The sequence below is a fragment of the Fictibacillus sp. UD genome (genome assembly GCF_043558025.1).
In the GTDB taxonomy this organism is placed as follows: domain Bacteria; phylum Bacillota; class Bacilli; order Bacillales; family Fictibacillaceae; genus Fictibacillus.
This window is the reverse complement of the sequence record NZ_JARUHH010000019.1, coordinates 1-57671: the sequence shown is the minus strand read 5'-3', so window position 1 is coordinate 57671 and position 57671 is coordinate 1. Positions and strand designations below refer to the sequence as shown.

Here is a 57671-nt window from a genome sequence, read left to right as displayed (position 1 = left end):
AGCAGGATAATGATGTGAAAGTTCTCGTCATCACAGGAGCGGGTACAAAAGCGTTCTGTTCTGGAGGAGATTTAAGTGCTTTCCATTCTCTTAAGACTGAAGAACAAGCATATGGAATGCTTTCTAAAATGGGAACTGTATTAGATGAACTGTTTTTCTTTCCAAAGCCTACCGTTGCTTTAATAAACGGATCGGCGGTTGGCGGCGGCTGTGAAATTGCCGCTGCATGTGATGTAAGACTTGCGCGAGCTGAAGCAAAAGTAGGATTTATCCAAGGTCGTTTAGGCATCACAACAGGTTGGGGAGGCGGTAGTTATTTGCTAGAGAGAATGGGGCAGACTGAAGCGATGGATCTTTTATATAGCTCTACCCCTGTTACAGCCAAGCAAGGAATGGACCGCGGATTTATTCAATACGTGATAAAAGGAAACAGCTTAAAAGAAACAGAGCGGTTTTTACAGCGATATATACAGCAGCCTCTCGGAGTGATCACCTCTTATAAAACATTGCAGCTTCAAAGATATGATGGAGCTAAAATCAAAAAAAGTGTACAGCTGGAAATTGAGCGATGTGCAAAACTGTGGGCTTCTGATGATCATCATAAAAGAGTAGAGGCGTTTTTAAATAAATAAGTTTTCCCTCATTTTAGTAGAATAAAAAGTCTATCTTTTCTAGCACTAGCATATTCTTATTACAAACCACTAAAATGGGGGGATCTAAATGACAAATTTGCGCCAGGATGCCTGGACAAAAGACGAAGATGCAATTCTTGCAGAAGTTACACTCCGGCATATACGGGAAGGCAGTACACAGCTAGTTGCTTTTGAAGAAGTAGGAGAGAAGTTAACAAGAACGCCAGCTGCTTGCGGATTCAGGTGGAACTCACTTATACGAAAACAATATGACAAAGCGATTGCAGAGGCAAAAAAAGTTCGAAAAGAGCGCAATAAAAGAAAAGTGAAACAGCATCTTTCAACATTAGAAGAGAGTGTTGCAGCTCAACACAGCCATTCCAATAACAGCAATCCAAATGAGAAGCCACTAACATTAAATGAAATTATACTATTTTTACAGCAGCTTCAAATCGAAGAACCTTCGGCAAAAAACTTAGAAGCCGAAAACAGTGCGTTATTATCAAAGCTTCAGCAATTAAAGAAGGAAAACGGCAACTTAAAAAGCAAACTTAGTAAAGTAAATAAAGAATATGAGACGGTTAACAGGGATTATAAAGAAGTTTTGCAGATTATGGATAGAGCGAGGAAACTCGTAGAAGTACCAGTAAGAAATTAAAAAAGATGGCGATTTCGCCATCTTTTTTTAATGCTTTTATGCAAGGCGTTGTTCACTTACACCTGTAGGATACCAAACATAAGGATTCTGACCGCGATCGCGATCTTGATTATACGTTACAGCTTCAAAGCCCATCTTTTCCCAGAAACCGCCTGATTGCTGTCGGCCATTCGTTTTGATTGGAAGCTGGAATGTTTTTGCAAACTCTACTAATGCCTTACCAAGCCCTTTTGTTTGATGGTGGGGCAATACCTCTAGTTTCCAAAGCTCCAAATAATCCTGAGGAGGATCAAAATACTGATCGTAAGCAGCTTCAATTTGATATAAGCTCATGCGTGCCACTAGTTTATCACCATAGTAAATTCCGTAGAACGGAGATTCACTGTCGTTTTCAATCATATTTTCTTGAAGATCCTCGAGCATTGACAGCTCTTGAACACCATATTCTTTAAAATGTTTAAACTCTTCAAGCGTTTTATAGTTAACTAATAATTTTTTTACTTCATACTTTGACATCTTCTCTCCCCCAGTCATCCTGTACTTTTCTCTATAGTTATAGTATATACTAATTATGCAAAAAATTCTTTAAAAATAAAATATTCGTTTAGTTTACGCTTACAAAAAAGGATATTTGGCTTTTTTGTCGAAAAACGTAATGTTGACAACAAGGAAGGAGGATTAACATGAAAAAAATCTTAATTGCCAATCGTGGGGAAATTGCTCTTCGAATTATCCAAACGTGTAAAGAAATGAACATTGAAACGGTAGCTGTATATTCTGAAGCAGACAAAGACCTCCCTTTTGTAAAAGCTGCTGATGAGGCTGTACATATTGGTGAACCACCGGTTGCCAAATCCTATCTGCAGAGTGATGTTATCCTTGAGGTCGCACTCAAACATAAGGTAGACGCCATTCATCCAGGATATGGACTTTTATCTGAAAATGATGAGTTTGCCAGAAAGATAGAGGATGCGGGTATCACATTCATTGGTCCCTCACCTCAGACGATTGAGTGGATGGGCGATAAAATTATGGCAAGAAAAACGATGCAGCAAGCAGATGTTCCCATTGTTCCTGGAACGATTGAGCCTATAGAAGATGTAGAAGATGGGGTCAAACTCGCTGAACAGATCGGTTATCCTGTTATGCTTAAAGCCAGCAGCGGCGGTGGCGGAATTGGAATGGTAAAGTGCCTGAATAACGAAGATCTTCGCAAGCACTTTGTATCTTCACAGCAGCGTGCCAAAAATTACTTTGGTTCTGGCAGAATGTTTATAGAAAAATGTATCGAGAATGCAAGACATATAGAAGTTCAAATTATGGGTGATTCCCATGGGAATATCGTTCATCTCTACGAGCGGGATTGCAGTGTTCAGCGCCGTAACCAAAAAGTAGTTGAAGAATCACCATCACCATTTTTGACACAAAGTCTTCGCTCCAAAATTACGGAATCAGCGGTGAAAGCGGCTAAAGCAGTAAATTATGTAAATGCAGGAACAGTTGAATTTGTTGTAAGTGAAAACGGTGAGTTTTATTTTTTAGAAATGAACACTAGACTTCAAGTAGAGCATCCTGTTACAGAAAGTATTACGGGTCTTGATTTAGTAAGATGGCAGATTCAAGTTGCACAAGGTGAAAAGCTGCCTCTGACACAAAATGAGATTGTGAGCAAAGGTCATGCAGTGGAGTTTAGACTTTACGCTGAGGATCCAATAACTTTCTTCCCGTCACCTGGCAAAATCGAGGAACTTCTTTGGCCGCAAATGGACAATGTAAGAATAGATACAGGTTATGAAAGCGGAAATACGGTTACACCTTTTTATGATCCTATGATTGCGAAGATTATTGTAAGCGATTCCAATCGTGAGGGATGTATTAAACATGGTGTTGAATTCTTTGAAAAGCTTGAAATAAACGGGCTTAAAACAAATGCCCCACTTTTTCAAATGCTGTTAAAAGAAGAGGATTTTGTAAAAGGCGACTATACGACAAGCTATTTAAGCAAACGAACAGTAAGTAAATCGTAATTAGAAAAAGGAGAGAGAGAAATGAAAGAAATCACAGCATCTATGGCAGGTACAGTATGGCAAGTATTGGTAAGTGAAGGTGAAGAAGTAACTGCTGGTCAAACCGTTATTATCTTGGAGTCGATGAAAATGGAAATCCCAGTTGATGCTGCAGACGGCGGAACTGTAGAAAGTGTTAAATTTGCATCTGGAGATTTTGTTAATGAGGGCGATGTACTCGTTACATTAAAATAATAGCTCTGCACAAATTCTGAGCGAGCGCTCACTCTCTTAAAGGAGGTATATCATGGTTACAAAATTAGAAAACCAACTAAAAGAAAAAATCGAACAAATCGAAGCAGGCGGTGCACAGAAGTATCACGAGAAAAACAGTTCTCAAAATAAGATGTTTGTGCGTGATCGGCTTAATCTGCTTTTTGATAACGGCGAATATACAGTAGAAGATGCTAAATTTGCGAACAACCAAGCGGGCGATCTTCCGGCAGATGGAGTTGTAACAGCAATCGGTAAACTTGGCGGAAAAACGGTTTGCGTAATGGCTAATGATTCGACTGTAAAAGCTGGCTCTTGGGGAGCGCGAACAGTGGAAAAAATCATCCGAATTCAGGAGACTGCTCAAAAGCTAAAAGTGCCGATGCTATATTTAGTTGACTCAGCAGGTGCCAGAATTACTGATCAGATTGATATGTTTCCAAACCGCCGTGGAGCAGGTAAGATTTTTTACAATCAAGTGAAAATGTCTGGCATGATTCCCCAAGTTTGTATTCTGTTCGGTCCATCAGCCGCTGGTGGAGCTTACATCCCGGCGTTTTGTGATATCGTAATCATGGTTGATCAGAATGCATCCATGTATTTAGGAAGTCCGCGTATGGCCGAAAAGGTAATCGGTGAAAAAGTAACATTGGAAGAAATGGGCGGAGCAAGAATGCATTGTTCAATTAGTGGATGCGGAGATCTTTTAGCTGCAAACGAAACAGAAGCGATTGAAGAAGCTAGACGTTACCTATCTTACTTCCCTAGCAACTACAAGCAGAAAGCTCCTGTTTCCGAAGCGATTCCTCCTAAAGCAGGCAGAGAGTTAGAAGCGATTGTTCCAGAAAATCAAAACGTGCCATTTGATATGTATGAGTTTATCGACGGTCTTATTGATGAAGGAAGCTTTTTTGAAATGAAAAAGTTATTCGCGCAAGAGATTGTTACTGGTTTTGGCCGTATTGACGGAAAGCCTGTAGGTATCATTGCGAACCAGCCTAAAGTAAAAGGCGGCGTATTGTTTGTTGATTCTGCTGATAAAGCAGCTCGTTTCATAACGCTTTGTGATGCTTTCTCGATTCCTCTCCTTTTCTTATCAGATGTTCCAGGCTTTATGATTGGAACAAAAGTAGAACGAGCTGGGATTATACGTCATGGAGCTAAACTGATCGCAGCTATGAGCGATGTAACCGTTCCAAAAATTTCAGTTATTGTTCGAAAAGCATATGGAGCAGGTCTTTATGCGATGGCTGGTCCTGCTTTTGAACCAGATTGCTGTATTGCGCTGCCAACGGCGCAAATTGCTGTTATGGGACCGGAAGCTGCAGTAAATGCAGTATACTCAAACAAGATAAATGAAATTGAAGATGTAAAAGAACGTATTCAATATGTTCAGCAAAAGCAGCAAGAATACAAAGAACACATTGATATTTATAAGCTTGCATCTGAAATGATCATTGACGATATCGTTTCACCTTCTTCATTGCGAGACGAACTTACGAATCGTTTTGCTTTCTATGAAAACAAAGAGATGATTTTTAGTGAGCGTAAACACCCTGTTTACCCAGTTTAAACGAAACCCTCCCGCAAGTACGGGAGGGTTTTTTGAATGTTTCATATATATGGTAATATCAAGATAATCAAACGGCTATGGGGGTTGCTATGAAGGTAAGTATAATTGGTGGCGGGGCAATAGGCTTGTTGGTCGCATATTTTTTAAAGATAAATAGAAAAGAACCTGTTATCTATACACGAAGCGCTGAACAGGCTGAAGAGCTAGTGAAGTTCGGACTCACCTACAAAAACTTACAAGGTGTAAAATCAAACGTCAGAGTTGAAGCAAAGCCTATTGAAGAATTTAGCGGGAACGAACCCGTTTGTATAATCTCAGTTAAGCAAACAGCAATTAAAGATCTAAAGTGGCTAGAAGATTATAAAGAGATTTCGTACCTCTTTTTACAGAATGGTATCAGTCATCTTTCTTTTATAGACAAATTGCCTCACAAACAAGTATGTGTAGGTGTAGTGGAACATGGAGCTGTAAAAGAAAATCATTCAACTGTTCATCATTTGGGAGAAGGAAGAATTAAGCTGGCTTCCTATCGAGGGGATTCTCATTATGAATGGAAGTCGCTTCTAAACTCAAATACTTCACCTGTAAATTTAGAAGAAGAATGGGAAACGATGGTGTATGAAAAATTAATTATGAATGCCTCTATAAATCCTTTATCAGCTATTTTAAGAATAACGAATGGGGAACTGCTCACGAATGAACATGCATTTTCTATAATGAAAAAGCTGTATGAAGAAGCTGTTACCGTTTTGAATTTAATCGATCGACGCGAAGACTTATGGAAGGAATTGCTAATCCTTTGCAGAAATACATCATTGAACCGCTCCTCGATGTTAAAGAGTGTGGAAAGCGGTCAGCAAACGGAAATAGACAGCATAACGGGTGAAATCATCAAACGAGGGATCAGCCTTAAGATTGACACCCCCTATTCTCGATTTGTATATGAAGCTGTAAAAGCATTGGATTGGAGAGGATGAGTGATTGATTAGTATATTAGGTGCGATTATTGCTACGTTAATAACCGTTCCTTACATCGTCTTTGTACTTGTTAATAAGAGTATATATAAGCTTACGAAAAAGAAAAGTAAGGCCTTTAAGGCGGGTATTGACAGTACAACATTTTTTTTGTTTTTCACAATCGAAAGAATGACAGTTGAGATTTGGGGCCAATCTTATTATGAGATCCTTCTCTTATTATTTTTATCAGGCTGTTTATTGTTTACATATGTTATTTGGAAATATGAAGTTGACCTATCCATTGGCAAAATTTTAAGGCTTAATTGGCGTTTGCAGTTTCTTATTCTCACTATCGGCTATTTTTCATTAATGTCTTATGGTATCGTTTCACGGATTTTGGACATTTAGAGCAAATCTTTTTTTGTCATTAACATTTCTTTGCTATACTCGTTAAGGATGTAATTGATACGAAGAAAGGAAGTACATAAATGAGACTGGAGGAAATGCAGCTTCATACATCACCTTTTCTTGAAAGGTACTCCAACGGAGATTCGGAAGTTGTCCGTTTTTTTGATTATAAAGCACATCATGATAAACATGAATGGACGAAACGACAGCAGGAATTGAAGCGTTATTCATTTCCGAGGCAAGGACTAACAAACTATTTGTTTTCTTATAATGATAAAATAGGCTCTTCGTCTAAAACTTTGGACCATATACAAAAACTGAATTCACCTGAAAGTTTAGCTGTTGTTGGTGGACAGCAAGCAGGTCTCCTTACAGGACCGCTTTTAGTTATTTATAAGTGCATTAGTACAATTCAATTAGCAAAACAAGCTCAAAAAGAACTTAACGTGCCGGTTGTTCCGATATTTTGGATCGCGGGTGAAGATCATGATATGGATGAAATTAATCATGTAATGGTACCGAAGAATAACACGGCTAAAAAAATATCTTTAAAAGCAGCTTCATCTGTTAAATCTTCCGCATCAATGTGGGGTTGGAACAAAGAAGATGTTAAGCCGTGGCTAAAAGAAGTATTTCGTGCTTTTGGTGAGACGGCATATACGAGTGATTTTTTAGCTGAGTCAGAAAGAATATTAGAGAAGTCTGATTCTATTGTTACTTTTTTTGCTCAACTGCTTTCCAAGTGGTTTGCAGATGAAGGTTTAATTCTTTTAGATTCTGGCGACCCGGAATTCAAGAAACTTCAATCCCATATTTTAAAAGATATGATCATTAAAAACAGAGATATTGATGGAGCTTTTATTTCTCAAACGAACGAACTTAACAAAAGCGGATACCGTGATCCGATAGAAATTCAAAAAAACAATGCTCATATGTTTTATACGAAAGATAATGAAAGAATCCTTTTATATCGTTCTGAAGATGGCTTTTCATCAAAAGAAAACGATTTTTCAATCTCTGAGGCAGAACTTTTAGAGGAAGCAGTGAATCATCCTGAGAAATTCAGCAACAATGTTGTAACACGTCCTTTGATGCAAGAATTTATGCTGCCCGTTCTATCCTTTGTTGCCGGCCCAGGTGAAATTGCCTATTGGGCGGTGCTAGGGAAGGTATTCCATCAATTTAATAGAAAAATGCCCATATTAACTCCAAGGCTGTCTTTTACGCTTGTAACGAATCGTATCCTCGAGTTAATGAATTCTAAAAAGTTAACAGTGAAACAGGTTTTAGAAAATGGAACAGATGATTTCAAAAGAGAATGGTTTGCTAGTAATAGACCGATTGAAACGAATGAATCCATTGAATCTGTCAAAGCAGAATTTACTGTCTCTTATGGAAAACTTCTAAAATTGGCAGAAGAAATTGATTCGAAACTCCTTCCTGTTGCAGATCATAATCTAAAGAGAATCCTTTCAGAAATCGACTATATCGAGCAGAAGATGGAACAGCGTGTTCGGAAAAAAGTGAAAGAGCCGCTAGCTGAATTTGACGAGATCATGCTTCAATTAAAACCTACTGAGATCTTGCAAGAAAGAATTTGGAACATCTACCAATTCACGAATGAAATCGGACCTCAACTTATAAAACAACTTCTACAATACCCTTATGAATTCAATGGAAAACATAAAATCATCTACTTATAAATAATAGAAAATTTTTTAGAAAAAATCCTGTGGTACAGCAGGATTTTTTTTTTTGCACACGAATAATACTTGTAGTGGTGAAAAGTGGAGCGTTGTGGTAGATTTAGGGGAGAAAGTGGGGTGATCATATGTTCATGGGAGAGTATCAGCACAACATCGACGAAAAAGGACGTATGATCATCCCCTCCAAGTTTCGTGAAGAGCTAGGCACAGAGTTTATTTTGACTCGTGGGTTGGATCAATGTGTATTCGGCTATCCTTTAAGTGAGTGGAAAGTGATCGAAGAAAAACTTAAGAGCTTGCCATTTACAAAGAAGGATGCACGTGCATTTACACGTTTTTTCTTTTCTGGAGCTGCTGAATGTCAGCTTGATAAACAGGGAAGAGTGAATATTGCATCCCCACTCAGAGATTATGCAAAACTAGAAAAGGATTGCGTAGTCATAGGTGTCTCGAATAGAATTGAAATTTGGAGCAAATCGATTTGGGAAGAATACTTCTCAAAGTCAGAAGACTCTTTTGGAGAAATTGCAGAAAGTCTAATGGACTTCGATTTATAGCCCTTAAGTTTACAGCAGAAAGGAATTTTCCATGTTTGACCATATAACTGTTTTAAAACAAGAATCTGTAGATGGTTTGCACGTTAAACCAGATGGTATTTATGTTGATTGTACGATGGGTGGGGCAGGTCATAGTGCTCTAATTTTGTCTCAATTAGAAACTGGCCATTTATATGCCTTTGATCAAGATGACAAAGCTATTGAAAACGCGCGTAAGGTACTGAAGGAACATGAAGGTAAGTTTACGATTGTTCGCAGCAATTTCCGTTACATAAAAGAAGAGCTTGCTAACCGTGGCATACATAAGGTGGATGGAATCCTTTTTGACCTAGGTGTCTCATCCCCGCAACTAGATGAAGCGGATAGAGGATTTAGCTATCAGCATGATGCTGAACTTGATATGCGAATGGATCAGTCAAGTGAACTTACAGCAAAAGAAGTGGTAAATGAATGGACGTTTAATGATTTGATGAAGATTATCTCGAGATATGGCGAAGAAAAATTCGCTAAACAGATCGCTCGGAAAATCGAAGCGGCAAGAGAGAAAAAAGAGATTCAAACAACTGGAGAACTTGTCGAAATAATAAAGGAAGCTATTCCTGCTCCTGCAAGGAGAACAGGCGGACATCCTGCAAAACGGACATTTCAAGCCATTCGTATTGCTGTAAATGATGAGTTGAACGCCTTTGAAGATGCACTTCAAGACTCTATTGAACTGTTAAATGTCGGTGGAAGGATTGCAGTCATCACGTTTCATTCGTTAGAAGATCGTGCGTGTAAAAATATACTCAAAAAGGCTAGTACAGGCCCGGAATTACCTCCAGGGCTGCCGGTCATACCTGAAGAATTCAAACCTGAATTAAAGCTCATTACAAGAAAACCGATCGTACCTACAGAAAACGAGCTTGAAGAAAACAGAAGATCACGTTCTGCGAAATTGAGAATTGCTGAAAAACAAAAATAGAGAGGAGAGCTAAAGTGAGTAATTTAGCCTATCAAGTTCAGAATCAACAAATGCAACGACAGCCTGAAAGAAACCCAAAACCGGTTCAGCAGCCATCCCGTAAATTATTTACAAAAGGTGAAGTGATTTTATGGGGGGCTATGGGCGTTGTATTAGTAGCAGGATTAATTTGGCTCATTTCTCTATATGCTTCTGTCTATCAAGCATCTGCAGAAGTTGTGGCCACTCAAAATAAAATCTCAGCTGAAACAAAAATTGTTGAAGATTATCACCTGCAAGTGACAGAACTGAGCAATCCAGAACGAATCATGAAATTGGCGAAGGAACAAGGGTTCATCTTTGACGATAAGAATGTAAAAGTGGTCCAGGACTAAAAAGCAGGTGTTGTTATGAAATTAAAAAGAAAAAATGTTGGAGCAGGTATTCTTATGGTTTTGTTTACCGTGCTCTTTTTTGTATTAACGAGTAAGTTTTTTCTCGTAGCTTCTTCTCAATCAGCAGAAGGGGTGGATTTAATTGAATATGGAAAAAGGAAATGGATGAAAAGCGATGTTCTAGATGCAAAGCGTGGAACGATGTTCGATCGCAATGGTGAAGTCATCGCGCAGGATATCCCTTCCTATAGTGTTATAGCTATTCTGGATAAAAACTACCCAAACCACATTAAAGATCCAGAAGAAGCTGCAGAAAAATTATCTGAAGTCTTAGACACCGAGAAAGATAATCTAGAAGCTTTATTGAGCAAAGAGGGAAGATTTCAAGTAGAGATTCCATCTGGTAGAAAAGTATCTTACCGAAAAAAAGAACAGATCGAAAAGATGAAAATTCCAGGAATTGATTTTTTGAGAGAGTCTAGAAGATATTATCCTAATCAATCCTTTGCTGCTCATGTTCTAGGTTATACAGGTAACGGAGAAAACGGAGTTCAAGCAGGATTGATGGGACTTGAAAAATCGCTGGATAAATATTTGCAGGAAAAAGACGGAAAGATTACCTTTTTAGGGGATGCGTTCAGCCGAGCGATACCTGCTAATAAAGAATCGATTACGCCGCCAAAACATGGTCAGGATGTTTACTTAACTCTAGATGAAAAAATACAGCTCTATCTAGATGAAGCTATACAAGAAGCAGCTAAAAAATATAAGCCAGAAAAGATAACAGGAATCGTTGCGGATCCAAAAACGGGGCGAATTCTCGCAATGAGTAACTCCCCGAGTTTTAACCCAAACAAAAAGGATATAAAGAACTATACGAACTTTGCTGTATCTTATCCGTTTGAGCCAGGTTCAACGATGAAAATCTTTACTTTAGCTGCAGCAATACAAGAGGGGAAATATAACGGGAACGATGTTTTTCAATCTGGTTCATACAAGCTTCCGAATATCGGCAGACCTATTTATGACCATAATAGAAGAGGATGGGGTACGATCACCTATAACGAAGGGGTTCAGAACTCTTCTAACGTTGCCTTTTCAAAGCTTGTACGTGAAAAACTAGGTTATGAGAAATATAGAAGCTATATCTCTAAATTTGGATTGGATCAAAAGACCAATATTGATCTTCCTAATGAAAAAAATGGCTCTATCCTTTATAACTATGAAATTGAAAAAGTGACAACCGCTTTTGGACAAGGTACAACGATTACACCGATTCAGCAGATTCAAGCGGCAACCGCAATTGCTAATAACGGAAAAATGATGAAGCCGTATGTAATCGACAAAATCATGGATCCTGAAACAAAAAAAACAGTTATGTCAAATGAACCTGAAGTTGCGGGCAATCCAATATCTGAACAAACTGCTAAACAAGTAAGAGATATATTGGAAACAGTTGTTACGGATGGAACAGGTAAGCCTTATATGATCGACGGTTATAGTGTCGCAGGAAAAACGGGAACTGCACAAATCGTAGGAAAAGATGGAAAGTATATCTCAGGCTGGGGAGAGAATGTTTTTTCTTTTCTTGGAATGGCACCAACAGATGATCCGAAACTATTAGTATATGTGGCTGTTGAGCGGCCTAAGGTTGAATTCCCTGAAATGGGTTCAACGCCTGTTGCTAATATCTTTACGAGTGTTATGAAAAGTAGTCTTCAATACTTAAACATTCAGCCTGAAGCAAAAGATAAGAACAATTCTGTTAAAGCTAAAAAGTCTTACGGAAAAGAATTGCCTGATTATACAGGTCAATCTGCAAAAGAAGCAAAAACAGAGCTGGAAAAGCTGGGTATGGAAGTCTCTGTGATCGGTTCTGGAGATGAAATTACGAAGCAGGAACCATATGAAGGTGCTTATGTCATGAAAGGCGAACGGGTAATACTAAGAACTACAGGTGATGCAAAAATGCCTGATGTTAAAGACTGGTCTTACATGGATATTTTAAGGGTCAGTAAACTTCTCGGTGTGAAAGAAACGATAACAGGCAGCGGATTTGCTGTTAAACAAAGCATCAAACCTGGAAATCCTGTTAAGGAAGGGGACTTCTTCGTAGTTCAGCTCGAACCGCCAATGGAAACTGAACCAGAAACAGAAGAGAATAAACAAGAAAGTGATAATACGTCCGAAGAGAATACAGAAGAAGATCTGCCAATAACTGACTAATTGTTCTAAGCGCTTGTGTACAAGCATATATTTGAAACGAACCATACAAGGGAGGTATTGTGTGTGCGAGTTTCAAATGTTACAGTACGCAGGCGCTTAATTTTTGTTCTTGTATTTGGACTAGCTTTCTTTTTTGTCATTTCTGTGAGACTCGGCTATGTTCAATTTGTATTAGGAAATATGCTGACTGACCAAGCCCTCGATTCTTGGAGCAGGGATATCCCTTTTGAACCAAAGAGAGGAAAAATCCTGGACCGGAATGATGTAGTACTAGCCACAAACATTAGTGCTCCAACTGTTTTTGTAGTTCCTAGACAAATAAAAGAACCGGATGATACGGCAGAAAAGCTGGCTGCCATGTTAAATATATCAAAGACAGAAGTTTATCAAAGGATCACCAAAAAAGCGTCTATCGTTAGGATAGATAATGGCGGCCGAAAAATCAGTAATGAAAAAGCCAAAGAAGTAGAGGCATTAAACCTTCCGGGTGTCTTTGTTGCAGAGGACAGCAAGCGCCATTATCCGTACGGCTCATATCTTTCGCACGTGCTAGGGTTTGCAGGTATCGACAGCCAAGGACTTACAGGACTTGAATTATATTATGATGAGCAGTTGAACGGTGAAAAAGGACATATATCATTCTTCTCTGATGCACGTGGACGGCGTATGCCTTCTCTATCTGATAAATATGAAAAACCAAAGGATGGTTATGATCTTAGGCTCACGACTGATTCTCGCGTACAAACCATTATTGAAAGAGAACTCGATATCGCACAAGCGACGTATAATCCTGATGGAGCAATAGCCATTGCTATGAATCCAAACACTGGGGAAATCCTTGGGATGAGCTCGAGGCCTGATTTTGACCCAGAAGAATATAAGCGTGTTTCACCGGAAGTGTATAACCGGAACCTGCCTGTTTGGGCACAATATGAACCAGGTTCTACATTTAAGATCATTACGCTGGCGGCAGCACTTGAAGAAGGAAAAGTGGACTTAGAGAAAGACCATTTCCATGATCCAGGATCGATTGAAGTAGCTGGAAGGAAGCTGAAGTGCTGGAAAGCAGGAGGTCATGGCAGTCAATCCTTTTTAGAAGGAGTACAAAACTCGTGCAACCCTGGATTTGTTATACTTGGACAGCGGTTAGGCAAAGATAAACTGTTTGATTATATAAAAGACTTTGGTTTTGGAGAAAAGACGGGTGTCGATTTAGCAGGTGAAGGAAGAGGGATTTTATTCTCTTTAGATCGTGTAGGACCACTTGAGCTAGCAACTACGGCATTTGGTCAAGGTGTATCGGTTACACCGATTCAGCAAGTAGCAGCAGTTTCTGCGGCCGTAAATGGTGGCTATTTATACGAACCATATATAGCTAAAGAACTTGTGGACCCTATAACAGGAAAAGTTGTCAGTAAGCAGACTCCTAAACTAAAAAGAAAAGTTATTTCTGAAGAAACATCTAAAGAAGTAAGACATGCTCTTGAAAGTGTAGTAGCACAGGGAACGGGGAAAAATGCATTTGTAGATGGTTACCGTGTTGGTGGAAAAACAGGTACTGCTCAAAAAGCTGAGGGCGGAGTTTATTTAAAGAACAATCATATCGTTTCATTTATCGGTATGGCTCCAGCCAATAACCCAGAGATCGTTGTATATGTAGCGATTGATAACCCTAAGGAAACCTTGCAGTTCGGTGGAATCGTAGCTGCTCCAATCGTTGGGAATATAATTGAAGACAGCCTATCTGCTATGGGAGTTAAGAAGCAGAAAGGTCAGATTGAAAAGGAAAAAACATGGCTTGATGCAACTGAAGTTGTCGTTCCAGATCTGGTTGGCAAAGAAACAAAAGATCTTACAAATCTATTGTACAATTTAAAAATTGAAACTTCCGGAAAAGGCAGTTACATCGTACAACAAGCTCCCCGAGCAGGAGTAAAGCTTGAAGCAGGAAAGACCATTCGTTTATTTTTGGGTGACAAAAAAGACGTGGAAGATTAAAATAAAGGATGGACACATAGCCAAGCGCGGAATCTTGCCTTGGCTTATTTCTCTTAAACGCTCTGTTTATTTTGTGGGTTTGTTTTCGTAAAACAGTGATGATCTTGGAAGTAGTTGATTTCCGTTTCAGGTGCTCGCTTTCCGCGGGGCAGGCGGTGAGCCACATTCGTACGTTTCACGTTTAAGTGTCTCACCTGCCCACCTTAAAGAAGGTATCCTTGCTCCTGCGTCTACAAGCTAATGCTACCGAGGGGAGCTTCCTCGTCGCATGCCTTGCTTAGAAGCTTATCGGGTGGTAGGCACGCACCTTTCACTCCAATCAACTTGCATTAGAAGCGAAAGTACAGCATTCACCACACTCGTGCTAGAAAAATTGGCTGCAATGTTCTAAAGTAGATGGAACAAAAGAACCTTGGCAGTCACTCCGCAAAATGGGAGCGGACATTATTAATAATGAAATGAAAACAGATCCATTTTAAAAGTACTTTTTAACGATGATTAGAGGAGAGATCAGGATTAATGGAATTAAAAGAACTGCTTACATATTTAGTGAACTATGAAATGGATATTGAAGCCAATCCTGAAATTACCTCCATTGAAATGGATTCCAGGAAAGCTGGGAAAGGCTGTCTTTTTGTTTGTATGGAAGGACTTACTTTCGACGGCCATGATTTTGCCCAAACCGTTGCCAATAATGGTGCAGCGGCCATTTTAGCTGAAAAAGATATTGACGTTAACATTCCAGTGATAAAAGTTAAAAACTCAAAAAAAGCACTCGCTGTTTTAGCTGATGCCTTTTATGGCCATCCATCTCAAAAGATGCACTTAATCGGCATAACGGGGACGAACGGAAAGACAACAACCTCTCATTTAATTGAAAAAGTGTTTAGAGATGCTGGTAAGAGTACAGGCATGATCGGCACGATTGAGATGAGAATTAAAGACCGCAAATATAAAGTAGCGAATACTACACCTGATTCATTATTTTTGCAGAATGCTTTTAATGAAATGACAAAAGAAAAAGTAGATGTAGCTGTCATGGAGGTTTCTTCACATGCCCTTGATCAAGGAAGAGTATGGGGCTGTGATTTTAACATTGCGGTGTTTACAAACTTGACACAAGATCATTTGGACTACCATAAAAATATGGAAGAATACCAGTTTGCAAAAAGTCTTTTGTTCTCTCAAATGGGGAATACTTATCAAAAGAATGATCGAAAAGTGGCAGTTTTGAACAATGATGATCCTGCTTCAAAAATTTTCGAGAGAGTAACATCAGCACAGGTAATCTCATATGGAATCGACAATGAGAGTGATGTTCGAGCGACAAATATAACGATTGGATCTCAAGGTACGACATTTACTCTAAGTACACCAGTTGGATCTAGAGAAGTTACACTTAAACTTATCGGTAAATTCTCTGTTTATAACGTACTTGCAGCTACTACAGCTTGTTTATTATCTGGGTTAGAACTTGATCAGATCCTTTCTACACTGCAGGAGGTATCCGGAGTTCCGGGAAGATTCGAGCCAGTCATTGCAGGACAGGATTTTACAGTGATCGTCGATTACTCACACACACCAGATAGCTTGGAGAACGTGTTGAGAACCATTAAAGAATTTGCAAATGGAAAGATAACTGCTATTGTTGGCTGCGGCGGAGATCGTGACAAAACGAAACGTCCGATCATGGCAGGCATTGCTGCGAATTTAGCTGACAATGCTATTTTTACTAGCGATAATCCACGTACAGAAGATCCTCTCCAAATCTTAAAAGATATGGAAGAAGGTGCTGACGAAGGAAATTATGTAACGATTCCAGATCGTAAAAAAGCGATTGAATATGCAGTTGAACGTGCAAAAACAGATGATGTTATACTAATCGCAGGCAAGGGGCATGAAACTTATCAGATCATTGGTAAAGACGTGTTTGAATTTGACGATAGAGTCGTTGCGAAGGAAGCGATTGAGGCGGTGAAAAAATGAAATTAGACATTAAGGAACTGATCACATTAGCAGACCGGTCGACAGGGAAAAAAGATAATCTGTTACTAGACGGAGTTTCAAAAGATACACGGCAAAAAAGCGCAAATTCACTATATCTCCCTATAGCGGGGGAGCGTTTTGATGGTCATGATTTTTTGCTTGATGCCATTCAGCAAGGCTGTACGGCTACCATCTGGCAAGAAGGAAAAGAACTTCCTGCTGGATTACCAGAAGATTTTCCGGTTCTTTACACAAAGGATACAGTAGAGTTCTTACAGAGAATCTCAAAATTTTATTTAAAAAAGATTAATCCAGTTGTCGTTGCTGTAACAGGCAGCAATGGAAAGACAACAACAAAAGATATGATTGAATGTGTGTCTGCAACAAACTTCAAAACCTTTAAAACGCAAGGGAATTACAATAATCATATCGGAATGCCTCTAACGATTCTGGCTATGGAAGAGTCGACGGAAGTTTTAATTCTTGAAATGGGTATGAGTGATTATGGTGAAATCTCTTTGTTGAGCAAAATTGCAGAGCCAGATGTTGCGGTAATCACAAATATTGGTGAGAGTCACCTTGAACAGCTTGGGAGCCGCGAAGGTATTGCAAAAGCAAAGCTTGAGATCGCAGATGGATTAAAGCAAGGCGGGTTGTTCATCATCGATGGAGACGAACCGCTTCTTTCTCATGTTAAAGGTGAAAATGTACTGCAAGTTGGATTTGGAGATTCATCTACTTTGAAGCTGTCCAATATAAAAACAGATGCGAAGGGTGTTTCTTTTACTTTAGAAGAAGGTACTACCGTTTACCGCATTCCTATGCTTGGCCGACATAATATAAAAAATGCAGCATATGCGATTGCAGTTGGGCATTACTTGAATATAGAAGAAAATAAAATCTTAGAGGGTCTAGAGAGTTTAAAAGTAACATCAATGAGACTTGAAATGAAAAGCGGTAAGAAGGAAACACTCCTTATCAACGATGCTTACAATGCAAGTCCTACAAGTATGATTGCTGCATTAGAAACGCTCTCAGAGTTAAAGGACTATTCTAAGAAAGTTGCAGTTCTTGGTGATATGTACGAATTAGGTTCTAACGAGGAAGAAATGCATAGAAAAATTGCAGATCATGTGGATGATTCAATGAACCATGTTATTTGTGTAGGGCAAAAAGGTGCATGGATTGCAGATGAATTGAATAAACAAAAGCGAAAGAATCTTGAAGTTGTTCAATGTCTGACAAAAGAAGAAGCTATAACTCCAATCGAAAGTTTGTTATCGAAAGACACTGCAATTCTTTTTAAAGCATCCAGAGGGATGGTACTTGAAACCCTTATATCTACATTTTTAGAAGAAGAACAGGAGTCGAAAAAATGATTGAGCAAGTCTTATTATTTACTTTAGTAGCATCCTTCTTACTAGCGGTACTGAGTTCGCCTTTTTTTATCCCGTTTTTAAGAAGATTAAAATTTGGGCAGAGTATTCGTGATGAAGGCCCAAAATCACATCAAAAGAAGCAAGGAACACCTACTATGGGTGGGATTGTAATCGTACTGGCGCTAGTGATAGCAACATATGCGATGACAGCGAAGTTTTTTGCTATTACAGCTGAAACTCACTTGCTTATCCTTGTAACATTAGGATATGGACTTATTGGATTTTTAGATGATTATATAAAAGTAGTGAAGAAGAGAAACTTAGGGTTAACTTCTAAGCAAAAACTGATTGGCCAGCTGATTATAGCTGCTCTTTTCTTCCTGGGTTTAAGGGTAATCGATTTCTCAACTGTAGTTTCTGTTCCAGGAACCGATTTTTCGTTGGACCTTGGCTGGTTCTATCCGGTATTGGTAGTTTTCATGCTCATCGGTGCGTCAAATGCGGTTAACCTTACAGATGGATTAGATGGCTTGCTTGCAGGTACAGCTGCCATTGCATTTGGAGCATTTGCAGTACTATCTTCTACTGTTCTTCAGTTCGAAGCGGCAATTTTCTCTGTTGCGGTAGTAGGAGCAGTGCTCGGGTTCTTAGTATTTAATGCGCATCCTGCAAAGGTATTCATGGGGGATACAGGATCTCTTGCACTTGGAGGAGCCATAAGTGCTGTTGCGATTTTAACAAAGTTGGAGATCTTGCTTGTTATCATTGGAGGAGTTTTCGTTATTGAAACACTCTCTGTCATGATTCAAGTAACTTCTTTTAAACTAACAGGTCGGCGTGTCTTTAAAATGAGTCCGCTTCACCATCATTATGAATTATCTGGCTGGAGTGAATGGCGCATCGTTGTAACGTTCTGGCTTGTAGGACTTGTATTTGCTGCATTAGGAATTTATTTAGAGGTGTGGGTTTAGATGAAAAACACTGAGTTCTTTAAGGGAAAGAATATATTAATTGTTGGATTAGCCAAAAGCGGTTTTGCTGCAGCAAAACTGCTTCATTCTTTTGGGGCGCATTTATTTGTAAATGATAAAAGCCCAAGAGAAGGAAATATTGAAGCCGAAAAACTGGAACAGCTTGGCATTGAAGTCGTTTGTGGAGCTCATCCACTAACATTGCTTGATAATAATCTGGATTTTATCGTGAAAAATCCAGGAATTCCGTATGAAAACCCATTGTTAGCTGAAGCAGTAAAGCGCAATATTCCAATCTATACAGAAGTGGAAATCGCCGGAATGATCGCAGATGCTTCTATTATTGCGATAACTGGATCGAATGGTAAGACAACAACAACTACACTAATTGGTGAGATGTTAAAAAATAGTGAAAAAACACCAATCGTTGCTGGGAATATTGGTACGGTATTTTCTGAAGTTGCTGCTGAATCAACACCAGACGATATTTTAGTAGCGGAACTATCCAGCTTTCAGCTAATGGGTACTGAACGATTTAAACCGGAAATCTCAGTCTTTCTGAATCTTTTTGAAGCACATCTAGATTATCATGGTTCCATAGACGAATATGGAAAAGCAAAAGCAAAGATAACTGAGAATCAGAATTCGGATGATTATACGATCTATAACGCTGATGATGAAAAAGTATCAGCGTTAATGAAGAGTTCTCGTGCTAAGCACATTCCTTTTTCCGTTACAAAGAAGTGTACAGAAGGGGTTTACATACAAGAAGATGCCCTTTATTTTCAAGAGCAAAAGGTTATTGAATTAAAAGACATCGTTCTTCCTGGTAAGCATAATCTTTCTAACATTATGGCTGCGGTGGGCGCTTCAATATTAGCAGGAGCTAAAACAGAACAGATTCGTCACGTTTTAACTACCTTCCCTGGAGTGAAACACAGGCTTCAATATGTTGATGAAAAAAACGGCAGGCGCTTTTACAATGACTCTAAAGCTACGAATATATTAGCAACAAATGCAGCACTATCAGCATTTCATAATCCTGTCATTCTATTGGCAGGTGGGCTTGACCGAGGAAATTCGTTTGACGATCTAATTCCTGCACTAAAAAATGTTAAGGCGATGGTTACATTTGGCCAGACAGCTGAAAAATTAGCTGATGCAGGAAAACAAGCAGGAATAGAAACAATTAAACGTGCTGATAATGTGGAAGAAGCTGTTCCCCTAGCTTACAGCCTTTCTCATGAAGAAGACGTTATATTGTTATCTCCCGCTTGTGCAAGCTGGGATCAATATAAGACTTTTGAACAAAGAGGGGACATGTTTATCAACTCCGTGCATAAACTTAAATAAGGTTTGTACAAAAAATAAGAGTTGAGGTGTTTCCCTTTGCCTGCAACGAGATCAACCCCTGATATTATTATGATTGTGGTCACGCTATTGCTGTTATCCATTGGAATCATAATGGTTTATAGCGCGAGTGCGGATTTAGGTCTATACAAATTTGATGATGCTTTCTTTTTTGCTAAACGGCAGTTGTTGTTTGCCGGTGTAGGGATTGCAGCAATGTTTTTTATTATGAATATCAACTATATGACATGGAGAGTCTGGTCTAAGATTCTATTAATCATTTGTTTCGTATTGTTGATCGCAGTCCTCATTCCAGGTGTAGGAATGGTGCGTGGTGGTGCAAGAAGCTGGATAGGTGTGGGAGCTTTCTCCATACAGCCTTCCGAATTTATGAAACTGGCCATGATTACTTTTTTAGCTAAATATTTATCAGAGCACCAAAAAAAGATCACATCTCTAAAACAAGGCTTGTTGCCTACACTAGGATTGGTGATGGTAGCTTTTGCTATGATCATGCTGCAGCCTGACTTGGGTACAGGGGCGGTTATGGTTGGAACAAGTATAGTTATGGTGTTTGTGGCTGGTGCGCGCATCTCTCATTTTGTAGGTATGGGTTTGATCGGTCTTATAGGGCTTGCTGGATTAATCATTTCAGCTCCTTATCGAATTAAGAGGATTACTTCATTCCTTGATCCTTGGAGCGATCCTTTAGGAAGCGGCTTTCAGATTATCCAGTCTTTGTATTCCCTTGGGCCTGGTGGGCTGCTCGGTTTAGGCTTAGGTCAGAGCAGACAGAAGTTTGGATATCTTCCTGAGCCCCAAACGGATTTTATTTTTGCCATACTTTCTGAGGAACTTGGATTTATCGGTGCTGTTTTTGTTCTAATTCTGTTCAGCCTGCTGCTATGGCGTGGAATAAGAATTGCATTAGGAGCTCCAGATCTATTCGGCAGCTTTTTAGCGATTGGAATCATTGGAATGGTAGCCATTCAAGTTATGATTAACATCGGAGTAGTCACTGGATTAATGCCAGTAACAGGAATAACATTACCATTTTTAAGTTATGGAGGTTCATCGCTAACATTGATGCTTGCATCTATCGGAGTAATCCTCAATATTAGCCGCTATTCAAGGTATTAATACTTGAGTTTCAGTGGAATTTCTCTTATTCTAAACATAGCGATTTAAAGACAATACCCTGTCAATTATGGCAGGGTATCTTCTTTTTATTTCTTCTTTTCGCAAAAGCTGGTTGCTTGTGAAAGCAGTTGATTTCCGTTCCAGGTGCTTCGCTTTCCGCGGGGCGTCCGGTGAGCCCCCTGACGCTTTGCGCCTTTAGTGGTCTCACCTGACCGCTCGTCCCGCAGGAGTCTCACACCTTACACTACAATCAACTTTTCAATGAAGAGGATGAGAAAACATAAATAGGTAAACAGCAATGTTATAGAAATTATCCTTCTATAAAAATGACAAAAAGAGTAACAAAAAGAGTAACAAAAAGAGTAATTCATTCGAATACTACTTTGTCGATGTTTATGAACGTTGAAAACATGGAAAAGATTAACGCATAGCATATAAATAGAATGATGCGTATGAATGTAGGGGGTTTTATTATGTATAGCCAATTAGCGGAAGTATTAAAAAATGAAGATCTAGGAACAGTACTTGTAAATGAACCATTAAAAAATCATACCACTTTAAAAATAGGGGGTCCTGCCGATCTTTATTATGAGCCTAAAGACATTGAAAGTCTTAAAAAAGCTTTAACTTATATTAAAGAAGCTAATGCTCCAATTCGTGCGATTGGGAGAGGATCAAACCTTTTAGTAGCTGACGGAGGCATCGAAGGAGTTGTTATCAAAGTAGGGGAGGGGCTTAACCACCTTGAAAAAAATGATAATAAAATAAAGGTCGGTGGAGGGTACTCCTTGATTACTCTTGCAACTCTAATGTCTCGTGAAGCATTTACCGGTCTTGAATTCGCAGCAGGTATACCTGGATCAGTCGGCGGTGCCGTATTTATGAATGCAGGTGCACATGGATCAGATATGTCAAGAATTCTTGAAAAAGCTTTAATTCTATTTCCTGACGGTGAATTAAAATGGCTTTCAAATGAGGAGCTTCGTTTTTCTTATCGTACATCCGTACTTCAAGAAACAGGCGGAATTTGTGTCGAAGCCGTACTCACCTTAGAAAAAGGTGAAAAAGAAACGATTATGGCAGAGCTTAAAAAGAATAAAGAATACAGAAAAAACACTCAGCCTTGGAATTTTCCATGCTGCGGAAGTGTGTTCCGTAATCCTTTGCCGAACTATGCGGGTCAGCTAATTGAAAAATCAGGACTAAAAGGAACACAAATTGGTGGAGCTCAAGTATCTGAGATGCATGCAAATTTCATCGTAAATACAGGAGATGCCAAAGCGAAAGACGTACTAGATCTAATTAGCTTTATTCAAAAAACAATAAAAGAAAAGCACGATGTTGAACTTGAAACAGAGGTTGAAATCATCGGCCGAAATGATTAGCAAAAAATTGGATAAATAGTGCTGAAATGGGCCATATCCGTGCTATAATACAAAGAACAAGAAAAAATTAACTTTTGACGTTTCAAAACGAACTATTTATTTCGTTTTCTTCTGATAGTTGGACTGTTATCAGTACCTTTAATGAAGACTTGGCGTCTCACTGCCAAGTTCTTTTATTTCTGTCGGCAGTTAATGATTTCTTGTACTATATTTATAAATCGGAGGAAGAGGATGGACAAGGTAAAGGTTGTCAAAATTGAGGACCGAATTCCGAAGCTGAAAGAACACCGTAAACAAAAAGCAAATCGCCGTCTTATATTTTACTTGTCCTTTTTCTTCCTGTTATTGATGGTCGTTGTTTATTTTCAATCTGATTTAAGTCATGTGAAAAAAATTACGGTCACAGGCAACTATTTTGTAACTGATAAAGAAATTTTGAAAAAAAGTAAGGTCTCTACAAAAACTAAATACTTAAATGTCGCAGGAGACGACATTGCTAAAAAGTTAGAAGGCATCGAAGAGATCAGTTCAGTTTCCATTGAAAAAAAGTTTTTTAACCATGTAGTAATCAAGGTTAGCGAATTTCAGCGGGTTGGTTATTTTAGAAAAGAAGATACATATTATCCGATGCTTCAAAATGGTAAGATGTTAGAACCTCTTAAAAAGAGTGAGAGACCTGTTAACGCACCGATTATCGTGAGCTGGGAAGATCCTGAACAGCTTGAAACGATGGCGCAGGAACTCCAAAAGCTTCCTGAGGGAATCATTCATCGAATATCCGAAATAACGCATACACCCGCATCAAATAATTCAAATCAACTAACATTGTTTATGACAGATGGAAACAAAGTTGTTACCTCAATTTCGAAGTTCTCTGAAAGGCTTTCTGCATATCCATCTTTAGTGGATGAGCTGAAGCCTGATGAAAAAGGTACGTTTTATTTAGGAATCAGCACACGCTTTGAAAGTTACAACCGAGCAGTTACGGAGGAAAGTAATGAGCAAAATTAGTGGGAAGCATCTTTTCCTGTCTTTGATCCTTCTAGTTACCGGGTTCATATTATCCTTCTCCTATCAAAGAGCACAGATTGAAAAACAAAACGTTGTTCAAAACAATGAATGGAAAAAAGAAGATTCATTGCGCAGCCAGATTCTTAGTCTTCAAAAAACAAATCGTGAATTAGCAGTTGAACTTAAAGGACTGCAGCAGGATGTTCAGAAAAAAGAAAGCAAACTGGCTAATCAAGAGGAGATATCTTCTAAACTAGTTGAAGATTTAAAAGAGCTCAGAATGGTAGTTGGAAACGTGAAAGTGAAAGGGGAGGGAGTAGAAGTTACTCTCCAAGACTCCTCTTATATCCCGGAAGGGGCGAATCCTAATGATTATATCGTCCATGAAGAACATATAAGGAGTGTTATTGACGAACTGCACGTATCAGGTGCAGAAGCGATTGCGATAAACGGCCAGAGAATTTCTCATGACACCTATATTGCGTGTATCGGACCTGTTGTATCTGTTGATGGAAACCAATATCCTGCACCATTTGTCATTACCGCTATCGGTAATTCTTCGACATTGGAAAAATCTTTAAATCTATATTTAGTCGATAAAATTGTCAATGATGGTGTAGAAGTTAGGGTGGAACAAGAGGGCGCGATTGAGATGGAGCCATTTATTACAGAAGAGGGATGAGTGAGTTGAAAGAAAGACAATTCATGTTCGCAACTATTGCCCTCATTATCGGTGGAATGCTGGCGATCCAATTTGAGACCACAAACAACCCTGTCGTTCGAGACACAAGAGATCTATGGGATTTAAGAGCTGATTTGGAAAAAGAAAAACAGCGTCAGCAGGAGCTTAATGAGGAACTTGAACGTTATAGTGAACTTTTAGATCAGTATCAAGGTGAAGGTAAGGATGAAAAAATCCAGGCAATGGAAAATGCAATGTCAGATTTAAAAAAACAGGCTGGATTAACGACAGTTAGCGGACAAGGAATCGTAATAACGATCGAACCTTTTAATGACGAGCTAATTGGAGTAGATCGCCCTCTGCCGAAAATTGATCCTGATATGCTGAGAAGACTTGTTAATGAATTAAATAGATATGATGCGAAAGAAATCAGTATAGATGGGCAGCGTATCGTATCCAAAACACCGATCCGGGAAGTAAATGGAAACATTTATATAAACAATGAGCCTGTTTCTTCATTTCCTATCGAAATCAAAGTGCTGGCAAAAGACAATGAAAAACTTCATCAAAAAATCATTGCATCACCTGCTGTAGAAGAGTTTATACGAGAAAATTTTCTTGTGGAATCGTCTCCAGCAGCAAAAGTAATTCTACCAGCTTTTGATAAAAGTATGAAAGTGAAGTTTATGAAACCGGCAAAGGAGGAAACTTAAGATGTGGTTACCGGTACTTGGACTATTGTTAGGCCTTCTATTGGGTTTCATGTCTGATATCCGGGTCCCTCCTGAATACTCAAACTATTTATCAATAGCTGTTTTGGCTGCATTAGATACACTATTTGGAGGTATACGTGCACACCTGCAAGGCAGTTTTGAAGATAAAGTGTTCATTACAGGTTTTTTCTTTAATATTTTACTGGCTGCCGGGCTCGCTTATTTAGGAGTACATCTCGGTATTGACCTGTATTTAGCTGCAATTTTTGCGTTTGGTGTAAGGTTGTTTAATAATATTGCTGTTATTCGGCGATTAATTATTTCAAAATGGTCAGATTCACGCAAAAAGGCCTAAAAAATTTGAAAAAACGGTAAAAAAAAAGAGGGATAACCCGTTGTTTGTGGAATTTATTCCATAATTAAGCGAAAATCAAGGAATTTCGTTCATCTAATATGAACGAAGAAGATTTAATGGATGAAAGGTTAGGAGGTGCCACAGAATGAACAGCAATGAAATTTATGTAAGTTTAGACATCGGTACATCCAATATTAAAGTGATCATTGGAGAAATGACCAGTGAATCCTTTAATGTTATTGGTGTTGGCCATGCAAAATCAGCTGGAATCAGAAAAGGTTCCATTGTAGATATTGATGAAACTGTTCGTTCCATAAGAAAGGCCGTTGAGCAGGCAGAAAGAATGTTAGGTATTCCAATTAATGCCGTAATAGTAGGTGTGAAAGGAAACCATATTCAACTTCAGCCTTGTCATGGTGTAGTAGCAGTATCAAGAGAAGACCGTGAAATTGGTGATGATGATATTGCTAGAGTAATAGAGGCAGCTCAGGTAATGTCTGTGCCACCTGAAAGAGAAATTATAGATGTGATTCCTCGACAGTTCATTGTTGATGGAACAGATGAGATTATTGATCCGAGAGGCATGCTGGGTGTTCGCCTTGAGATGGAAGGAACGGTTATTACTGGTTCCAAGACAATCTTACATAATTTATTGCGTTGCGTAGAGCGAGCAGGACTTACAGTGGCGGATATTTGTTTAGAGCCATTGGCTACATCATCTATTGCACTTTCACGAGATGAGATGGAACTTGGAGTGGCATTGATTGATATTGGCGGGGGTTCAACAACGCTTTCCGTTTTTGACCAAGGCACAATGCAGCTTACATCTGTTCTTCCAATCGGCGGAGACTTTATTACAAAAGACATTTCTATTGGATTAAGGACATCGGCTGAGGATGCAGAGAAAATTAAACTAAAACATGGACATTCATTTGTGGATTATGCATCAAAAGATGAGACATTTACCGTTTCACAAATTGGATCTTCACAAGACCAGGAAATCTCTCAATATGAACTTTCTTTAATTATTGAGGCCCGCATGGCTGAAATATTTGAGATGATTGACGATGAATTGCATCAGCGCGGATATTCCGAATTGCCTGGCGGTTTTGTTATAACAGGTGGGGTTGCTGCTATCCCAGGAGTGCTCGAACTCGCTCAAGATATTTTTCAGCAAAATGTAAGAGTTTCATTGCCCGATTATATCGGAGTTAGAGAACCGAAATTTACAGCTGGAGTTGGATTGATTCAATTCACTCACAAAAATATTAAAGTTCAAGGTAAAGAAGTTGCTTCTGCATTAGCTGAAAATGCTGGGGAACCTTTACCAAAGAAGAAACAACAATCCAGCCAAAAGCCGGCTCAAGAAAAACAGCCTGGTGGCATGAAATCAAAAGTCAAAGACTGGTTTGGTTTATTTTTCGAATAACATTAAGGAACTAGTCATTAGGAGGAACGCTCATGTTAGAGTTTGATATGAATATGGATCAATTGGCGACAATTAAAGTTATTGGTGTTGGCGGCGGCGGAAGCAACGCAGTTAACCGAATGATTGAGCATGGTGTACAAGGTGTAGAATTTATTTGTGTTAACACAGATGCTCAAGCACTAAATCTTTCAAAAGCACCTGTAAAAATGCAAATCGGAACAAAACTAACTCGAGGATTAGGCGCAGGCGCAAATCCTGATATCGGAAAGAAAGCTGCAGAAGAAAGCCGTGAGCAGATTGAAGAAGCACTTAGCGGTGCTGACATGGTTTTCGTTACTGCTGGAATGGGCGGCGGTACTGGAACAGGTGCAGCTCCTGTAGTAGCTGAGATTGCTAAAGATCTTGGAGCTCTTACAGTTGGTGTTGTTACTAGACCATTTACATTTGAAGGACGTAAACGTTCTACTCAAGCTGTTGGCGGAATCTCTGTTCTAAAAGAAAAAGTAGATACCCTTATCGTCATTCCAAATGATCGTTTGCTTGAAATCGTTGACAAAAATACGCCAATGTTAGAAGCTTTCCGTGAAGCAGATAACGTTCTTCGCCAAGGTGTACAAGGTATCTCAGATTTGATCGCTGTACCTGGATTAATCAACCTTGACTTTGCAGACGTAAAAACGATCATGACTGAACGTGGATCTGCACTTATGGGTATTGGGGTAGGTACAGGTGAAAACCGTGCCGCTGAAGCAGCTAAAAAAGCGATTTCATCTCCGCTTCTTGAAACTTCTATTGATGGAGCAAAAGGTGTATTGATGAATATTACTGGTGGAGCTAACTTGAGTCTTTATGAAGTTAACGAAGCAGCTGATATTGTTTCTTCTGCATCAGACCCTGAAGTAAACATGATCTTCGGTTCCGTAATTAATGAAGAGCTAAAAGATGAGATTTTAGTAACGGTAATTGCAACTGGTTTTGATGAAACCGAAAAAATGGTGAACAACCAACAGAGAGCTGAGCGTCCAAGAATGCAGCAATCGCCTGCATCTAGCCAATCTCACTCTTCACAAAGCCAATCACAGCCACAGAGCCAGTCTCAAGGGCAACAGCGTGAAGAGAGTCAGTCCGAATCAAGAAGCACTTCTTATTCAAACGCTGATTCAGATACGTTGGATATTCCAACATTCCTGCGTAACCGCAGCCGTAACAGAAGAAGATAATTCGAAAATAAAAGCATGTTCTCTATCTAGAGAGCATGCTTTTTTTTGTTTTAATCAAAATCTTTCCATAAAGGTTCTTTACTAAAAGCTATTTTCGTAATCATTGTTGCATTTGTAAGTAGTCGATTTCCGTTCCAGGTTGCTCGCTTTCCGTGGGGCAGGCGGTGAGCCACATTCGTAACGTTTCACTTTAAGTGTCTCACCTGACCGCCAGTCCCACAGGAGTCTCGCAACTTCCACTCCAATCAACTTCGCCAATGAAGAACTTCAAAATCTTTTTTTGCAACAATCTGTTTGAAAAGAGCCTTAATAAAAAAGCTTTACTAAATAATTGCTTTCTCTTCTAAAGGATTAGCTAAAGAGGAATTCTAAGAAATGCTTCACTGAATAGTTAATTGGAGCGGAGGGTCGAGACTCCTGCAGGATCAGTGGGACAGGTGGGACCGTTCAATGACGCAAAGCGGCGAATGGGCTCACCGCACACCCTGCGGAAAGCGAGCCATGCAGCGGAAATTAACCGCTATCAAAAGCAACAAAGCAAACGTAAAATGTTTTAGATTTTGTCATATTCTTGTCCTTTAAGCGTATATCTAACATATAAGTTTTTTTGACAAAAAAAGAGAAAATAAGAACAATACTTCTCTCATAAACTGACAGACTTTCAAACAACCTATACGTTATACTAATTTCAAAATTAAGAAAGGAGAAAACCAATGACCCTATATTTGGACGTCATTTGGTTTCTTAATTTCTGCATTGATTATGTATTGATTTCTTTAACAGCGTATGTGCTTAAGCGCAATGCATCGAAAACAAGAATCCTTCTTGCTTCACTATTAGCCTCTTGTTATGTGTTTCTAGTGATCTACCCAGAACTTATGTTATTCTCTCAGCCGGTTTTAAAGTTTCTTTTCTCAATCGTGATCATGATTGTCGCATTCGGTTTTAAACGGTTTAAGTTTTTACTAAAGAATATTGCCATGTTTTATTTTGTTTCCTTTGTAACAGGCGGTGGGATTTTTGCTCTTCATTACTTTATGCAAAGTGATGCAGTGATTATGAATGGAGTTATTACAACAAAAAGCACTGGTATGGGTGATCCGATAAGCTGGCTATTTGTTGCTGCTGGTGTACCTGCTCTTATGTTTTTCTCTAAGAGAAGAGTAGATGACATTACTGTGGAAAAAATGGATTCCAACAGTTTTGTCTCTGTGAAGATCTCAATCGGAGAAGTCATTATAACTGCAAATGGACTTATTGATACTGGTAACAAATTATATGATCCTATTTCAAAAATGCCTGTAATGATTCTTGATATGAATATTCATGGGAGTTCTTTCCCCGAAATTATCCAAACTGCGGCTCAGGATGTACTGTCAATGGACACCGGTGAAAACGAGCACCCTTGGCTCAACAGACTTAGAATCGTTCCATACCGGGCTGTGGGACATCAGCAATTTTTAGCTTGTCTAAAACCTGATCACATTGAAATTGAGAAAGATGGAACGTCGGTTGTTTCTCCGCAAAGTTTAATTGGATTAAGCTGGACTGAATTATCTAGTGAAGGTCAATTTGATGCGATTGTGCACCCAAAGATGTACCTGCAACATGTACAAGCGTCTTAGTATGAAGATAAGGTGAAAGGGGAGTTATTATGTTCAATAAGTGGCGTCTTAAATTAACGATGTATTGGTATAAGTTATTATTTAAACTTGGACTAAAGTCTGATGAGATCTATTATATCGGTGGAAATGAAGCATTACCACCGCCGTTAAGCAAAGAAGAAGAAGCAATTTTGCTAGAAAAACTGCCTTCTGGGGACCAAGCAGCTAAATCACTATTAATTGAACGAAACCTTCGCCTTGTTGTTTACATCGCACGCAAATTTGAGAATACAGGAATAAACATAGAAGATTTAATCAGTATTGGAACAATCGGACTTATTAAAGCGGTTAATACGTTTAACCCAGAAAAAAAGATTAAACTTGCCACATATGCCTCAAGATGTATAGAGAATGAAATATTGATGTACTTGCGCAGAAATAATAAAACACGTTCTGAAGTATCTTTTGACGAACCATTAAATGTTGATTGGGATGGAAACGAACTTTTGCTCTCGGATGTTTTAGGTACAGAAGACGATATCATTACGCGGCGTATTGAAGCAAATGTTGATCGCAAGCTTTTATTAAAGGCACTGTTTACACTAAATGATCGGGAAAAACAGATTATGGAACTGCGCTTTGGTTTATCTGGCGGAGAAGAAAAAACGCAAAAAGATGTAGCAGATATGCTCGGAATATCTCAATCCTATATTTCTAGACTCGAAAAAAGAATTATTAAGAGGCTACAAAAAGAATTTAATAAGATGGTTTAGACATTATTCTATATAGGATGTTAAATCATTAGGTGCTTTAGTTAAAATTTACAATTGCATAAATTTCCCTCCGTTCGGTGATACTTAATTTGAAATTAGCTCCCGGCAGGAGGGAAAAGACTTGACAAGAAATAAAGTTGAGATTTGCGGAGTTGACACATCAAAGCTTCCTGTTTTAAAAAATCCAGAGATGCGAATTCTTTTTGATAAGATGCATAAGGGTGACCCTGATGCACGCGAAACTTTGGTTAACGGAAACCTCAGACTCGTTCTGAGTGTAATTCAGCGATTCAACAACCGCGGAGAGCATGTTGATGATTTATTTCAAGTTGGTTGTATTGGACTTATGAAGTCTATCGACAATTTTGATCTAGGTCAGAATGTTAAGTTTTCTACCTATGCAGTGCCAATGATCATCGGTGAAATTCGCCGTTATCTTCGAGACAATAACCCGATTCGAGTTTCAAGAAGCTTAAGGGATATCGCTTATAAAGCACTGCAAGTTCGTGACCAGCTTATGAACAAATTATCTCGGGAACCAACAGCACAACAAATTGCAGAAGCACTTGATGTTCCAAAAGAAGAAGTAGTGTTTGCTCTTGATGCAATCCAAGATCCGGTTTCGCTTTTTGAACCGATCTATAACGATGGTGGAGATCCGATATTCGTAATGGACCAAATCAGTGATGATAAGGCAAAGGATATGCAATGGATTGAAGAAATCGCGTTAAAAGAAGGAATGCGGCGCTTGAACGATAGAGAAAAAATGATTCTTACTATGCGGTTTTTCCAAGGTAAAACACAAATGGAAGTAGCAGATGAAATTGGAATCTCGCAAGCACAAGTTTCAAGGCTCGAAAAAGCAGCAATCTCACAAATGAATAAAAATATTCAAAGCAGCTAAAACCCGTTTTATACGGGTTTTTATTTTTGGTCATAAACATGAAACAGCTTTGTCCTTCATATAATGAAAACAGAAAGGCGGGTTGTGACATGAACAAAATATCAGACTTTCAAGTTAAAGACGTAGTTAATGTGGCAAATGGGAAAAAACTTGGCCATATAGCTGACCTGGAAATCAATCTGAATACCGGAAAGATAGATGCGATCATTATCCCTGGAGCTGGGAAGATGCTTGGTTTTTTTGCAAGAGAAAATGATATTGTGATACCATGGCGGAATATCGTGAAAATCGGTGCGGATGTTATACTGGTCAGACATATGGAAGCAAGCGAATTAAATGAATACGTAAAAGAACCGTTTGATCAAATGAAATAAACGGTTCTTTTTTTCTTTCTCACCAGAAAATGTGTTAAAATAAAGATAAAACTTTCCAGGAGGAGTACATACATATGAACACGTTTAAACAATCTGGAAAGCATCTTGAGATCGTTAAATGGCAAGAACAAAATTCTAAAATTGTTGCAGGTTTTACAACGCGCGAAGGCGGGAATAGTTCAGAGCCCTTTTATTCAATGAACATGGGTTTTCATGTAAATGATAATCCAGACACGGTTCGGAAAAATCGAAAAAAGTTTGCAGAGTCAATCGGATTTCCTGTGGAAAACTGGGTAGGTTCAAAACAAGTTCATCGTGCTAAGATCGTGAAGGTATCTATGAATAAGCGTGGTCACGGGTCCTTAGATTTTGAAACGGCTATACCAGATACTGATGCTCTGTATACGTCAGATGAAGATATCCTATTAACATCTCTATATGCTGATTGTGTACCGCTCTATTTTTATGCGCCCAATGAACAGTTAGTTGGTCTTGCTCATGCTGGCTGGAAAGGAACAGTCGCAAAGATCGGACCAGAAATGGTAAAGATTTGGTGCGAAAAAGAGAATGTAGATGTTAAGACCATTCAGGCTGTAATCGGACCTTCCATTGGAGACTGCTGTTATGAGGTAGATGATAGAGTAATAAATGAAGTGATAATAGCTTTGAATGGAATGGACGATTGTACAATCTTTAAGAAAAATGAATTCGAAAAATATCAATTAAACTTAAAAAGTCTAAATGAAAAGCTACTTCTGCATGCGGGAGTGCTTCAAGAAAACATAATTATTTCTGATATGTGCACGAGTTGTAAGAATGATATCTTTTTTTCACACCGTAAAGACAAGGGTAAAACCGGAAGAATGATGAGTTATATTGGCAGGAAAGGAGATTTATCTGAATTTGGGAATCGCTGAAAATAGAAATCATATTATTAAAGAAATACAAACTGTCTGCGAGAAAAAAAACAGATCTCCAAAGGGCGTTAATTTAATCGCTGTTACGAAATATGTAAGTAACGAAACAACGAAAGAGGCTGTTTTAGCAGGTGTTGAACATATAGGAGAAAATAGAGTCGAAGGCCTTCTGACAAAGAAAGAATTCCTAGATGACTTATCTGTTAAATGGCACTTTATCGGAACTCTGCAAACAAGGAAAGTAAAAGATATTATTGAACATGTGGATTACATTCACTCACTAGATCGATTAAGTTTAGCGAAAGAGATTCAGAAACGGGCAGGAAGAACCATTTCATGTTTTGTACAAGTAAATGTAGCTGAAGAAGACTCTAAACATGGTCTTGCAGTAAACGATGTGCTTCCTTTTGTCGATAAACTAAGAGACTACGATCGTATTACAGTTGCTGGCCTGATGACCATGGCTCCTTTCACGGATGATAAATCTTTAATTAGAAAGGTGTTTTCAACATTGAAGCAGCTTCAATTGGAGATACAGGAAAAAGAAATGCCGCACGCTCCTTGCACAGAGCTATCAATGGGAATGTCAAACGATTATTTAATTGCCGTTGAAGAAGGAGCAACTTTTATTCGAATTGGGACGAACTTAGTGGGAAAAGAATTTTAGGAGGTGGAATAAATGGGAATTAAAACGAAATTCAAGCGCTTTTTTGATCTTGAGACCGATTATGAGTATGAAAACGAGTATGAAGATGACTCAGTAGCTGAAGAAGAAGAGATTACACCTTCTCATACGAAAAAAGGGAAGCCGAACGTTGTAAGTCTTCAAAGCATTCAGCAACAGGTTAAAGTTGTTCTAGTAGAGCCTCGTGTTTATGCGGAAGCTCAAGACATTGCTGATCAATTAAAAAATCGAAGAGCAGTTGTTATGAATTTGCAAAGAATTCCGCATGATCAAGCAAAGCGAATCGTAGACTTTTTATCAGGAACTGTTTATGCGATTGGTGGGGATATTCAAAAGCTAGGACCAAACACATTTTTGTGCACACCAGAAAATGTTGATGTATCCGGTACAATTTCAGAAATGATGGACGAAGATTAAATCAGGCAGGTGAAGATTATTGAACATGATTTATGCAATTGAAGATGTAGTACTAACACTTATTCAAATCTACTATTACATGATAATAGGATACATACTTTTATCTTGGTTTCCAAATGCTCGTGAGTCATCAATTGGCCAAGTTATTGCAAGGCTTGTGGAACCATATTTATCTCCGTTCCGAAAGATTATTCCGCCGCTTGGCATGATTGACCTTTCGCCTATCGTAGCTTTAATGGCGCTGCACTTTGCCCGTTTTGGAGTAAGTGCGATAGCAGACATGATCGCTCGTTCGCTATAAGGCTGCCGTATGAGTATTTACCAGCATTATAGACCAGAAGAACATGAGTTTGTTGATCGTGTATTAAATTGGAAGTCAGAAGTGACAGAGCGATACAGCCCAAAGCTGACTGATTTCCTAGATCCGCGTGAACAAGAAATTATTAAAACGATCGTTGGTCATGATACGGATGTTCGCCTCTCTTTATGGGGAGGCTCTTCTTTTTCTGAACGAAAACGTGCGTTTTTGTATCCAGATTATATGGAAGCTAAAAACGAAGACTTCCAAATGGTTTGTTATGACATTGAGTATCCCTCAAAGTTTTCTTCCATTGAACATAGAGACGTTCTAGGTGCGTTAATGAACATCGGTGTAAAACGAGGAAAGTATGGCGATATTTTAATTTCAGGGGACAACGTTCAGTTTATATGTGCTGCTGAGATTGCAGGATTCATTGAACTCAATTTAACAAAGATAGGAAAAACAGGTGTAAAGCTTCTTCCTATCAAAGAAAACGAATTAATTGAATCGAAAACAGAATATGACGAAAGAAACGGTACTGTATCATCACTGCGTCTTGACGTCATCGTGGCGGAAATATATAACTTGTCACGTGCAAAAGCGTCTCCATTCATTCAGCAAGGACGTGTGAAATTGAACCATAAAGTTACTGAACAAGTGGCAGCTGAAGTTATGGAGGGAGACGAGCTTTCAGTACGAGGATTTGGCAGAAGCAAGCTGATTGCAATAGAAGGAACGACAAAAAAAGAAAAATGGCGTATTCGTTATGGATTATTAAAATAAATTCCCGCTAAAGAAGGAATTTTAGAAAATTTGTCGAAATTAGGTAAAAAATAATGCATCTATGGAGGTGGCCGTTGTGCCTTTAACACCATTGGATATCCACAACAAGGAATTCACAAGAGGTTTCAGAGGGTATAGTGAAGATGAGGTTAATGACTTTTTAGATCAAGTCATTAAAGATTATGAAGCAGTGATTCGTGAAAAGAAGGAATTAGAGGAAACGGTTGCAAATCTTGAAGAAAAAATTTCTTATTTTAAAAACATTGAGGAAACTCTAAATAAGTCGATTTTAATTGCTCAAGAAACAGGTGAAGAAGTAAAAAGAACAGCGACAAAAGAAGCGCGCTTAATTGTTAAAGAAGCAGAAAAGAACGCTGACAGAATCATTAATGAATCACTGTCAAAATCCAGAAAGATTTCAATGGAGATTGATGAACTGAAAAAACAGTCATCCGTTTACCGTACGCGATTCAGAATGCTGATTGAAGCACAGCTTGAGATGTTGAAGAATGATGACTGGGATTCTTTAAATGCTCCTGAAAATCTTGAGAGCTACGAACTTCAGGAAGTAAAGACGGAAGCTTGACATTCATTAAAAAAATCGCATATACTTTTCTAAGATTAATATGTGACGAAGACGGGGACAGTAAAATACTTTCTTTCTATTAAAGCGAACTGGGAAATGGTGCAAGCCTGGTATAGTGAAGTATTTGAAGATCACCCCTGAGTTCTTGGACTGAAATATTTGCAGTAAGTTCAAGCGCCTCATCCACGCTACGGATGACTAAGCGGGTTTTGTGATTATATCATGAACCTATTAGGGTGGTACCGCGGGTTAACCTTCTCGTCCCTACTGTTCGTTCAGTAGGGCTGAGAAGGTTTTTTCGTTTTCCGTGCAGTTACTAGAAAACCAAGTCATCTGTCACGTTTTATCGTAATGAAGGAGGAAAAATGATGAATTATAAAGACACGCTACTAATGCCAAAAACAGAGTTTCCGATGCGTGGAAATCTTCCGCAAAGAGAACCTGTTGTACAGGAAAAGTGGAAAGAACTAAACATTTATGAAATGGTGCTTGAAAATACAAAGGATTTGCCGCCGTTTATCTTACATGACGGACCTCCGTATGCGAATGGCGATATCCATATCGGGCATGCTGAAAACAAAATCCTAAAAGATATCATTGTTCGTTTCAAATCCATGACTGGTCATTATGCACCATATGTTCCTGGCTGGGATACACACGGATTGCCAATTGAAACGGCACTTACAAAAAGCGGGAAAGTAAAACGCAAAGAGCTGACTGTTGCAGAATTTCGTAAGCTTTGTGAAGAATATGCTCTTAAACAAGTTGATCATCAGCGTGAACAGTTTAAACGTCTAGGCGTTCGCGGTGACTGGGAAAACCCTTATATCACACTTGATAAAGGCTATGAAGCAAGACAGATTGAAGTATTCGGCGAGATGGCGAAGAGAGACTTGATCTACAAAGGGCTAAAGCCTGTTTATTGGTCACCATCATCAGAGTCTGCATTGGCAGAGGCGGAAATTGAATATCAAGATAAGCGTTCAGCTTCTATCTATGTAGCTTTTGATTTGAAAGATGGTAAAGGAGTTTTAGATACAGATGAAAAACTCGTAATCTGGACTACAACGCCATGGACGATTCCAGCAAACTTAGGAATCTCCGTTCACCCTGAGTTGGATTATGTTTCTGTTCAAACTGAGAATGGTAAATATGTTGTTGCGGAAGCACTTTTAGAATCTCTTACAAAAGAATTCGAATGGGAACAGGCTGAAGTTGTTAAACGTTTCAAAGGTGCGGAAATTGAAAATGCCGTAGCAAGCCACCCGTTATATGGACGTGATTCACTTGTAATGCTTGGTGATCATGTTACAACGGACGCAGGAACAGGCTGTGTTCATACAGCTCCTGGACACGGGGAAGATGATTTTCTAGTAGGTAAGCGCTACGGTCTTGAAGTGTTGTGCCCTGTTGATGACAGAGGTGTAATGACAAAAGAAGCTCCTGGATTCGAAGGTCTATTTTACGATGAGGCAAATAAACCGATTACCGAACAATTACAAGAAAAAGGTGCTTTGTTAAAGCTTTCATTTATCACACACTCGTATCCGCATGACTGGAGAACAAAAAAGCCGGTAATCTTCCGTGCAACTGCACAGTGGTTTGCGTCCATTAAAGGTATCCGTGAAGATATGCTTCGCGCGATCGAAGAAGTGAACTGGGTTCCTACTTGGGGTGAGACACGTCTTCACAACATGATTAAGGACCGTGAAGATTGGTGTATTTCCCGTCAAAGAGCATGGGGTGTTCCAATCCCTGTATTCTATGGTGAAGATGGAGAAGCAATCCTTACTGAAGAAACGATTGCTCATGTTGTAGAATTGTTTAGAGAACACGGTTCAAATGTTTGGTTTGAAAGAGAAGCGAAAGATTTGCTGCCTGAAGGGTTTACATCTCCTCACAGTCCGAACGGCCGTTTCTCAAAAGAAACAGATATTATGGATGTATGGTTTGATTCTGGAACATCACATTGGGGTGTGCTAGAAGAGAGAGAAAACTTAGTTCGGCCTGCAGACCTTTATCTTGAAGGATCTGACCAATACCGTGGATGGTTTAATTCATCGCTTTCGACATCAGTTGCGATCACTGGAAAAGCTCCTTATAAAGCAGTTCTTAGCCATGGATTCGTTTTAGATGGTGAAGGACGTAAGATGAGTAAATCAATTGGCAATACGCTTGATCCGATAAAGGTTATGAAGCAGCTTGGAGCAGACATCATTCGTCTATGGGTATCTTCAGTAGACTATCAATCAGATGTGCGTGTATCCGATGACATCTTAAAACAAGTGGCAGAAGTATACCGTAAGATCAGAAACACACTTCGTTTCTTATTGGGTAACCTTCATGGTTTCGATCCAAAGCAGCATTCTGTTGCATTTGATGAAATGCCGGATCTTGAAAAGTACATGATGGTTAAGCTTGATAAAGTTGTAGCCAAAGTAAAAAAGGCATATGAAGAATATCAATTTATTACGGTATACAATACAATTCATAATTTCTGTACGATCGAGTTAAGTTCTTTCTATTTGGATATGGCAAAAGATACGCTTTATATCCAAGCTGAAGATGATCATAAACGCAGAAGTATCCAAACGGTGCTTTACGAAACGTTAATGGCACTAACAAAACTTTCTGCTCCAGTACTTTCTCACACAGCTGACGAAGTATGGGAGTACATTCCAGGTGCAGAAGAAGCAAGTGTTCAATTAACAACGATGCCAGAAGTGAAAAACTATCAAGGTACAGAACAGCTTGAAAAAGACTGGGATGTATTTATGGATGTACGTGACGAAGTGTTAAAAGCATTAGAAGAAGCGAGAAGCCAAAAAACGATCGGCAAATCACTTACTGCTTCAATCACTCTTTATCCTACCGAAGCGTTAAAACCATGGCTTGAGTCGGTAGAAGACTTGAATAAGCTCTTTATCGTTTCTAAAGCTGTAGTTGGAGGAGTGAAAACTGAAGCTCCTGAATCTGCAGGACAGTATGACCATGTTGCTGTTTCTGTAACTTCTGCTGAAGGTGAAACATGTGAACGCTGCTGGGTTGTTTCTGAAGATGTAGGTAAGAATGAGAGCCATCCTACACTTTGTGCAAGCTGTGCAGATATCGTTGAAAAGCATTACGCTTAAAAGCTGTTTTTCGTATTCAGTGCCGTTCTTTGGAAGTGGTTGATTTCCGTTTCAGATGTTCGCTTTCCGCGGGGCAGGCGGTGAGCCCCTTGCCGCTTCGCGCCCTTAAGGGTCTCACCTGACCGCTTGTCCCGCAGGAGTCTCGCATCTTACACTCCAATCAACTTGCCAAGGTAGCGATTAGTTAGAATCAGCCAATTGCAACAACTCTTTGGAAAATAAAAAATTTAAAAGAAAATCCCGCGATTTGCGGGATTTTTTCTTGTGGTGGAGTACTTCATTGGTGACATGCACAAATTAAATTGTAGAACGTCCGATGGCTGTGCTACAATTCATAAAGACATTAATTTCTGTATCGGAGGAGTTCTATTGTTTTATTATCTTGTAGCTTTGTTAATCTTGGCAGTAGACCAGGTGACAAAGTGGGTAATCGTAAAGAAAATGGAATATGGAGAGTCTATTCCTGTTATTGATCAAGTATTCTACATAACCTCTCACCGAAACAGGGGAGCAGCTTTCGGTATTCTGCAAGATCAGCGATACTTTTTTATCATTATTACGGTCATCGTTGTTGGGGTAGTGGTTTATTATCTGCAAAAGCACGCACACGATAAATTGCTTAAAACAGCACTCGCTCTAGTATTAGGTGGAGCTGTTGGGAATTTTATCGATCGTTTGCTTCGCGGTGAAGTTGTTGATTTTCTAAATGTTTATATTGGAAGCTATGATTTCCCTATATTTAATGTTGCGGACAGCGCGCTCGTTGTGGGTGTAGGTCTTATTTTTATTCAAAGTTTTATGGAAAGCAAAAAGAAGGAGACAGAAAATGAATAAATTCGAGTATACGGTAACTCCTGAACAAGCAGGAAACCGTATTGATAAGGTTTTGTCTGAGGTTCAGGACGATTGGTCCCGTTCACAAATTCAAAACTGGATCAAAGACAAAATTGTGTTATTGAGTAACAGTCCTGTAAAGTCTAACTATAAATGTGCAGCTGGCGATGTGATTGAAATTGAAATCCCGGAACCAGAAGTGCTTGATGCTGTTCCAGAAGAGATGAATCTTGATATCGTATACGAAGATTCAGATGTACTTGTTGTAAATAAACCCCGTGGGATGGTCGTCCACCCAGCTCCAGGGCATTACAGCGGAACACTAGTGAACGGTCTTATGGCTCACTGTAAAGATCTATCTGGAATCAATGGTGTGTTGCGTCCTGGGATTGTCCACCGTATTGATAAAGATACGTCAGGATTATTAATGGTCGCTAAGAATGACATGGCTCACGAATCTCTTGTTAACCAGCTTAAAGCGAAAACAACAACTCGTGTTTATAAAGCGATTGTTCATGGAGTTATGCCGCACGATCAAGGTACGATCGATGCTCCGATCGGAAGAGATAAGAGTGATCGTCAAAAAATGACGGTTACAGATGAAAACAGCCGTGACGCTGTTACGCATTTTAATGTTATTAAACGATTTGCAAATTATACGTTTGTTGAGTGTCAGTTAGAAACAGGTAGAACACACCAAATCCGTGTTCACATGAAGTATATTGGGTTCCCTCTAGCTGGTGACCCGAAGTATGGTCCTTCAAAGACGCTTACAATTGATGGCCAGGCACTTCATGCAGAAACACTTGGTTTTGAACATCCGCGAACAGGCGAATATATGGAGTTTAAACGTGAAATTCCAGCTGATATGAATGATCTTTTAGATTTATTAGAGAAAAGAAGTTGACAATCAACTAGGAGTTTGTCATAATCAATGTAACTTAAATAGTCCTTTAACTTTAGTCCCGTGAGGCTGAGAAGGAAACGTTATTAATGAGAATCCAACAGGGATTACTCTATCCTCTCGTCATGCGTGACGGGAGGATTTTTTTTTGAAAGATAACGGTTAAAGGCACCGAGTTTTAAAAGGAGGGTATGTTATGTCAAAGACAGTATTAATGGATGACCAAGCAATCAGAAGAGCATTGACTCGAATTGCGCATGAGATCATTGAGCGGAATAAAGGAGTCAAAGACATCGTATTAGCTGGCATAAAGACCCGAGGTGAATTTCTTGCAAAACGCCTTGCTGAGCGTATCGAACAGATCGAGGGAAATGCCGTGTCAGTAGGTGTAATTGATATCACATTATACAGAGACGATCTTAAGATCAAAACGGATGATTCTGAACCTGAAGTGAAAGGAACTGACATTCCGGTCGAAGTTTCTGACAAAAAGATTATCTTGGTGGATGATGTTCTATATACAGGAAGAACAGTTAGAGCAGGTATGGATGCCATCATGGATCTTGGACGAGCCTCGAATATACAGCTTGCAGTCCTTATCGACAGAGGTCATAGAGAATTGCCGATACGAGCTGATTATGTAGGAAAAAATGTTCCAACATCAAGCGAAGAAATTATATCAGCCTCTTTAATAGAAGTTGATGGCTTTGATGAAGTATCGATCTCAACAAACAAATAAAGTCCCTTTAAATTCAGTCCAGAGAGGCTGGCAAGGGAGGTATAAATCATGTGCTCACAATGTTCTTAGTGTGCACATGTGCCTCCGCGGCCTCTTTTGCTAAAAAGCAGAAGAGGTTTTTTATTGCAGAAAAGAGCGTCTTATACACAGGAGGTATTTCTAAATGAAAAACAACACAAAAGCAATTTTAGATGTAAATGAAAAACCGTCACCGGTTCAATGGCTGACACTAAGCTTACAGCACTTATTTGCAATGTTCGGCGCAACGGTATTGGTACCGTTCTTAGTTGGACTGCATCCTGGAGTGGCACTCGTATCAAGCGGACTTGCAACAATCGCATATCTATTGGTAACAAAAGGCCAGATTCCCGCTTACCTTGGATCAAGCTTTGCTTTTATCACACCGATCTTGACGGTTAAAGCTTTTGGCGGACCTGAAGCAGCAATGCTAGGAAGTTTTCTAGCGGGACTAGTATATGGGGTAGTCGCACTTTTAATAAAAGGCTTTGGCTTTAAATGGCTGATGAGAGTGCTGCCGCCGGTTGTCGTTGGTCCTGTCATTATCGTAATCGGATTAGGGCTGGCAAATGTAGCAGTAGGAATGGCGATGAACGACCCTGAAACACAGAAGTATAGCTTAAATCACTTTACGGTAGCACTTTTCACACTTGGCATTACAATCATATGCTCGATTTTCTTTAGAGGAATCTTAGGAATTATACCAATCTTAATCGGAATTATCGCAGGTTTTAGCTTTGCTTACTTCAGAGGTATTGTAGATTTTACGAAAGTGGCAGAAGCAAAATGGATTCAAGCACCAGACTTCTTCGTACCTTTTGTAAACTATACTCCAGACTTCTCATGGAGTATTGCTATGATCATGATGCCGGTTGCTGCGGTAACCATTGCAGAACACATCGGACATCAGCTCGTTCTATCTAAAGTAGTTGGCCGAAACTTTATTGAAAAACCAGGCCTTCATCGCTCGATTTTAGGCGATGGAATGGGAGTGGTTATCGGTTCTTTGATCGGCGGACCGCCTGTAACAACTTACGGTGAAAACATCGGAGTGTTAGCAATAACTCGAGTTTACTCAGTTTTCGTAATAGGAGGAGCTGCTGTGACAGCGATCCTGTTCGGATTCTCTGGGAAAGTTACAGCACTGATCAGCACAATTCCAACAGCGGTAATGGGTGGAGTTTCCATTCTCTTGTTCGGAATCATCGCTTCATCAGGATTAAGAATGCTTGTAGATAATAATATAGACTTTGGAAACAAAAGAAACTTGATTATCTCATCTGTAATCTTAGTAACCGGAATTGGCGGAGCAGCTCTTAAGATCAATGCAAACTTTGAGATTGCTGGAATGGCTTTAGCAACACTGATCGGAATTGTTCTAAACTTGGTGCTGCCAGGAAGAGAAAACGAAAAAGATCTAATCAACAAAATGTTTAAAACAGATGGAAACGACACAGCTGCATAATACACCTTTTAAATAAGTACGAGAGACTTAAAAGGGTGACGACTTAAGAGGAACGGTTTTCTTCTTCTGTTAAGAGCACCCTGAAAAAACTTTCAGGGTGCTATTTTTATGTCAAAAGGAGAGTTTAGAATGAATCATTTGCTGTCAATGAACGAGCTGTCTATCGAAGACATTCAATACATTTTAAACAAAGCAGAAGAATTTAAAAGCGGAAAGCAAGATAAAATCTTCAACGATAAGATGATCGCGAATTTATTTTTTGAGCCAAGTACAAGAACAAGGTTCAGCTTTGAAGCTGCAGAACACAGACTTGGCATGAAACCTTTAAACGTGGAAGTTAACGGTTCTTCCGTTCAAAAAGGAGAAACGCTCTACGACACGTTAAGAACGCTGGAGGAAATAGGAGTAGAAGCATTTGTTATCAGACATCCTGAAGACCGCTATTTCGATGGCTTAGCTGAAAAAATAAATGTTCCTATCATCAACGCAGGTGATGGCTGCGGAAATCATCCAACTCAATCTCTTTTAGATCTACTAACGATTCAACAAGAGTTTATCGTTTTGCAAGGATTAACAGTCGTTATTGTAGGTGACATCCTGCACAGCAGGGTGGCACGCTCAAACGCAGAGGTACTTCGAAAAATGGGTGCGAAAGTCATGTTCTCAGGTCCTGAAGAATGGTTTGTTGATGAGTGGAAAGAAGACTTTGTTCCGATGGATGAAGCAGTAGAAGCAGCAGATGCTTTAATGATGCTCAGAATACAGCATGAAAGACATAGCAGTTCCATGCTGCTAACAAAAGAAGAGTATCATCAACAATATGGTCTAACGCTGGAACGAGAAAAGAGGATGAAGTCTCACAGTATAATCATGCACCCTGCCCCGGTTAATAGAGGGATTGAAATTGCAGATGAGCTTGTAGAGTGTGAACGCTCGAGAATCTTTCAACAAGTACAAAACGGGGTTTTTATTCGGATGGCAGTTTTGAAATGGGCTTTAACAACAAATCAGGAGGCGGTAGATCATGGGTTACTTATTAAAAAACGCTAACATTTTAGATGGAAGCAATAACTTTATTCATACAGATATTTTAATCGAAAATAACATGATTAAAAAAATTGAAAAAGACATTCCTTTAGAGGAACACCAAGTGCTAGAAGCAGAGGGGAAACTTGTTACTCCAGGATTTGTAGATCTTCATGTTCACTTAAGAGAGCCTGGCGGTGAGCATAAAGAGACGATTGCATCTGGAACGAAAGCAGCTGTTAAAGGCGGCTATACAACTCTTGCGGCAATGCCGAACACGCGCCCTGTACCAGACAGTGCTGAGACTTTAGAACTTGTTCAGCAAAAAATTAAGCAGACAGCAAGCTGCAGAGTATTGCCTTACGCTTCGATCACAACGAGACAAATCGGCAGTGAATTAACAGATTTTGAAACACTTTTAAAAGGCGGGGCATTTGCTTTTACGGATGATGGAGTAGGCGTACAATCAGCTGGAATGATGCTGAAAGCGATGAAACAGGCGAGCCGGCTTGGAGCAGTAATCGTGGCACATTGTGAAGACAATTCCCTTCTTCCTAAAGGAGGAGCTTTTCATGAAGGTGAGTTTGCTAAAAAAGAAAATTTGCCGGGAATTCCTTCAGTCAGTGAATCTGTTCACATCGCACGTGATGTACTGCTCGCTGAAGCAGCAGAGGCAAGATACCATGTTTGCCACGTGAGTACAAAAGAATCTGTACGCGTAATAAAAGATGCTAAGCGCGCTGGAATAAAAGTGACAGCGGAAGTTACACCGCATCACTTAATCTTAAGTGACAAAGACATAAAGGCAAACGATACACATTATAAGATGAATCCGCCGCTAAGAAGTGAAGCCGATCGAGAAGCGTTAATCCAAGGATTAAAAGAAGGCACACTAGACTTTATCGCAACAGATCATGCGCCGCATAGTGCAGAAGAGAAAAGCCAGAATGTTGAACTTGCACCTTTTGGAATTGTAGGTCTTGAAACAGCTTTTCCTCTCCTTTACACAGAGCTTGTCGTAAAAGAGAAGTTATTCACGCTGCAGGAGCTAGTTGATAACATGACGAAAAAACCGGCAAAAAGTTTTGACCTACCTTATGGATCACTTAAAGAAGGCGCACTTGCTGATATAACAATTTTAGATTTAGAAAAAGAAGAAGCGATCAACGCTGGTGAGTTCGTATCAAAAGGGAAAAATACACCGTTTGACGGCTGGATCTGCAAAGGATGGCCGGTTGCAACAATTTTTGATGGAAAGCTTGTTTATCACAGAGAGGAGAGCTTAGTATGAAACGCTACTTAATTTTAGAGGATGGAACAATTTTTAACGGATTGGCATTTGGTTCACAGCGTGAATCAAGCGGGGAAGTAGTATTTACGACAAGTATGACAGGATATCAGGAAGTAATGACAGATCCTTCTTATTGTGATCAAATCATCTGCTTTACGTATCCGCTAGTGGGCAACTACGGAATCAACCGTTCTGATTATGAGTCTATTCATCCGGCTACAAGCGGAATCATCGTAAACGAACATGCTGAGTTCCCAAATCACCATGAAGGGATGCAGTCATTAAGCAGCTGGCTGACGGCTAAGGATATTCCTGGACTGTATGGAATTGATACACGTAAGTTAACGAGAAAGATCCGTCAGTTTGGTACATTAAAAGGGAAAATGACGAATTCCATTGAAAATGCTGAAGAGATTATTAACGAATTGAACAGAACAGGATTAACAACTGATCAAGTGAAAAAAGTATCTACAAAATCTCCTTACCACTTGCCAAACAGCGGATATCGAGTTGTAGTTGTAGACTTTGGTGTGAAAAGCGGAATGCTGAGAGAACTTTCGAGACGTTTATGTGATGTAATCGTTGTACCTTACAACACAACGGCGGCTGATATTATCCGCCTGCAGCCTGACGGTGTTTTACTCAGCAACGGCCCTGGAGATCCAAAAGATGTACACTCAGGCATTACAATGATTCAAGAGCTTTTAAAGAACAACGTTCCGATCTTAGGAATCTGCTTGGGGCATCAACTTCTAGCTCTTGCTTCGGGCGCTGATACAGAAAAGCTGAAATTCGGACACAGAGGATCTAACCACCCAGTCAAAGATCTTGCAACTGGAAAAATAGCACTAACTTCTCAAAATCACGGATACGCGGTAAACGAAAGTTCGTTATTAAACACAGATTTAGTACTTACACATCAAGCAGTAAACGATGGAACAGTAGAAGGCTTGAAACATAAAGAAAAGCCGGCCTTTTCCATCCAATATCACCCAGAGGCATCACCAGGACCACAAGATTCAAATCCGATTTTTGATGATTTCATGAACATGATAAAAACAACTAAGAAAGAAGGTTTGATGCAATATGCCTAAACGTCAAGATATCCGAAAAATTCTAGTAATAGGTTCTGGACCAATCGTAATTGGACAAGCTGCTGAATTTGATTATGCAGGTACACAAGCTTGCCAAGCTTTAAAAGAAGAAGGATATGAAGTTGTTCTAGTTAACTCAAACCCAGCAACAATCATGACAGATCCCAATATGGCCGATAAGGTTTACATCGAACCCCTAACACTCGAGTTTGTTTCTCGAATCATCCGTCAAGAGCGGCCCGATGGCCTTCTGGCCACACTTGGCGGACAAACAGGTCTTAACATGGCAGTAGAGCTTTTTAATTCAGGGATTCTCGAGGAATACAACGTAGAGCTATTAGGAACAAAGCTTCCCTCGATTCAACAAGCGGAAGACCGTGACTTGTTCAGAAATTTAATGAGAGAGTTGAACGAGCCAGTACCTGAGAGTGCAATCGTTCACAACATGGAAGAAGCAAGAGCATTTGTTGAAGAAAATGGTTACCCTGTTATCATTCGTCCTGCCTTTACGCTCGGAGGAACAGGCGGCGGTATTGTAACAAACGAAGAAGAGTTTTTAGAAATTACGCCATCTGGTCTGCATGCAAGTCCGGTTGGACAAGTATTGATCGAGAAAAGCATCGCTGGATTCAAGGAAATCGAATATGAAGTAATGAGAGATAAAAACGACACGGCGATCGTCGTATGTAACATGGAAAACATTGATCCAGTCGGTATCCATACAGGTGATTCAATTGTAGTAGCACCGAGTCAGACATTAACAGATAGAGATTATCAGCTTTTACGAAACGCATCATTAAAAATTATAAGAGCCTTAAAAATTGAAGGAGGCTGTAACGTACAGCTCGCCCTAGACCCAGAAAGCGCGCAATACTATGTGATTGAAGTAAATCCGCGTGTAAGCCGTTCATCTGCACTAGCTTCAAAAGCGACAGGATACCCGATCGCAAAATTAGCAGCAAAGATTGCAGTAGGCTACACACTAGATGAAATTAAAAACCCAGTAACAGGTACAACGTATGCTTGTTTTGAACCTGCACTTGACTATATTGTTTCAAAGATTCCTAGATGGCCATTTGACAAGTTTGAAGGAGCGAACCGTAAACTTGGTACACAGATGAAAGCAACTGGAGAAGTTATGGCAATCGGACGCAACTTTGAAGAATCTCTTTTAAAAGCTGTGCGGTCGCTTGAAATATCTGCTTTCCATCTAGATGTAAAAGAAAAAAATCTAACTAAATCAGAAGTTGAAGAAAAGATCCTGCGAGCAGATGATGAAAGACTTTTCTATATCGCAGAAGCTTTTAGAATGGGTATTTCAGTAGAAGAAATTCATGAATGGACGAAGATTGATCTGTTCTTCTTAGAAAAACTTTACGGAATCATCTTATTAGAAAAGCGTGTGAAAGAGCGTAAGAAGGATGCTGTTATCTTAAAGAAAGCAAAAGAAAAAGGATTCAGCGACCGATGGATTGCAGAAGCTTGGGAGATGGATGAATACGAGCTTTATCAATTCAGACTGAACGAAAGAATCAAACCAGTGTTCAAGATGGTCGATACGTGTGCAGCTGAGTTCGAATCGGCAACACCTTACTACTACGGAACATACGGTGAAGAAGATGAATCCATTATTACGGATAAAAAGAGTGTTGTTGTACTTGGATCGGGACCAATCAGAATCGGACAGGGTATTGAATTTGATTACGCTACAGTTCACACGGTTTGGGCGATTCAAGAAGCAGGATATGAAGCAATCATTATAAACAATAACCCAGAAACGGTTTCTACTGACTTCAGTATGTCAGACAAGCTTTATTTTGAACCACTGACGGTAGAAGACGTTATGCATGTCATTGAACATGAAAAGCCAGAAGGAGTCATCGTTCAGTTTGGAGGACAGACAGCCATCAATCTTTCTGAAGAGCTTGAAAGAAGAGGAATTACGATTCTTGGAACATCCCTTGACAGCATGGATTTAGCTGAAGACAGAGAGCGTTTTGAAAAAGTGATGCAGCAGCTTAACATCCCGCAGCCAGCAGGAAAAACAGCATTCTCTGTAACGGACGCTGTAACGATCGCAAATTCAATCGGTTATCCTGTTCTTGTTCGTCCATCTTATGTGTTAGGTGGAAGAGCGATGGAAATCGTGTACCAAGAAAGCGAACTTCTTCAATACATGGAGAACGCAGCGAGAGTAAATCCTGATCATCCGGTATTGGTTGACAGATACCTTGAAGGTAAAGAGATTGAAGTAGATGCGATTTCAGACGGAAAAGATGTGTTCATCCCAGGAATGATGGAGCATATTGAACGCGCGGGTGTTCACTCAGGTGACTCAATCGCGGTTTATCCTCCGCAAACATTGCCTGAAAGTATCAAACAAAAGATTATCGACAGAACCATCTCAATCGCAAAAGGATTAAAAATCATCGGATTGTTAAACATCCAGTTCGTATGGCACAAAGAGGAAGTATATGTGCTTGAAGTGAATCCGCGCTCAAGCCGAACAGTGCCGTTCCTAAGCAAGATAACGGGGGTTCCGATGGCAAACGTAGCTACCAAAGTTATTTTAGGTGAGAGCTTACAACGTCAAGGTTATGAAACGGGCTACCAGAAGGAAGCGGATGAGGTTTCGGTAAAAGTACCAGTGTTCTCCTTCGCTAAACTTCGCCGCGTAGATACGTATTTAGGACCTGAGATGAAGTCAACTGGGGAAGTAATGGGAAGAGATAAGAATCTTCAAAAAGCCCTTTACAAAGGTCTTATCGCCTCTGGCATGAAGATTCCTGCATATGGAACAGTACTCTTTACTGTCGCGGATAAAGATAAAGAAGAAGCACTTCATATGGTGAAGAGATTCTACGAGATCGGCTACTCGATCATGGCAACAGAAGGAACAGCAAGCATTATCGAAAAAGAAGGCATTCCAGTTGATGTAGTTGGAAAGATTGGTTCTGAAGGAAGAAACCTGCTTGAAGTGATTCGAAAAGGTGAAGCGCAATTTGTTGTAAACACATTGACTAAAGGAAAGCTGCCAGCTAGAGATGGTTTTAGAATCCGAAGAGAATGTGCCGAAAATGGAGTAGTGTGTCTGACAAACCTGGATACTTCTGTCGCTCTTTTAGAAGTACTAGAATCCATTTCGTTCTCAAGCCATGCCCTATCTTCTTTCACTAAAAAAGAAAAGGTGCTCGTATGATGAAACATTTGTTAAAGGTTACGTCGAATACGGAGATTGCACGAAACATATTTGAAATGAAATTGACTGGCCCTGGTGTAGGAAGTATGACTGCACCTGGTCAGTTTCTCCATGTCAGTGTTGGAAATCATACTTCTAAACTATTGCGCCGTCCTCTCTCCATCTGTGATGTAGATTTTGAAAGAGAAGAAGTAACTTTGTTATATCGAGCGCAAGGCGATGGCACGAAACAGATTAGCGAAAAACAAACCGGTGAAGTAGTGGATGTTCTGGGTCCGCTTGGAAACGGATTTGATATGGATGAAGTGGATGTAAAAAGAAGTGCACTCCTAATAGGTGGAGGAATTGGTGTACCGCCGCTTTACTACCTTGGAAAACAGCTTAAAAATGCTGGAGTTGAAGTTACCTTCATCTTAGGTTATCAATCTTTTGAAGATAGCTTTTATGTAGATAAGTTTAAAGAAATCGGTGAAACGATTGTAACGACGGTAGATGGTTCTCTTGGTATAAAAGGATTTGTTACAGATGCGATGGAAAGATGCATGGAAGAGGCGCCTGTTATTTACTCTGTTGGCCCAGCAGTAATGCTAAAAGCTGTGGAAGATAGAGCTGGGAGCCTAGACGGATATCTTTCTTTAGAAGAACGAATGGGCTGTGGCATCGGAGCGTGTTTTGCATGTGTATGTCCGACCGAAACAAGGAAATCAGGTTACGTAAAAATTTGCAGCGACGGACCAGTATTCAAGATGGGGGAGGTTGTTTTATGAGTCGGCTAAGTGTTTCATTGCCAGGATTAAATATGAAGAACCCCATTCTGCCTGCATCAGGTTGTTTTGGATTTGGAAAAGAATATGCAAAATGGTATGACTTAAGCCTTCTTGGCGGTATTACGATTAAAGCAGCTACGCTTGAGGGGCGTTTCGGAAACCCGACACCCCGAGTAGCTGAAACTGAAAGTGGCATGCTAAACGCTATTGGTCTTCAAAATCCAGGAGTTGCAAACATCATTGAAAATGAACTTCCTGCGCTTAAACCTTACAACATTCCGATCTTAGCTAATATTGCAGGATCAACAGAAGACGAATATATCGAAGTAACAAGACAAATTTCTTCTTCACCTCTCGTATCAGCGATTGAGTTAAACATTTCCTGCCCGAATGTAAAAGAGGGCGGCATTCAGTTTGGAACACATTATAAATCAGCTGCAGATCTAACACGAAAAGTAAAAAACGCATCACAAAAACCTGTGTACGTAAAACTTTCACCGAATGTATCAAACATTACAGAGATGGCTCAAGCAGTGGAGGACGCAGGTGCAGACGGCCTTTCAATGATCAATACACTTGTCGGCATGAAACTGGACTGGAGAAGTGGAAATCCTATCTTGGCGAACAAAACAGGCGGATTATCTGGTCCAGCGATCAAACCGGTAGCGATACGTATGATTTATGAAGTTAGTCAAAAAGTTTCTCTTCCGATCATCGGTATGGGTGGTGTGAGTACTGCTGAAGATGTACTGGAAATGATGTCAGCGGGAGCTTCTGCTGTAGCGGTAGGAACGGCGAACTTCGTGAACCCGTATGTGTGTCCAGAAATTATCGATAAGCTTCCATCATTACTGGATGAGATTGGTGTTGAACATATAAGCGAAATGACAGGAAGGAGTTTTAAGCAATGGAAAACCCCGTTATCATCGCGCTAGACTTTGAAAATGCCAAAAAAGCAAAGGTGTTTTTAGCAAATTTTGATGATCAGTCTCCTTATGTAAAAGTCGGTATGGAACTTTTTTATGCAGAAGGTGCTTCCTTTGTCAGGTGGCTGAAAGAACAAAACTTTCGCGTTTTCCTAGATTTAAAGCTTCATGATATTCCTACGACTGTTCATAAAGCAATGAAAGTTCTCGGTGGACTGAACATTGATATGGTTAATGTGCATGCTGCTGGAGGAGTAGCGATGATGAAAGCCGCTAAGGAAGGTCTTCTTGCAGCAGGTGCTCATCATACGAAATTGATCGCTGTCACTCAACTGACGAGCACAACAGAAAAAGTGCTGAAAGAAGAATTATTGATCAAGGATATCGATCTGAACGACTGCGTGTCACACTATGCGAAACTTGCGAAGAATGCAGGTCTGGATGGTGTCGTTTGTTCGGTGCAAGAAGCTGCTTCTATCAAGAACGTATGCGGAGAAGACTTCCTTACAGTAACTCCTGGTATCAGACTTTCTGGATCCGATACGCATGATCAGGCGAGAGTAGCAACACCAGGAGAAGCAGCTATAAAAAAATCGGATTATATGGTAATCGGCCGAAGCATTACAGGAGCTGAAGAACCAGTGAGTACTTATGAAGAAATTTTCAATGAATGGAGAGAAAGCTATGAAAACAACAGTTTCCCAACACTTGCTTAATATCGAAGCCGTAACATTATCTCCAGAAAATCCGTATACGTGGTCTTCAGGGTTAAAGTCTCCTATTTATTGCGACAACCGTCTCATCATCGCGTATCCAGAAATCCGTAAACAAGTTGCTGAAGAGCTTGCAGCGGTAATTCAAAATCACTATCCAGAAGCGGATTTAATCGCAGGAACGGCAACAGCGGGTATCCCGCATGCTGCGTTTGTTGCTGAACAGGTGAACCTGCCGATGTGCTATGTACGCTCAAGCGCAAAAGCTCACGGAAAAGCGAAACAAATCGAAGGATTAACAGAAAAAAGCAGAAAAGCGGTTGTTGTTGAAGATTTGATTTCTACAGGAAAAAGCTCTATCCAATCTGTACTTGCACTTCGTGAAGCGGGGATTGAAGTGTTAGGTGTTGTAGCGATCTTTAGCTACGGATTGAAAAAAGCAGATGACGCACTTGGTGAACTAGATATTCCTTTTCAAACGGTTACAAACTTTAGTACATTAATAGAGGAAGCACAAGAAAGCGGTAAGATTAGTGCACAGGGGCTTTCTCTATTAAAAGAATGGCAACAAGACCCAGAACATTGGGGAGCAGCCTCTTTTTCCAAATAGTATTCTAAGGAGACTACGATTTTGAGAAAAATGAACGGTGAGGAATTTGACGAACTTGTTTCTTTTTTTGATGCAATGGCACGTACAACATGGCTGAAAGAAATACACGACACGTTAAAAGAAACAACAGGGTCATGGGTAGATAAAGAAGTCCTGGATGTAGGGTGTGGAACAGGCAGGCTTTTGCTGCGAGGGGCAGAGGAAGCGAAAAGGTTGGTTGGAGTGGATTTGTCATCTGAAATGGTGAAGGCGAGTATTCAGCAATTCTTTTACCATGAATTAAGTGGTAAAAGTGAATTTGTAGTAGCAGATGCAGAAGATTTGCCATTCAAAGATGAGACATTTGATTTAGCGTTATCCACCTGTGTCATGTTTTTATTGCCAGACCCTGCTAATGGGATACGGGAAGTGAATCGTATACTTAAGCAAGATGGTATGATCGCTATGCTTAATCCAAGTGAAAAGATGAGCCAGGAGACTGCTGCTTCTTACGGAAAGGAACGGGGAATCTCAGGCTTTGAAAGAACGGCTTTATTAAAATGGTCTAATGTAAGTACGAGAAGACACCGTTATACGGAGGATGAGATGACAGCATTGCTTCAAAACCTTCGTTTTACGGAGATCAAACATAAAGAAGTATTAGGCGGGCTTGCATTGATTACCACAGCGAAAAAAGAGCAGAACAGCTAATTAATGCTGTCCTGCTTTTTTTGTTAGTCATTTTTGTAGTACTTTAGGGTAGTTGATCTCCGTTTCAGGTGCTCGCTTTCCGCGGGGCAGGCGGTGAGCCCCTTGCCGCTTTGCGCCCTTAAGGGTCTCACCTGACCGCTTTTCCCGCAGGACAAGGAAGGCTTCGGCAGCGTCGCATCGCACGAAGAAAATGTGCTTTTCATTTTCGAGGAGTCCCCACCTTCCACTTCAATCAACTTTTCAATGAAGAAACTTCCAAATTCTTTTACATGCCACTCTCCGTTAGATAAAACCTAATTCTTTAAACGAAAAACAAGATCTTCATCTGGTGTCACATAAAGCGTCTGCTGATTATCATAAATAACAAACCCAGGCTTTGATCCGTTTGGTTTTTTTACATGTCTGACTAGCGTGTAGTCAACAGGTACTGAGCTGGAATTCTTCGCTTTGCTGAAAAATCCTGCTAATATTGCAGCTTCTTGTAATGCTGAGTCACTTGGAGATGATGAACGGATCAGCACATGTGAGCCTGGAATGTCTTTTGTATGAAGCCATGTTTCATTCGCACGTGACAGTTTGAACGTTAGATAATCATTTTGTTTATTGTTCTTTCCAACTAAGATTTCGGTTCCATCAGTTGAAATAAATTTTTCTGGCTGAGGCGTCTTGTTTTGTTTTTTCTTATTTTTACTTTGCCGGTGTTTTAAATAACCGCCTTCACCGAGCTCTTCTCGAATTTCTTCAACATCTTTCATAGATGCAGAATCCATCTGAACAATCAGTCTTTCAAAGTAAAGCAATTCATTCTTTGACTTTTCGATTTGATCTTTGATGATTGAAACAGACTTCTTCAGCTTTGCATATTTTTTGAAGTAGCTTTGTGCATTATCTGCAGGCGTTTTAAGCGGATCGAGAGTAATCTTAACCAATGGCTGGTCCTCTGAGAAATAATCCTCAACTTCTATTTCTTTATCGCCTTTTTTCGCTAAATACATATACGCAGTAAGCAGTTCACCTTTTCTTTGATACTCTTCTGCGTTGACCGTTTGCTGAAGTTCTTTTTCTAGCTTGCCGATCTTTTTATTGATTTTATCATACTCGTTGGACAAGTATTTTTCGAGATCATTTGCCTGCTGTTTAATGCGATCTCGGTCAGCTTTGCCATAGAAAAAGCGATCGAGCATTTTGCTTACCGTATCAAAAAGGCGAATCTCACCAGTAACATGACTTAAAGGAATGACAGAAAAGTATTCTTTCTTTTCATTTGTTATCATTTGAGGTTCGTAGTTTTGCTGGGATAGCTGCTTCATTACTTCAAAGAACGCGTCCGCAACTTCCTCTTTAACGGATAGACCAGCTCGGTAAACGATTTCTTTTGCGATCAAGGGAGAGAACCCACTGAATCTCGCTACAAACTGTTTATCTAATTTTCCTTCGTTCCAAGAAATCCTTGATATTAATTCATCTTTATTTGTAATGGCAAAAGGATCTGTCTTTTCCTGTGCAGGAGGCATCACGTACTGAAAACCTGGAAGAATGGTTCTGTGACGATTTTGAAAGCTCGGAATATGTTTTATGCTATCTACAATCTTTCCTGATTTTTCGTCAACTAAGATAATGTTGCTATGTCTGCCCATGATTTCAACGTATAAGACCTTTGTTGTTTCGTCCCCGATCTCATCACGGTTTTTTACAGTGATCGTAATAATTCTCTCCAAATCAAGCTGTTCAATTTTTTCAATAAAAGCTCCTTCTAAATGCTTTCTGAGCAGCATACAGAACATGGGTGGAGTATCCGGATTTTCATATGTGTGCTCTGTCAGATGCACTCTCGCAAAAGAGGGGTTGGCAGATAATAATAGCTTATGGTTCTTTCCGTTCGCACGGATAGTAAAAACAAGATCTGTCTTATGTGGCTGATATACTTTTGAAATTCTGCCTGACGTAAGTGTGTTCTGTAATTCTGTGGTTATTGCACGTGTCATTATTCCATCAAAACTCATGATTTGGTTCACCTCTTATTTCTGATTCATAGTATAGCATTTTTGCGGACATGCCTGCATATAAATGCTATTAACTAATCTTATTAGAGGTGGAAGCTATGAATTGGTACCAGCTGCCGCAAGACGAAATTGAATCCATACTGAACAGCAGGATGGAAGAAGGGCTCACAAAAAGCGAGCAAGAACGACGGTTAAAGCTAGATGGACCGAATCAGTTAGAAGAAGGTAAGAAGCAGTCTGCCATTTTAATGTTTCTCGCACAATTCAAGGATTTCATGGTTTTAGTATTACTGGCTGCCACGTTGCTTTCTGGTTTTTTAGGAGAATATTTAGACGCGATTGCTATCATCTTGATCGTTGTAATGAACGGAATTCTAGGGTTTATTCAAGAAAGAAAAGCTGAAAAGTCACTGGCTTCCCTAAAAGAACTCTCTGCACCGACTGCACAAGTTTTAAGAGAGGGTAAATGGGTGTCAATCGCCGCTAAAGATGTCGTCACAGGAGATGTAATCAAAGTAAGAAGCGGTGATAGAGTTGGAGCCGATATTCGATTATTAAAAACGTCAGGTTTGCAAATCGAGGAGTCCGCACTTACTGGGGAATCCGTTCCTGCTCAAAAGCATAACAATCTTATTTCTGCTGATGACCTGAACCTCGGTGATCAAGAGAATATGGCGTTTATGGGAACAATGGTCACGAGAGGAACAGGACAAGGTATCGTTGTTGCAACGGGTATGAAAACAGAAATGGGCAAGATCGCACATTTGATTCAAACTGCGGAAAACATTGCAACACCTCTTCAAATGAAGCTTGAACAGCTTGGTAAAATCTTAATCGCACTTGCTCTACTTTTAACCGTACTTGTTGTACTAGCGGGTGTGATGCAAGGACATGATTTGTATAGCATGATTTTAGCTGGGGTATCCCTTGCTGTTGCGGCTATTCCTGAAGGACTCCCGGCAATCGTTACAATTGCACTCGCACTTGGAGTACAAAAGATGATTCGGAAGCGCGCCATTGTCCGCAAGCTTCCTTCTGTAGAAACTTTAGGCTGTGCAACTGTCATCTGTTCTGATAAAACGGGTACGCTTACGCAAAATAAAATGACTGTAACGCGTGTTTGGTCTCAAGGCACACAATGGACTGTCAGTGAAGAAGGTTTTGAAGTTGTTGGAGCGAATATCCAAGAAAGTAATAAACGCGAAGATAAACTGACAGAGGTTTTGGCATATGCGGCACTATGTAATAATGCTTCAATTGAAGAAGTTAAGAAAGGTTCACTGCTGGAAATCGGTGATCCAACTGAGACGGCCTTACTTGTTAGTGCGCATAAAGCAGGCATTACTAAAGAGTCTTTGAGTGAACAATTTACGCATCAGCATGAGTTTCCTTTTGATTCTACACGTAAAATGATGAGTGTCGTTGTTCAAGATACAGATGGAAATCAGATGCTCGTTGTAAAGGGAGCACCAGATGTTTTACTTGAAAAAAGTGATTACATTGTGTGGGACGACAAAAAGCAATTAATGAAACAAGCACATAAAGAAAGAATTAAAGAAGCGATCTACGCTCTTGGAAGTCAGGCCCTCCGGACGATTGCCGTTGCGATTCGGCCGTTAAAAGAGGGAGAGTATTATTCGCAAGCCTCTTTTGCAGAAAGAAACCTTACTTTTATTGGGCTGCAAGGTATGATGGATCCACCGCGCCCTGAGGTTGAAGAGAGTATAAGAGATTGTCAGACTGCTGGAATCAAAACGGTTATGATAACAGGTGACCACGTTGTTACAGCTGCAAGTATAGCGAAAAAATTAAACATGCTGCCGGACGGCGGAAGAGTTATGGAAGGTGCGGAACTCGCCCAATTAAGTGATGAAGAGCTCGATAAAGTTTCTGAAGATGTTTATGTATACGCAAGGGTATCCCCTGAACATAAGTTGAAAATTGTGAAGTCTCTGCAGCGTAAAGGTCATGTTGTAGCGATGACAGGTGATGGGGTAAATGACGCTCCAGCGATAAAGTCAGCTAATATCGGTATTGCGATGGGAATTACAGGAACAGATGTTGCCAAAGAAGCATCCTCCCTCGTTCTCGGAGACGACAACTTTGCTACGATTCGCTCTGCTATAGAAGAAGGAAGAAATATCTATGAAAACATCAGAAAGTTTATTCGTTATCTTCTTGCATCCAATGTCGGTGAAATTCTAGTCATGCTGTTTGCGATGATTATGGGATTGCCATTGCCATTAGTGCCAATCCAAATTCTATGGGTAAACTTAGTAACAGACGGATTACCTGCCATGGCCCTCGGTGTAGATCAGGCTGAAGAAGATGTTATGAGAAGAAAGCCAAGACAAGCAAAAGAAGGAGTCTTCTCAAGAGGGCTTGGCTGGAAAATCGTTTCTCGTGGATTTTTAATAGGGGCTGCCACCATTTTAGCGTTTTGGGTAACGTTAAAAGAAAATCCAGATCAACTAATCGTCGCACAGTCCGTCGCATTTGCCACGTTAGTTATGGCGCAATTAATACACGTATTCGATTGCCGAAGTGAACGTTCCGTTTTCCATAGAAATCCGTTCCAAAACGGATATCTGGTACTAGCGGTCATTTCATCTATTCTTTTACTGCTAGTTGTTATGTATGTGGAGCCATTGCAAGACATCTTCCATACTGTCCCGCTTTCTGTGAGACAATGGCTGCTCGTCATGGGTATGGCGTCCATTCCAACATTTGCATTAGCAGGTTTTCAGTTGTTTAAAAGAGAAGCACGATAAAATATAAGCTGGCTCTCGTGAACGGGAGCCAGCTTCGTTTGTTTTATGCTGAATTTGGCAACATCGGTGCTCGTCCAGCGGCTGGCAAGCACGCTGGACGAGCGCCATACGAAAAAACGAGCGCCATACGAAAAAACGAGCGCCATACGAAAAAACGAGCGCCATACGAAAAAACGAGCGCCATACGAAAAAA

At 39.8% G+C, this 57671-nt stretch carries 54 protein-coding genes and 1 other annotated feature (1 of these 55 running past the window's edge); of the genes, 50 read left to right on the top strand and 4 right to left on the bottom strand.

Features of this window, described 5'->3' with window-relative positions; translation table 11 throughout:
* Together P8610_RS18670 and P8610_RS18665 are read left to right on the top strand one after the other, a co-directional pair.
* Positions 1 to 632, top strand: the 3' portion of a protein-coding gene (locus tag P8610_RS18670) for an enoyl-CoA hydratase/isomerase family protein (protein ID WP_394605739.1). Its footprint begins 130 nt before the window's first position; 632 of the gene's 762 nt are visible here — the last part of the coding sequence; its start codon lies beyond the left edge, outside the window; its stop codon occupies positions 630 to 632.
* Positions 633 to 720: 88 nt separating this feature from the next.
* On the top strand, positions 721 to 1290 hold the full coding sequence (locus P8610_RS18665; protein ID WP_394605738.1) for an RsfA family transcriptional regulator: 570 nt from the start codon (positions 721 to 723) through the stop codon (positions 1288 to 1290).
* A 36-nt stretch (positions 1291 to 1326) separates the two neighbouring features.
* On the opposite strand, the gene P8610_RS18660 is transcribed toward P8610_RS18665, so the two are convergent.
* Entirely contained in the window at positions 1327 to 1806 is a 480-nt protein-coding gene (locus P8610_RS18660) for an N-acetyltransferase (protein WP_289495794.1), read from the bottom strand.
* Positions 1807 to 1973: 167 nt separating this feature from the next.
* On the opposite strand from P8610_RS18660, the gene P8610_RS18655 reads away from it, so the two are divergent.
* The 11 genes from P8610_RS18655 (at position 1974) to P8610_RS18605 (ending at position 14332) form a co-directional block, all read left to right on the top strand.
* Positions 1974 to 3317, top strand: coding sequence for an acetyl-CoA carboxylase biotin carboxylase subunit (locus tag P8610_RS18655; protein ID WP_289495793.1), 1344 nt, complete (start codon positions 1974 to 1976; stop codon positions 3315 to 3317).
* Between the two features lie 21 nt (positions 3318 to 3338).
* Positions 3339 to 3551: an acetyl-CoA carboxylase biotin carboxyl carrier protein subunit gene (locus tag P8610_RS18650; RefSeq protein WP_289495792.1), complete on the top strand. Its 213-nt coding sequence runs from the start codon at positions 3339 to 3341 to the stop codon at positions 3549 to 3551.
* 52 nt (positions 3552 to 3603) lie between these two features.
* Positions 3604 to 5142, top strand: coding sequence for an acyl-CoA carboxylase subunit beta (locus P8610_RS18645; protein WP_394605737.1), 1539 nt, complete (start codon positions 3604 to 3606; stop codon positions 5140 to 5142).
* An 89-nt stretch (positions 5143 to 5231) separates the two neighbouring features.
* Positions 5232 to 6119 carry a ketopantoate reductase family protein gene (locus P8610_RS18640; RefSeq protein ID WP_394605736.1) on the top strand — a complete coding sequence of 296 codons (888 nt, stop codon included), beginning with the start codon at positions 5232 to 5234 and terminating at the stop codon, positions 6117 to 6119.
* Between the two features lie 4 nt (positions 6120 to 6123).
* Positions 6124 to 6507, top strand: coding sequence for a DUF3397 domain-containing protein (locus P8610_RS18635; RefSeq protein ID WP_394605735.1), 384 nt, complete (start codon positions 6124 to 6126; stop codon positions 6505 to 6507).
* A gap of 80 nt (positions 6508 to 6587) precedes the next feature.
* On the top strand, positions 6588 to 8210 hold the full coding sequence (bshC, locus tag P8610_RS18630; RefSeq protein WP_394605734.1) for a bacillithiol biosynthesis cysteine-adding enzyme BshC: 1623 nt from the start codon (positions 6588 to 6590) through the stop codon (positions 8208 to 8210).
* 128 nt (positions 8211 to 8338) lie between these two features.
* On the top strand, positions 8339 to 8770 hold the full coding sequence (gene mraZ, locus P8610_RS18625; RefSeq protein ID WP_289495787.1) for a division/cell wall cluster transcriptional repressor MraZ: 432 nt from the start codon (positions 8339 to 8341) through the stop codon (positions 8768 to 8770).
* A 31-nt stretch (positions 8771 to 8801) separates the two neighbouring features.
* Positions 8802 to 9734 (top strand): 16S rRNA (cytosine(1402)-N(4))-methyltransferase RsmH, encoded by a 933-nt coding sequence (gene rsmH / locus P8610_RS18620; RefSeq protein WP_394605733.1) that lies wholly within the window; start codon positions 8802 to 8804, stop codon positions 9732 to 9734.
* 14 nt (positions 9735 to 9748) lie between these two features.
* Complete coding sequence (gene ftsL / locus P8610_RS18615; RefSeq protein WP_289495785.1) at positions 9749 to 10108, top strand: cell division protein FtsL; 360 nt, start codon at positions 9749 to 9751, stop codon at positions 10106 to 10108.
* Between the two features lie 15 nt (positions 10109 to 10123).
* A complete protein-coding gene (locus P8610_RS18610) occupies positions 10124 to 12334 on the top strand; it encodes a penicillin-binding protein (RefSeq protein WP_394605732.1) in 2211 nt (736 codons plus the stop codon).
* 63 nt (positions 12335 to 12397) lie between these two features.
* Complete coding sequence (locus P8610_RS18605; protein WP_289495783.1) at positions 12398 to 14332, top strand: stage V sporulation protein D; 1935 nt, start codon at positions 12398 to 12400, stop codon at positions 14330 to 14332.
* Positions 14333 to 14385: 53 nt separating this feature from the next.
* Here P8610_RS18605 and P8610_RS18600 read toward each other — a convergent pair whose 3' ends face one another.
* Positions 14386 to 14526 carry a hypothetical protein gene (locus P8610_RS18600; RefSeq protein WP_394605731.1) on the bottom strand — a complete coding sequence of 47 codons (141 nt, stop codon included), beginning with the start codon at positions 14524 to 14526 and terminating at the stop codon, positions 14386 to 14388.
* Positions 14527 to 14851: 325 nt separating this feature from the next.
* Here P8610_RS18600 and P8610_RS18595 point away from each other — a divergent pair, with 325 nt between their 5' ends.
* The 36 genes from P8610_RS18595 to P8610_RS18420 all read left to right on the top strand — a co-directional run bounded on the left by P8610_RS18595 (position 14852) and on the right by P8610_RS18420 (position 52704).
* Positions 14852 to 16318: a UDP-N-acetylmuramoyl-L-alanyl-D-glutamate--2,6-diaminopimelate ligase gene (locus P8610_RS18595; RefSeq protein ID WP_394605730.1), complete on the top strand. Its 1467-nt coding sequence runs from the start codon at positions 14852 to 14854 to the stop codon at positions 16316 to 16318.
* On the top strand, positions 16315 to 17697 hold the full coding sequence (locus tag P8610_RS18590) for a UDP-N-acetylmuramoyl-tripeptide--D-alanyl-D-alanine ligase (RefSeq protein ID WP_394605729.1): 1383 nt from the start codon (positions 16315 to 16317) through the stop codon (positions 17695 to 17697). Before P8610_RS18595 ends, P8610_RS18590 begins: the two co-directional genes overlap by 4 nt.
* Positions 17694 to 18668: a phospho-N-acetylmuramoyl-pentapeptide-transferase gene (gene mraY / locus P8610_RS18585; protein ID WP_289495779.1), complete on the top strand. Its 975-nt coding sequence runs from the start codon at positions 17694 to 17696 to the stop codon at positions 18666 to 18668. Before P8610_RS18590 ends, mraY begins: the two co-directional genes overlap by 4 nt.
* Positions 18669 to 20021, top strand: coding sequence for a UDP-N-acetylmuramoyl-L-alanine--D-glutamate ligase (murD, locus tag P8610_RS18580; protein WP_289495778.1), 1353 nt, complete (start codon positions 18669 to 18671; stop codon positions 20019 to 20021).
* A 69-nt stretch (positions 20022 to 20090) separates the two neighbouring features.
* Positions 20091 to 21158, top strand: a complete 1068-nt coding sequence (spoVE, locus tag P8610_RS18575) for a stage V sporulation protein E (RefSeq protein ID WP_394605744.1) — start codon at positions 20091 to 20093, stop codon at positions 21156 to 21158.
* Between the two features lie 473 nt (positions 21159 to 21631).
* Positions 21632 to 22543, top strand: coding sequence for a UDP-N-acetylmuramate dehydrogenase (murB, locus tag P8610_RS18570; protein WP_394605728.1), 912 nt, complete (start codon positions 21632 to 21634; stop codon positions 22541 to 22543).
* 231 nt (positions 22544 to 22774) lie between these two features.
* Positions 22775 to 23554: a cell division protein FtsQ/DivIB gene (locus P8610_RS18565; protein WP_394605727.1), complete on the top strand. Its 780-nt coding sequence runs from the start codon at positions 22775 to 22777 to the stop codon at positions 23552 to 23554.
* Entirely contained in the window at positions 23541 to 24236 is a 696-nt protein-coding gene (locus tag P8610_RS18560) for a DUF881 domain-containing protein (protein WP_289495773.1), read from the top strand. Before P8610_RS18565 ends, P8610_RS18560 begins: the two co-directional genes overlap by 14 nt.
* 5 nt (positions 24237 to 24241) lie before the next feature.
* Entirely contained in the window at positions 24242 to 24949 is a 708-nt protein-coding gene (locus P8610_RS18555) for a DUF881 domain-containing protein (RefSeq protein ID WP_394605726.1), read from the top strand.
* Position 24950: 1 nt separating this feature from the next.
* Positions 24951 to 25304 carry a small basic family protein gene (locus P8610_RS18550; RefSeq protein WP_066240553.1) on the top strand — a complete coding sequence of 118 codons (354 nt, stop codon included), beginning with the start codon at positions 24951 to 24953 and terminating at the stop codon, positions 25302 to 25304.
* A gap of 145 nt (positions 25305 to 25449) precedes the next feature.
* Entirely contained in the window at positions 25450 to 26733 is a 1284-nt protein-coding gene (gene ftsA / locus P8610_RS18545; protein ID WP_066240556.1) for a cell division protein FtsA, read from the top strand.
* 32 nt (positions 26734 to 26765) lie between these two features.
* Positions 26766 to 27953 (top strand): cell division protein FtsZ, encoded by a 1188-nt coding sequence (gene ftsZ / locus P8610_RS18540; protein WP_289495771.1) that lies wholly within the window; start codon positions 26766 to 26768, stop codon positions 27951 to 27953.
* A gap of 713 nt (positions 27954 to 28666) precedes the next feature.
* Positions 28667 to 29578: a sigma-E processing peptidase SpoIIGA gene (spoIIGA, locus tag P8610_RS18535; RefSeq protein WP_394605725.1), complete on the top strand. Its 912-nt coding sequence runs from the start codon at positions 28667 to 28669 to the stop codon at positions 29576 to 29578.
* 29 nt (positions 29579 to 29607) lie between these two features.
* On the top strand, positions 29608 to 30330 hold the full coding sequence (sigE, locus tag P8610_RS18530; protein WP_066240564.1) for an RNA polymerase sporulation sigma factor SigE: 723 nt from the start codon (positions 29608 to 29610) through the stop codon (positions 30328 to 30330).
* A 121-nt stretch (positions 30331 to 30451) separates the two neighbouring features.
* The gene (sigG, locus tag P8610_RS18525) at positions 30452 to 31234 is read left to right on the top strand and encodes an RNA polymerase sporulation sigma factor SigG (protein WP_066240567.1); all 783 of its coding nucleotides are present in this window, start codon (positions 30452 to 30454) and stop codon (positions 31232 to 31234) included.
* A gap of 89 nt (positions 31235 to 31323) precedes the next feature.
* A complete protein-coding gene (locus P8610_RS18520; protein WP_066240570.1) occupies positions 31324 to 31608 on the top strand; it encodes a YlmC/YmxH family sporulation protein in 285 nt (94 codons plus the stop codon).
* 74 nt (positions 31609 to 31682) lie between these two features.
* Entirely contained in the window at positions 31683 to 32525 is an 843-nt protein-coding gene (gene pgeF / locus P8610_RS18515) for a peptidoglycan editing factor PgeF (protein ID WP_394605724.1), read from the top strand.
* On the top strand, positions 32512 to 33192 hold the full coding sequence (locus P8610_RS18510) for a YggS family pyridoxal phosphate-dependent enzyme (protein ID WP_394605723.1): 681 nt from the start codon (positions 32512 to 32514) through the stop codon (positions 33190 to 33192). The genes pgeF and P8610_RS18510 overlap by 14 nt, the downstream gene beginning before the upstream one ends.
* A gap of 12 nt (positions 33193 to 33204) precedes the next feature.
* Complete coding sequence (locus P8610_RS18505) at positions 33205 to 33627, top strand: cell division protein SepF (RefSeq protein WP_289495767.1); 423 nt, start codon at positions 33205 to 33207, stop codon at positions 33625 to 33627.
* 25 nt (positions 33628 to 33652) lie between these two features.
* Positions 33653 to 33928, top strand: a complete 276-nt coding sequence (locus tag P8610_RS18500) for a YggT family protein (protein WP_394605743.1) — start codon at positions 33653 to 33655, stop codon at positions 33926 to 33928.
* Positions 33929 to 33937: 9 nt separating this feature from the next.
* A complete protein-coding gene (locus tag P8610_RS18495; RefSeq protein WP_394605722.1) occupies positions 33938 to 34711 on the top strand; it encodes an RNA-binding protein in 774 nt (257 codons plus the stop codon).
* 76 nt (positions 34712 to 34787) lie between these two features.
* A complete protein-coding gene (locus P8610_RS18490) occupies positions 34788 to 35297 on the top strand; it encodes a DivIVA domain-containing protein (protein WP_066240582.1) in 510 nt (169 codons plus the stop codon).
* Positions 35298 to 35336: 39 nt separating this feature from the next.
* Positions 35337 to 35566, top strand: a binding site (T-box leader).
* Between the two features lie 99 nt (positions 35567 to 35665).
* Positions 35666 to 38428 (top strand): isoleucine--tRNA ligase, encoded by a 2763-nt coding sequence (gene ileS / locus P8610_RS18485; RefSeq protein ID WP_394605721.1) that lies wholly within the window; start codon positions 35666 to 35668, stop codon positions 38426 to 38428.
* 369 nt (positions 38429 to 38797) lie between these two features.
* Entirely contained in the window at positions 38798 to 39262 is a 465-nt protein-coding gene (gene lspA, locus P8610_RS18480) for a signal peptidase II (RefSeq protein ID WP_394605720.1), read from the top strand.
* Positions 39255 to 40169, top strand: coding sequence for an RluA family pseudouridine synthase (locus tag P8610_RS18475; RefSeq protein ID WP_394605719.1), 915 nt, complete (start codon positions 39255 to 39257; stop codon positions 40167 to 40169). Before lspA ends, P8610_RS18475 begins: the two co-directional genes overlap by 8 nt.
* Positions 40170 to 40362: 193 nt before the next feature.
* Positions 40363 to 40905: a bifunctional pyr operon transcriptional regulator/uracil phosphoribosyltransferase PyrR gene (gene pyrR, locus P8610_RS18470; RefSeq protein WP_066240591.1), complete on the top strand. Its 543-nt coding sequence runs from the start codon at positions 40363 to 40365 to the stop codon at positions 40903 to 40905.
* 163 nt (positions 40906 to 41068) lie between these two features.
* Positions 41069 to 42388 carry a solute carrier family 23 protein gene (locus tag P8610_RS18465; RefSeq protein WP_394605718.1) on the top strand — a complete coding sequence of 440 codons (1320 nt, stop codon included), beginning with the start codon at positions 41069 to 41071 and terminating at the stop codon, positions 42386 to 42388.
* A gap of 129 nt (positions 42389 to 42517) precedes the next feature.
* Positions 42518 to 43438 (top strand): aspartate carbamoyltransferase catalytic subunit, encoded by a 921-nt coding sequence (locus tag P8610_RS18460; protein WP_394605717.1) that lies wholly within the window; start codon positions 42518 to 42520, stop codon positions 43436 to 43438.
* Entirely contained in the window at positions 43413 to 44705 is a 1293-nt protein-coding gene (locus P8610_RS18455; protein WP_394605716.1) for a dihydroorotase, read from the top strand. The genes P8610_RS18460 and P8610_RS18455 overlap by 26 nt, the downstream gene beginning before the upstream one ends.
* Complete coding sequence (locus P8610_RS18450; RefSeq protein ID WP_289495758.1) at positions 44702 to 45799, top strand: carbamoyl phosphate synthase small subunit; 1098 nt, start codon at positions 44702 to 44704, stop codon at positions 45797 to 45799. The genes P8610_RS18455 and P8610_RS18450 overlap by 4 nt, the downstream gene beginning before the upstream one ends.
* Positions 45792 to 48998 carry a carbamoyl-phosphate synthase large subunit gene (carB, locus tag P8610_RS18445; RefSeq protein ID WP_394605715.1) on the top strand — a complete coding sequence of 1069 codons (3207 nt, stop codon included), beginning with the start codon at positions 45792 to 45794 and terminating at the stop codon, positions 48996 to 48998. Before P8610_RS18450 ends, carB begins: the two co-directional genes overlap by 8 nt.
* The gene (locus tag P8610_RS18440) at positions 48995 to 49765 is read left to right on the top strand and encodes a dihydroorotate dehydrogenase electron transfer subunit (protein ID WP_394605714.1); all 771 of its coding nucleotides are present in this window, start codon (positions 48995 to 48997) and stop codon (positions 49763 to 49765) included. Before carB ends, P8610_RS18440 begins: the two co-directional genes overlap by 4 nt.
* Positions 49762 to 50700 (top strand): dihydroorotate dehydrogenase, encoded by a 939-nt coding sequence (locus tag P8610_RS18435; protein WP_394605713.1) that lies wholly within the window; start codon positions 49762 to 49764, stop codon positions 50698 to 50700. The genes P8610_RS18440 and P8610_RS18435 overlap by 4 nt, the downstream gene beginning before the upstream one ends.
* Positions 50673 to 51407 carry an orotidine-5'-phosphate decarboxylase gene (pyrF, locus tag P8610_RS18430; RefSeq protein WP_394605712.1) on the top strand — a complete coding sequence of 245 codons (735 nt, stop codon included), beginning with the start codon at positions 50673 to 50675 and terminating at the stop codon, positions 51405 to 51407. The genes P8610_RS18435 and pyrF overlap by 28 nt, the downstream gene beginning before the upstream one ends.
* Complete coding sequence (pyrE, locus tag P8610_RS18425; RefSeq protein ID WP_394605711.1) at positions 51376 to 52014, top strand: orotate phosphoribosyltransferase; 639 nt, start codon at positions 51376 to 51378, stop codon at positions 52012 to 52014. Before pyrF ends, pyrE begins: the two co-directional genes overlap by 32 nt.
* Positions 52015 to 52044: 30 nt before the next feature.
* Positions 52045 to 52704 (top strand): class I SAM-dependent methyltransferase, encoded by a 660-nt coding sequence (locus P8610_RS18420; RefSeq protein WP_394605742.1) that lies wholly within the window; start codon positions 52045 to 52047, stop codon positions 52702 to 52704.
* 27 nt (positions 52705 to 52731) lie between these two features.
* Here P8610_RS18420 and P8610_RS18415 read toward each other — a convergent pair whose 3' ends face one another.
* Positions 52732 to 52887 (bottom strand): hypothetical protein, encoded by a 156-nt coding sequence (locus P8610_RS18415; protein ID WP_394605710.1) that lies wholly within the window; start codon positions 52885 to 52887, stop codon positions 52732 to 52734.
* Positions 52888 to 52997: 110 nt separating this feature from the next.
* Complete coding sequence (locus tag P8610_RS18410; protein WP_394605709.1) at positions 52998 to 54707, bottom strand: Rqc2 family fibronectin-binding protein; 1710 nt, start codon at positions 54705 to 54707, stop codon at positions 52998 to 53000.
* Positions 54708 to 54805: 98 nt separating this feature from the next.
* Between P8610_RS18410 and P8610_RS18405 the strand changes: the two genes are divergently transcribed.
* Positions 54806 to 57478, top strand: coding sequence for a calcium-translocating P-type ATPase, SERCA-type (locus P8610_RS18405; protein ID WP_394605708.1), 2673 nt, complete (start codon positions 54806 to 54808; stop codon positions 57476 to 57478).
* The last annotated feature ends 193 nt before the right edge of the window (positions 57479 to 57671 follow it).

Bases quoted from the DNA above. Each gene is read 5' to 3' on its own strand.
- P8610_RS18665 (WP_394605738.1), top strand. From the start codon at position 721: ATGACAAATTTGCGCCAGGATGCCTGGACAAAAGACGAAGATGCAATT.
- P8610_RS18660 (WP_289495794.1), bottom strand. From the start codon at position 1,806: ATGTCAAAGTATGAAGTAAAAAAATTATTAGTTAACTATAAAACGCTT.
- P8610_RS18655 (WP_289495793.1), top strand. From the start codon at position 1,974: ATGAAAAAAATCTTAATTGCCAATCGTGGGGAAATTGCTCTTCGAATT.
- P8610_RS18650 (WP_289495792.1), top strand. From the start codon at position 3,339: ATGAAAGAAATCACAGCATCTATGGCAGGTACAGTATGGCAAGTATTG.
- P8610_RS18645 (WP_394605737.1), top strand. From the start codon at position 3,604: ATGGTTACAAAATTAGAAAACCAACTAAAAGAAAAAATCGAACAAATC.
- P8610_RS18640 (WP_394605736.1), top strand. From the start codon at position 5,232: ATGAAGGTAAGTATAATTGGTGGCGGGGCAATAGGCTTGTTGGTCGCA.
- bshC (WP_394605734.1), top strand. From the start codon at position 6,588: ATGAGACTGGAGGAAATGCAGCTTCATACATCACCTTTTCTTGAAAGG.
- mraZ (WP_289495787.1), top strand. From the start codon at position 8,339: ATGTTCATGGGAGAGTATCAGCACAACATCGACGAAAAAGGACGTATG.
- rsmH (WP_394605733.1), top strand. From the start codon at position 8,802: ATGTTTGACCATATAACTGTTTTAAAACAAGAATCTGTAGATGGTTTG.
- P8610_RS18610 (WP_394605732.1), top strand. From the start codon at position 10,124: ATGAAATTAAAAAGAAAAAATGTTGGAGCAGGTATTCTTATGGTTTTG.
- P8610_RS18595 (WP_394605730.1), top strand. From the start codon at position 14,852: ATGGAATTAAAAGAACTGCTTACATATTTAGTGAACTATGAAATGGAT.
- P8610_RS18590 (WP_394605729.1), top strand. From the start codon at position 16,315: ATGAAATTAGACATTAAGGAACTGATCACATTAGCAGACCGGTCGACA.
- mraY (WP_289495779.1), top strand. From the start codon at position 17,694: ATGATTGAGCAAGTCTTATTATTTACTTTAGTAGCATCCTTCTTACTA.
- murD (WP_289495778.1), top strand. From the start codon at position 18,669: ATGAAAAACACTGAGTTCTTTAAGGGAAAGAATATATTAATTGTTGGA.
- spoVE (WP_394605744.1), top strand. From the start codon at position 20,091: ATGATTGTGGTCACGCTATTGCTGTTATCCATTGGAATCATAATGGTT.
- murB (WP_394605728.1), top strand. From the start codon at position 21,632: ATGTATAGCCAATTAGCGGAAGTATTAAAAAATGAAGATCTAGGAACA.
- P8610_RS18565 (WP_394605727.1), top strand. From the start codon at position 22,775: ATGGACAAGGTAAAGGTTGTCAAAATTGAGGACCGAATTCCGAAGCTG.
- P8610_RS18560 (WP_289495773.1), top strand. From the start codon at position 23,541: ATGAGCAAAATTAGTGGGAAGCATCTTTTCCTGTCTTTGATCCTTCTA.
- P8610_RS18550 (WP_066240553.1), top strand. From the start codon at position 24,951: ATGTGGTTACCGGTACTTGGACTATTGTTAGGCCTTCTATTGGGTTTC.
- ftsA (WP_066240556.1), top strand. From the start codon at position 25,450: ATGAACAGCAATGAAATTTATGTAAGTTTAGACATCGGTACATCCAAT.
- ftsZ (WP_289495771.1), top strand. From the start codon at position 26,766: ATGTTAGAGTTTGATATGAATATGGATCAATTGGCGACAATTAAAGTT.
- spoIIGA (WP_394605725.1), top strand. From the start codon at position 28,667: ATGACCCTATATTTGGACGTCATTTGGTTTCTTAATTTCTGCATTGAT.
- sigE (WP_066240564.1), top strand. From the start codon at position 29,608: ATGTTCAATAAGTGGCGTCTTAAATTAACGATGTATTGGTATAAGTTA.
- P8610_RS18520 (WP_066240570.1), top strand. From the start codon at position 31,324: ATGAACAAAATATCAGACTTTCAAGTTAAAGACGTAGTTAATGTGGCA.
- pgeF (WP_394605724.1), top strand. From the start codon at position 31,683: ATGAACACGTTTAAACAATCTGGAAAGCATCTTGAGATCGTTAAATGG.
- P8610_RS18505 (WP_289495767.1), top strand. From the start codon at position 33,205: ATGGGAATTAAAACGAAATTCAAGCGCTTTTTTGATCTTGAGACCGAT.
- P8610_RS18500 (WP_394605743.1), top strand. From the start codon at position 33,653: ATGATTTATGCAATTGAAGATGTAGTACTAACACTTATTCAAATCTAC.
- P8610_RS18495 (WP_394605722.1), top strand. From the start codon at position 33,938: ATGAGTATTTACCAGCATTATAGACCAGAAGAACATGAGTTTGTTGAT.
- ileS (WP_394605721.1), top strand. From the start codon at position 35,666: ATGAATTATAAAGACACGCTACTAATGCCAAAAACAGAGTTTCCGATG.
- P8610_RS18475 (WP_394605719.1), top strand. From the start codon at position 39,255: ATGAATAAATTCGAGTATACGGTAACTCCTGAACAAGCAGGAAACCGT.
- pyrR (WP_066240591.1), top strand. From the start codon at position 40,363: ATGTCAAAGACAGTATTAATGGATGACCAAGCAATCAGAAGAGCATTG.
- P8610_RS18465 (WP_394605718.1), top strand. From the start codon at position 41,069: ATGAAAAACAACACAAAAGCAATTTTAGATGTAAATGAAAAACCGTCA.
- P8610_RS18460 (WP_394605717.1), top strand. From the start codon at position 42,518: ATGAATCATTTGCTGTCAATGAACGAGCTGTCTATCGAAGACATTCAA.
- P8610_RS18455 (WP_394605716.1), top strand. From the start codon at position 43,413: ATGGGTTACTTATTAAAAAACGCTAACATTTTAGATGGAAGCAATAAC.
- P8610_RS18450 (WP_289495758.1), top strand. From the start codon at position 44,702: ATGAAACGCTACTTAATTTTAGAGGATGGAACAATTTTTAACGGATTG.
- carB (WP_394605715.1), top strand. From the start codon at position 45,792: ATGCCTAAACGTCAAGATATCCGAAAAATTCTAGTAATAGGTTCTGGA.
- P8610_RS18440 (WP_394605714.1), top strand. From the start codon at position 48,995: ATGATGAAACATTTGTTAAAGGTTACGTCGAATACGGAGATTGCACGA.
- P8610_RS18435 (WP_394605713.1), top strand. From the start codon at position 49,762: ATGAGTCGGCTAAGTGTTTCATTGCCAGGATTAAATATGAAGAACCCC.
- pyrF (WP_394605712.1), top strand. From the start codon at position 50,673: ATGGAAAACCCCGTTATCATCGCGCTAGACTTTGAAAATGCCAAAAAA.
- pyrE (WP_394605711.1), top strand. From the start codon at position 51,376: ATGAAAACAACAGTTTCCCAACACTTGCTTAATATCGAAGCCGTAACA.
- P8610_RS18420 (WP_394605742.1), top strand. From the start codon at position 52,045: ATGAACGGTGAGGAATTTGACGAACTTGTTTCTTTTTTTGATGCAATG.
- P8610_RS18410 (WP_394605709.1), bottom strand. From the start codon at position 54,707: ATGAGTTTTGATGGAATAATGACACGTGCAATAACCACAGAATTACAG.
- P8610_RS18405 (WP_394605708.1), top strand. From the start codon at position 54,806: ATGAATTGGTACCAGCTGCCGCAAGACGAAATTGAATCCATACTGAAC.